Source organism: Duganella rhizosphaerae (genome assembly GCF_040364205.1).
In the GTDB taxonomy this organism is placed as follows: Bacteria; Pseudomonadota; Gammaproteobacteria; order Burkholderiales; family Burkholderiaceae_D; genus Rugamonas; species Rugamonas rhizosphaerae.
Map to the genome: position 1 here is coordinate 115,343 of NZ_BPWK01000001.1, position 55,606 is coordinate 170,948.

Here is a 55,606-nt window from a genome sequence, read left to right on the forward strand (position 1 = left end):
CCACCAAAGGCCGTTTTGCTGTGACTGCGATGATCGATCTGGCTTTGCGCCAAGGCAAAGGCCCGGTCACGCTCTCCGGCATCAGCCAGCGGCAAGCCATTTCGCTGTCCTACCTGGAGCAGTTGTTCGGCAAGCTGCGCCGCCACGAGATCGTCGAATCGATCCGTGGCCCGGGCGGCGGCTACAGTCTGGCGCGCCGCGCCGACAAGGTCACCGTGGCCGACATCATCATCGCCGTCGATGAGCCGCTCGATGCGACCCAGTGCGGCGGCAAGGAAAATTGCCACGGCGCGGACGCCGCCAGCGGCGCACGCTGCATGACCCACGAACTGTGGGCCACGCTGAACGAAAAAATGGTGGATTACCTGGATTCCGTGTCGCTGCAGGATCTGGTCGATCAACAGAAGCAAAAGAATGCTGAACAAAACGTGGTCGTGATGCACCGTAACCACGCCGCGCTTGGTTAAGAGAATTAAATAACGGAGTAACCCAGATGAACGCCCCTGAAAAAAACATCGCGCCAGTGAAGTTCCAGACCGCCCCGCATTTCCCGATCTACATGGACTACTCGGCCACCACGCCGATTGATCCACGCGTCGCCGACATGATGATTCCTTACCTGCGTGAGCAGTTCGGCAATCCGGCATCGCGCAGCCACATGTACGGCTGGACCGCGGAAAAGGCAGTGGAAGAGGCGCGCGGCCACGTCGCCGCCCTGGTCAATGCCGACCCGCGCGAAATCATCTGGACCTCCGGCGCCACCGAATCGAACAACCTGGCGATCAAGGGTGCCGCCCAGTTCTACAAGACCAAGGGCAAGCACATCATCACCGTCAAGACCGAGCACAAGGCAGTGCTGGACACGGTGCGCGAACTGGAGCGCCAGGGCTTCGAGGCGACCTATCTGGAACCGCAGGACAACGGCCTGATCACCATCGAGCAGCTGACCGCCGCGATCCGCCCGGACACCATCCTGATCTCCGTCATGCTGGTCAATAACGAAATCGGCGTGATCCAGCCGATCGACGAAATCGGCGCGCTGTGCCGCTCGAAAGGCATCATCTTCCACTGCGACGCCGCGCAAGCGACCGGCAAGCTGGTGATCGACCTGCAAAAAACCAAGGTCGACCTGATGACCTTCACCGCGCACAAAACCTACGGCCCTAAAGGCGTGGGCGCGCTGTACGTCTGCCGCAAGCCGCGCGTGCGCATCGAAGCGCAAATGCACGGCGGCGGCCACGAGCGCGGCCTGCGCTCCGGCACCCTGCCTACCCACCAGATCGTCGGCATGGGCGAAGCCTTCCGCCTGGCCAAAGTGGAAATGGACAGCGAGATCACCCGCATCAAGGGCCTGCGCGACCGCCTGGCCAAGGGCCTGCAAGAGATCGAAGAAACCTACATCAACGGCGACATGGAACACCGTGTGCCGCACAACTTGAACGTCAGCTTCAACTACGTCGAAGGCGAGTCGCTGATCATGGCCGTGAAAGACCTGGCCGTGTCGTCCGGTTCGGCCTGCACCTCGGCTTCGCTGGAGCCATCGTATGTGCTGCGCGCGCTGGGTCGCAGCGACGAGCTGGCGCACAGCTCGATCCGTTTCACCATCGGCCGCTTCACCACCGAAGAGGACATCGACTTCGCCATCAACCTGATGAAGTCCAAGGTACACAAACTGCGTGAGCTGTCGCCACTGTGGGACATGTTCAAAGAAGGCATCGACATCAGCTCGATCCAATGGGCAGCCCACTAATTTTTAAGTTACAGAAAATACAGGAGCACCAAAATGGCTTACTCGGAAAAAGTGTTGGACCACTACGAAAATCCACGCAACGTGGGCGCGTTCGAAAAGGGCGATGACAGCGTTGGCACCGGCATGGTCGGAGCACCGGCTTGCGGCGACGTGATGAAGCTGCAAATCAAGGTCGGCGCCGATGGCCTGATCGAAGATGCGAAGTTCAAGACCTACGGCTGCGGTTCGGCTATCGCTTCCAGCTCGCTGGTGACCGAATGGGTCAAGGGCAAGACGCTGGATCAGGCGCTGGCCATCAAGAACACCCAGATCGCTGAAGAACTGGCGCTGCCGCCGGTGAAAATCCACTGCTCGATCCTGGCGGAAGACGCCATCAAGGCAGCGGTACTGGACTACCAGACCAAGCACCCAGTCGCGGCCTAAGTCTGTTTTACACCGGCGGCCATCGCCGCCGGTACGGAGAATCAAATGGCAATCACCCTGACCGAAAAAGCAGCCAAGCATATCAACCGCTACATCGAACGCCGTGGTAAAGGCGTCGGTCTGCGTTTTGGCGTGCGCACCACCGGCTGCTCGGGCCTGGCCTACAAGCTGGAATACGTGGACGAAATCGCGGAAGAGGACAGCGTCTTCGAATCGCACGGCGTCAAGGTATTCGTCGATCCGAAAAGCCTGCCGTACATCGACGGCACCGAGCTCGATTTCGCGCGCGAAGGCTTGAACGAAGGCTTCAAGTTCCATAACCCGAACGAGAAAGACGCTTGCGGTTGCGGCGAAAGCTTCCGCATCTGATAAGCCATGCAAAATCACTTTGAGCTGTTCAATCTGCCGCAGCAGTTTGCCGTAGACGCGGAGGCGCTGGACAGCGCCTACCGCGACGTGCAGGGCCGCGTCCATCCCGACAAGTTCGTCAATGCCACCGACGCCGAAAAGCGCGTCGCCATGCAGTGGGCCACCCGCGCCAACGAAGCCTATCAGACCCTGAAGAATCCGCAGAAGCGCGCGCAGTACCTGTGCGAGCTCAATGGCGTCGATTTGCAGACCGAGTCGAATACGGCGATGCCGATGGCCTTCCTGATGCAGCAGATGGAATGGCGCGAAGAACTGGGCGACGCCCGCGCCGCCAAGGACAGCGACGCGCTGGAAGCGCTGGACAAGCAGCTGCGCAACGAACGCAAGGCGCGGCTGGCGGCGATCGAAACGCAGATCGATGCCGGCGACTTCCACGCGGCGGCGCAAGGCGTGCGCGCGTTGATGTTCCTTGAAAAATTCGGCGAAGAAGTCCGCTTCGCCTTTGAAGCAATCGAAGCCTGAGAGGTTTTGGGGTCAGTTCCGGCATTGTGCCACGCGTGGCACAATGCCGGAACTGACCCCAAAACCTCCTCAGCAGACAAGATAAGAATACAGGTCCATCCATGGCACTTCTGCAAATTTCCGAACCAGGCATGTCCACCGCACCGCACCAGCATCGGCTGGCGGTCGGTATCGACCTGGGCACCACCAATTCGCTGGTCGCCACGGTGCGCAACAGCATTCCAGAAGTGCTGAACGATGAGGATGGCCGCTCGCTGCTGCCGTCCGTGGTGCGCTATCTGCCGAACGGCCATGCCAACATCGGCTACAAGGCGCAAGCAGCGCAGACCACCGATCCGAAGAACACCATCGTTTCCGTCAAGCGCTTCATGGGCCGCGGCCTGGCCGATATCGCCTATGCGGAAAACATGCCCTACGATTTCCAGGACACCCCTGGCATGGTGCAGCTGAAGACCATCGCCGGCGTCAAGAGTCCGGTCGAGATCTCGGCACAGATCCTGGCCACGTTGCGCCAGCGCGCCGAAGATTCGCTGGGCGACGATCTGGTGGGCGCGGTCATCACCGTGCCCGCTTACTTCGACGACGCGCAGCGCCAGGCCACCAAGGATGCGGCGCAACTGGCCGGCATCAACGTGCTGCGCCTGCTGAGCGAGCCGACCGCCGCCGCCATCGCCTACGGCCTGGATAATGGTTCGGAAGGTCTGTACGCAGTTTACGACCTGGGTGGCGGTACTTTCGATATCTCCATCCTCAAGCTGAGCAAGGGCGTGTTCGAGGTGCTGTCCACCGGCGGCGATTCTGCGCTGGGCGGCGACGACTTCGACCACCGCCTGTTCTGCTACATCCACCAGCAGGAAAAACTGGCGCCGTTGTCGGATGAAGACACCGCTGTGCTGATGGTCAAGGCGCGCGAAGCGAAAGAGCAGCTGTCGACCAAGAACGATGTGACCGTCGACGCGATCCTCGGCTCCGGCGAAGAAGTGCATCTGAAGATCACCGCCGAGACCTTTCAGGAGATCACCAAGCACCTGATCGACAAGACCATGAAGGCCATCAAGAAGGCGCTGCGCGACGCTAATGTCGATGCGGACGACGTCGATGGCGTGGTCATGGTCGGCGGCGCGACGCGCATGCCGCACGTGCAGCGCGCGGTCAGCGAATACTTCCACACCATCCCGCACGCGAACATCGACCCGGACAAGGTCGTGGCGCTGGGCGCGGCGGTGCAGGCCAATCTGCTGGCCGGCAATCGCGCGCCAGGCGACGACTGGCTGCTGCTGGACGTGATCCCGCTGTCGCTGGGTATCGAGACGATGGGCGGCCTGGTCGAGAAGATCATTCCGCGTAACTCGACCATCCCGTGCGCCCGCGCGCAGGAGTTCACCACCTTCAAGGATGGCCAGACCGCACTGGCGGTGCATGTGCTGCAAGGCGAGCGTGAGCTGGTGTCCGATTGCCGTTCGCTGGCGCGCTTCGAGCTGCGCGGCATCCCGCCGATGGTGGCCGGTGCCGCGCGCATCCGCATCACGTATCAAGTGGATGCGGACGGCTTGCTGTCGGTGTCCGCGCGCGAGCTGCGCTCCGGCGTGGAAGCGTCGATCATCGTCAAGCCAGCCTACGGCCTGGGGGACGACGACGTCGCGCGCATGCTGCAGGATTCGTACAAATCGGCCGATACCGACATGGTCGCCCGCGCATTGCGCGAAGAGCAGGTCGAGGCCGAGCGCATCATGCTGGCCACGCAATCGGCGCTGGACGAAGACGCATCCTTGCTGAGCGACGAAGAACGCGCAGCGGTCGACGTATTGATGAACAAGGTGCGCGACGTGGTCGCCCAGTCGCAGACCGGCGCTGTCGATCACGCGGCAGTGAAGTCCGCCGTCGAAGCGCTGGCCAACGGCACCGAAGAATTCGCATCGCGCCGCATGGATCGCAGCGTGCGCAGCGCACTGGCCGGCAAGACGCTGGACCAGGTAGTTTAAAACAAACCTAGAGGTTACAAGTGCCACAAATCGTATTCCTGCCCCACGCAAAACTGTGCCCGGACGGCGCCGTCGTCGAAGCCGAAGTTGGCAAGACCCTGTGCGACATCATGCTCGAAAATGACATCAACATCGAGCACGCCTGCGAGAAGTCCTGCGCCTGCACCACCTGCCACGTGCTGGTGCGCGAAGGCTTCAACTCGCTGAGCGAAGCCAGCGAAACCGAAGAAGACCTGCTGGACAAGGCCTGGGGCCTGGAAGCCGTGTCGCGCCTGTCGTGCCAGGCCGTGGTGGCGAACGAAGACCTGGTCGTCGAGATCCCGAAATACACCATCAATCACGCAAGCGAAGGCGGGCACTGATTATGAAATGGACTGACATCACCGCGATTGCGGAAGCGCTCTACGATAAGCACCCGGACATTGATCCGCTGACTATCCGCTTCACTGATCTGCACAACTGGATCGTCGATCTCGAAGAGTTTGACGACGACCACTCGCGCGGCGGTGAAAAAGTCCTTGAAGCGGTTCAGCAGGCGTGGATCGATGAAGCCAAGTAAGCAAACGACCAAGATCGGCGCCACCGTCACCGGCGCCGACAACATGCCGGAAATCCGCGAAGGCCAGACCGTCGCGCTGCTGCAAGAGCTGCACATCCTGACCCGCGACGGCAAGATGAACCAGGACAGCCGCCGCAAGCTGAAACAGGTCTACCACCTGTACCAGTTCATCGAGCCGCTGTTGAAGGAAGTGCTGGCCGAGAAGGAGAGCGTATCGCTGGTCGATCACGGCGCCGGCAAGTCCTACCTCGGCTTCATCATCTACGACCTGTTCTTCAAGGCGTTGGGCGACAACTCGCACATCTACGGCATCGAAACCCGCGAAGAGCTGGTGGCGCGTTCGCAGGAACTGGCCAAGCAGTTCAAGTTCCCCGGCATGTCCTTCCTGCCGCTGTCGGTAGCCGAGTCCACCGAATCGAAGCTGCTGCCGGACCAGATCGACGTCGTCACCGCGCTCCACGCCTGCAACACGGCGACCGACGACGCCATCCACTTCGCGCTGAAGAAGAAGGCCAAGTACATGGTGCTGGTGCCGTGCTGCCAGGCGGAAGTCGCCTCGGTGCTGAAGAAGAACAAGGGCAAGTCGCTGGCCAAGTCCGCGCTGACCGAGATCTGGCGTCATCCGATTCACACGCGCGAATTTGGCAGCCAGATCACCAACGTGCTGCGCTGCCTGCAACTGGAGGCGCACGGCTACCACGTCAACGTGACCGAGCTGGTAGGCTGGGAGCACTCGATGAAGAATGAGCTGATCATCGCCACGTACAAAAACCTGCCGCGCCAGCGACCATCGGAGCGTTTGCAGGAAGTGCTGGAGACATTGGGGCTGGAAGAGATGGGCAACCGCTTCTTTACCGAGCAGGTAGCAAAACAGTAAATCAACAAGGGTGATGGAACGATGAGTGAGCTGAACGAAAAATGGTTGGACCTCCGCAGCGACACCGTCACCCGCCCCAGCGCGGCGATGCGCGCCGCGATGAACGCAGCGGACGTCGGCGACGATGTCTACGGCGATGATCCGACCGTCAACCGCCTGCAGGAATACACGGCCGACTTGTTCGGCTATGAGGACGCGCTGTTCGCGCCCTCCGGCACGCAGAGCAATCTGCTGGCGTTGCTGGCCCACTGCGGCCGCGGCGACGAATACCTGGTCGGGCAGGAAGCCCATACCTATCGCTACGAAGGCGGCGGTGCGGCGGTGCTGGGCAGTATCCAGCCGCAACCCATCATCAATCAACCCGATGGCAGCATCGCGCTGGACGACATCGCAGCCTACATCAAGCCGGACGATTTCCACTTCGCGCGTACCAAGCTGCTGGCGTTGGAAAACACCATCGGCGGCCGCGTGCTGGGTCTCGACTACCTGAAGCAGGCGACCACGCTGGCGCACGAACGCGGCCTGGCCACGCACCTCGACGGCGCGCGCGTCTGCAACGCCGCCGTCAAGTTGGGCGTGAGCCCGCGTGCCGCCGTGGCGGGCTTCGATTCCGTTTCGGTGTGCCTGTCCAAAGGCCTGGGCGCGCCGATCGGCTCCGTCCTGTGCGGCAGCAAGCCGCTGATCGCGGAGGCCAAGCGCTGGCGCAAGATGCTGGGCGGCGGCATGCGCCAGGCCGGCATGATCGCGGCGGGTGGCATGTACGCCTTGCAGCACAATTTCGAGCGGCTGGCGGAAGACCATGACAACGCCACTTACTTCGCGAGCGAACTGGCCAAGCTGAAAGGCCTCAAGGTCAGCACGCCGCAAACCAATATTTTCTACGTCGATATCCCGGCCGATACCTGCCGTGCTTTGAACGACGTGCTGCAACTGACCCGCATACGCGTATCGATGTCGCCGCACCTGCGCATCGTCACGCACATGGATGCATCGCGCGAGGACATCGACCGCGCCATTACCGTTTTTGGAGATTTCTTCGGATGACCGATACCACCACCACTGATAACAGCATCCGCCTGGCCAAGCGCCTGTCGGAGATGCGCCCTTGCTCGCGCCGCGAAGCCGAACTCTATATCGAGGGCGGTTTCGTCAGCGTCGATGGCGTTGTGGTGGAAGAGGCGGGCGCCCGCGTGACGATGGAACAGCAGATCGAAGTCGCACCGGACGCCACGCTGCTGGAGATCCTGCCGGTGACGATCCTGCTGCATAAGCCGGTGGGCGCCAACGGTGGCATCGGCAAGGACGGCTCGCCAGCGGTGCACCTGCTGAACCCCGCTTCGCTGACGCGTTCCGCACCGGGCCAGCGCTTCCTCAAGCGCCACCTGGTCAACCTGACCTTGACCACTCCACTGGAGACGCATGCCAGCGGTCTGCTGGTGTTCACGCAGGACTTCCGCGTCAGCCGCAAGCTGGTCGACGAAGCGTCCAAGATCGAGCACGAGATCATCGCCGAGGTGACCGGCACCATCATGGAAAACGGCCTGGCGCTGTTGAACCACGGCCTGCCGTTCAACGGCAAGCCGCTGCCGCCGATGAAGGTCAGCTGGCAGAACGAGAACCGCCTGCGCTTCGCGCCGAAGAATCCCAAGCCGGGCCAGATCGAACATATGTGCAAGCTGGTTGGCCTGACCGTGGTGTCGCTCAAGCGCATCCGCATTGGACGCATCGCGATGTCTAGCCTGCCGGTAGGCGAGTGGCGCTACCTGCAGGATCACGAACGTTTCTGATTACTTCGCAGTGGTCTGCGACAAAATGAAGGCGTAGGTATCGGCCGATTCCGCATCCTGCTGCGCGCGGGTTGAGCCCATGCCGTGGCCGGCGTCGAAGTCCACCCGCAGTATCACCGGCTTGCCGCTGGCCGTCGCCGACTGCAGGCGCGCCGCCATCTTCGCCGGATGGAACGGCGCCACGCGCGGATCGGTCACGCCGGTGGTCAGCATGATGGCCGGGTACTTCGTGCCGTCGACCACTTGCTGATAGCTGTCGATGCTCTTCAGCGCCTTGAAGCCGGCCGGATCGGCAATCGCTCCCCACTCAGGTTCCTCGCCGTAGCCATTCTGCTCCGCCACGTAGCGCAGTGGATTGTGCCAACCCACTCCCGATACCACCGCCGCAAACAGGTCCGGACGCTCCTCCAGCGCGCGGCCCATGGTGATGCCGCCGGCCGAGCGGCCGCCGATCGCCAGATGCTCAGGCGAGGTGTAGCCTTTTGCATTCATGTCTTCGCACACGGCGATCAGGTCACGCCAGGTATTCGGTTTGTTTTCCAGCTGGCCGGCGCGGTGCCACTGCCGTCCGAACTCGCCGCCGCCGCGCACATTGGCGTAGCCGATGACGGCGCCCTGATCGGCCAGTGCCAGCGTGCGGCCCGCGAACGAGGGCGTGTACGCGGCCGAGCCGTAGCTGCCGTAGGCGGAGACGAAGGCCGGATTCTTGCCGTCCATCTTCAGGCCTTTTTTGTAGATCAGGCTATACGGGATCTGCGTGCCATCCTTGGCGGTGGCGTAGCGGCGCTCGGTGGTGTAGGCGCTGGTGTCGATGGCCGGCTTCGGCGTGATGCCGGTGTCGGTCATCTTGCCGTCGGCGCCCACGCTCCAGATGCCGGCCGGTTCCAGCCAGCCGGTCAGCGTGGTCAGCACGCCCGGGGCGTTAGGATCGGACTCGATGCCGCGCAGCGTGCCTTCGAAGGGCAGGGCGATGGTGGTCAGCTTGCCGTCGTTGCCCAGGCGTTGCAGCGTGCTCGGGCCGCCGTCCATCGCCCGCAGGTACAGGCCGTCCTTGGCGCGCGCCATGCCTTGCAGGACCAGCTTCGACTCGGCCACCACTTCGCTTGCCTTGGCCAGCGATGGCGCGCTGGCCGAGGTTTTCAGCAGGCGTCCGCGCGGATGGTCCTTGGTCGACAGCAGGTACAGGTCGTCGCCGTCCAGGTCCACGTCAGTGACTTCGTCGGCGAAGTCGGCCACCTGCCGCCATTTGGCCTTGCCCTTGATGACGTCGCGCAGCGGCGCGGCGTAGATGCGTTTTTCGGGACGCACGTCGGCCAGTATCAGCAGCGCGGTGGCCGAGTGCAGCGAAGTGCCGATGTACGGCGACTGGATTTTTTCATACGCGATTGCAGGATCGAGGCCGCGCTTCATCAGCAGCGGGTCCTTGGCCGGATCGCCGCCCAGCTTGTGGAAGCGGGCCACCGAATCGAGATAGCGTTCCGGCGTGTTGTTCTTGCCGGTCAGCTGATTGTAGAAGAAGCCGGAGCTGTCGTCCAGCCAGCTGGGATTGGCGCCCTGCGTGTCGGCGATGCGTTCCTTGAGGATGGCGCCGGTGCGCACGTCCATGATCTGCAGCACGGAGTCTTCGCTGCCGTCCTTGGACAGGCCGTAGACCAGCTTGCTGCCGTCCGGCGAGGCCTGCCACCAGTCCAGCGAGACGTGGCTGGTCTTGGTGTCGAGTTTGGTCGGATCGACCAGCACGCGATCCTTGCCGCTGTTTTTGCCAACCTCGCGCACGAACAGCTTGAAGTTGTTGGCGCCGGCGGGACGCTGCTGGTAGAACAGGCGGGCGCCGGCCTTCTGTACGCGCGCCGGCGTGGCCACGTCGCCGGACAGTTGCTGGATGCGGGCCAGCAGCACATCGCGCTTGGGCAGCGCGTCGAGCACGCCGCGGGCGTGGGCGTTCTGTTGTTTGAGGTAGGGCAGCCAGTCGGGGTCTTTGTCGTTTTCCATCCAGCGGTAGCGGTCGACCACGGCTTCGCCGAAGTAGGTGTCGCTGACTGGTTCAACCCGCGCCACCGGCGCGGCGGGAATGTCGGCCGCGAACGCGGCGGAGACTGACAGGGCGAGGGCCGCCCCGTACATCGTGCAAACAACTTTACTCATTTGTACCCCCTGTGGCGAAAGGCTTATTCTGCCACAGAAGATTGCAAGAATTACACCGCCGGCACGGCCTTCTTTTTCTTTTCCGGCGGCGGCAGCTGGACCAGGCGGGTGCCTGTCAGTTTGTCGTGCAGGAACTGGCGATCCTTGTCGAGGAAGGCCGTCAGCGACCACAGCAGGATGCCAGCGCCGACCGCGCCCAGCGCCTGCCATTTGTGCAGGTCCAGCACCAGCGACACCAGCAGCGCCGGCAGCACCCACATCCAGCTCAGCAGGTAGCGCACGGCGGCCGCCTGCAGCGAAAGGTGGTTGTGGCCGGGGCGTACGACTTTCAGGCGCCAGGTCTTCATCGCCAGCGTCTGGCCGTCGCGGCTCCACTGGTGGATGAAGTAGGCGCCCAGCACCAGGAAGGCCAGCGCCTGGCGCATGTGCTCCAGGGTAGGCGTATGGTTGCCGTGGACGGCGACTTCAAAGATCAGGAAGGGCAGGAACAGCACCGCGAAACCCAGCAGGGTTTCGTAGACCATCGAGATCAGACGGCGTTTGACGGTGGGGATGGTGACAGCCGGATTATTTGACATTGCTGGTGGCGGGTGGAGCAGGCGGCACAGGCGTGGAAGCGGCTGGCGCGATCACCGGCGCTATGTTCGATGCGTTGGGGATGGGCGCGCCGGTGGCGGGATCGATGGCAGGCGCGGCGGCAGGCGCGCCGCCTGCGGTGGCCGTCGTTGCAGGCGGCGCCGTGGAAGGGCCGGCGCCGGTGGTCGGCACGGCCGGCTTGATCGGCGCCACGGTTTTCATCTTGCTCTGGGTCGGCGTCGGCAGGTTGGCGACTTGCTTCTTCGTGGCCGCCTTGGCCGCCAGTTCCTTTTTCTGCTCTTCAGGCAGCTGCTGGTACGACTCCCACTGCGTGGATTTCTGCGACGGATCGATCTTTTGCGCGCGGGTGAAGTTTTGGCGCACCTGGCGGCGTTCTTCCGGCGTCATCTTGACCCATTCGCGCATGCGTTCCTGCACGCGGGCCTGCTCGTCCGGCTTCATCGACGCGTAGCGCTTGACGATGCCCAGCCATTTTTGCTTGCGGATCGGCTCCATCTGGTCCCATTCAGGGGCCAGCGGCTCCAGCGCCTGCTGTTGCTCAGGCGTCAAATCCTTCCACATGGTTTTTTCCGCCGACTTGGCCGACGCGCGTTTGCCCGCTGCGCCCGGCTGCGCGCCGGAAGCGGAAGAACTCGACGCTGCTGGCTGGGCTGGCGTTTCCGACCGGCCACAGCCGACCAGCGCCGCGCTTGCCGCTGCTATCGCTAACACCACCACCGTTCCAGCGCCCCATTTTGCGCGACCGCTCAATGCCATGCTGGTTACTCGCTTTGGGTCAGGTAGGCGTTAAAACCGTGGTCCAGATAGGCGGACAACGGCAATTCGTCCGACAGCACGGCGGCGTCGAGCTCGGCCAGGTCGGCCACGCGCTGCTCCTGCTCGTACTGGTAGATGCCGGCCAGGCCGCCGACCAGCACCAGCAATGGCAACGCCACGCTCATGCGGGTCATCCAGCTGAACGAGAAGAAGCCGGTGCCGGCGCCCGCCAGTGCATTCTTGCTGACGCGTACCTTCAGCGGCGCTTCCACATGGGCTTTCTTGCGGGCGAGCGCCAGCTTGCGCGCTTGCGCCAGGCGATCGGTGGTCGATGCGGGCAGATCGTCCAGGTGCTCATTGAGCGCGTGGCGCACCTTGTAGGCGAAATTCAGATCGTCGGTGTTCATAGTGTTATTCCCTTGGCTTTTAGCGATTCGGCGAGCGTATGTGTTGCGCGTGAGCAATGTGTCTTCACGCTCCCCTCGGAACATCCCATCGCTTCGGCTGTTTCAGCCACGTCCATGTCCTGCCAATAACGCATAAGGAAGGCTTCCCGTTGACGCGCTGGAAGCTTTTGTACCTCGGCATCGATCAGCGCCAGCATCTGCTGGCGCTCGATCTTGTCCGCGCTGGACTCGGAGGCTTCGGAACCCTCTTCGGCGGCGTACGATTCGAGCATGTCGAAATCATCATGGTCGCCGCCGGAAGGGCCCATGCCAGAGAACAGGCTGACCCAGGTGTTGCGGACCTTTTCTCTGCGGAAATAATCGAGGATGGTGGTTTGCAGGATGCGCTGGAACAGCATCGGCAGCTCGGCGGCCGGCTTGTCGCCGTATTTCTCGGCGAGCTTGATCATCGCGTCCTGCACGATGTCCAATGCGGACTCGTCCTTGCGCACTGCATAGACGGCTTGTTTAAAGGCACGCCGCTCGACGTTTTCGAGAAAGTCGGATAATTCTTTGTCTGTGGCCATGCGTCGGGTGTGGATACTGCCGGGAAAGCCGGCGCTGGGCCGCTAGGGGGCGGCTCGTGAACTGAGCGCATGCTAGCAAAAATTAGCCATTTCTGCATGGTTTTTGCAGCTTTGACGGTGCAAAATGTACCGCAATCTGCATTTTTTCGATATTTCCCTTGCCCAAACGGGGCCGCCGGGTGTACCGTATGGGACGCTTTGAACACCCCGAAGCTCTATGGTCTGGTCGCAGCTGGCACACAACGCCGCAATCGACGAGACGCGCTTTCATATGTCAGCAGTTTGCTCTAACCCGTGCCACAAGCGCGAGAGGTACGCAGAACCGCTACAGACAGATCCAGCCAAACGAGAGTTTGCAGCTAGCACTGCTTTGCACGTCACTACGGTTGACGGAAGAGGCAGGTGTGACTGCAGAAAAAAAGGGAAGCAGGGCAATGCTGTAGAGGTGGGCCTACTTCGTTAGGAAAGAGCATCCGATCAATCTCCTATGGACCTTGAAAGGAATGTTTCATGAATACCGAAGCAACCGCATCACAAGGAGCGAACACGCTCACAGGCGCTGAAATACTGGTGCGCTGCCTGGCCGAGGAAGGCGTAGAACACGTCTTTGGCTATCCGGGCGGAGCCGTACTGTATATCTACGACGCCATCTTCAAGCAAGACAAATTCCAACACGTCCTCGTGCGTCACGAACAGGCCGCAGTGCATGCCGCCGATGCGTACTCGCGCAGCTCGAACAAAGTTGGTGTCGCGCTGGTCACGTCCGGTCCGGGCGTCACCAATGCCGTGACAGGTCTTTCCACCGCTTACATGGATTCCATCCCCATGGTCGTGATCTCGGGCCAGGTGCCTAGCCACGCCATCGGCCAGGATGCCTTCCAGGAATGCGACACGGTCGGCATCACCCGCCCGGTCGTCAAGCACAATTTCCTCGTCAAAGACGTCAAGGATTTGGCGGAAACCGTCAAGAAAGCCTTCTTCATCGCCCGCACCGGCCGTCCAGGCCCTGTGCTGGTCGACATCCCGAAGGATATCTCGATGCACAAGACGACGTACTCGTACCCGAAAGAGGTCGAGATGCGTTCGTACAAACCGGTCGACAAGGGCCACTCCGGCCAGATCCGCAAGGCGGTCCAACTGCTGCTGCAAGCCGAACGTCCGATGATCTACACCGGCGGCGGCGTGATCCTGGCCAATGCCTCGCCCGAGCTGAACAAGCTGGTCGACAAGCTGGGCTTCCCGGTCACCAACACGCTGATGGGCCTGGGCGCCTACAAAGCGTCGAGCGAGAACTTCGTCGGCATGCCCGGCATGCACGGCACCTACGAAGCGAACATGGCGATGCAGCACTGCGACGTCCTGATCGCCATCGGCGCCCGCTTCGACGACCGCGTGATCGGCAACCCGAAACACTTCGCTTCCAACCCGCGCAAGATCATCCACGTGGACATCGATCCATCGTCGATCTCCAAGCGCGTGAAAGTCGACATCCCTATCGTCGGCAACGTCAAGGACGTGCTGATCGAATTCCTGGCCCAGCTCGACGCTGCGGACGCCAAGCCGAACGTGCCTGCGGTCAAGGACTGGTGGAAGCAGATCAACGAATGGCGCGGCAAGGACTGCCTGAAGTTCGCCTCGTCGGAGCTGGTGATCAAGCCGCAAGCCGTGGTGCAGAAGCTGTGGGAAGTGACCAAGGGCGACGCCTTCATCACCTCCGACGTCGGCCAGCACCAGATGTGGGCCGCGCAGTACTACCCGTTCGACAAGCCTAAGCGCTGGGTCAACTCGGGCGGCCTGGGCACGATGGGCGTGGGCCTGCCGTACGCCATGGGCGTGCAGATGGCCAACCCGGACGCCACCGTCGCCTGCATCACCGGCGAAGGCTCGATCCAGATGTGCATCCAGGAACTCGCGACCTGCAAGCAATACCATCTGACGCCGAAGATCATCATGTTGAACAACCGCTTCCTGGGCATGGTTCGCCAGTGGCAGCAGATCGACTACGGTTCGCGCTATTCCGAGTCCTACATGGATTCGCTGCCGAACTTCGAGAAGCTGGCGGAAGCCTACGGCCACGTCGGCATGCGCATCGAGAAACCGGGCGACGTCGACGGCGCGATGCGCGACGCCTTTGGCATGAAAGACAAGCTGGTCTTCATGAACTTCATTACCGATCAATCGGAAAACGTCTGGCCGATGGTGAAAGCGGGCAAAGGGCTCTCTGAAATGCTGTTGGGTTCGGAGGACTTATAAGATGCGACACATTATCTCTGTCTTGCTGGAAAACGAAGCCGGCGCGCTGTCGCGCGTGGTGGGCCTGTTCTCTGCCCGTGGCTACAACATTGAAACGCTGACCGTGGCGCCGACCGAAGACGCGACGCTGTCGCGGATGACCATCGTCACCACCGGTTCGGACGACATCATCGAACAGATCACCAAGCACCTCAACCGTTTAATTGAAGTGGTGAAGGTGGTCGATCTGACCGAAGGCCAGCACATCGAACGCGAGCTGATGCTCATTAAAGTGCGCGCGGTCGGCAAGGAGCGTGAAGAGATGAAGCGCACTGCGGATATCTTCCGTGGCCGCATCATCGACGTCACCGAGAAGACCTACACGATTGAACTGACCGGCGCCAAGACCAAGCTCGACGCGTTCATCGATTCGATCGACCGCGCCTCCATCCTGGAGACGGTACGTACCGGCGGTTCCGGCATCGGACGCGGCGAACGCATCCTCAAAGTTTAAACAAATTCAAAAATACTACTAAGGAAATACCATGAAAGTTTTCTACGACAAAGACGCTGACATCTCCCTGATCAAGGGCAAAAACGTTGCCATCATCGGCTACGGTTCGCAGGGCCACGCCCACGCGCAGAACCTGAGCGATTCCGGCGTCAACGTGACCGTCGGCCTGCGCAAGGGTGGTGCTTCGTGGAACAAGGTTGAGAAAGCCGGCCTGAAAGTGGCGGAAGTGAACGATGCGGTCAAGGCCGCCGACGTCATCATGATCCTGCTGCCGGACGAGAACATCGCCCAGGTCTACAACGAAAACATCGCTCCGCACGCCAAGCAAGGCGCGGTACTGGCCTTCGCCCACGGCTTCAACGTGCACTACGGCCAAGTCGTGCCACGCGCCGACCTGGACGTGATCATGGTCGCACCTAAGGCCCCAGGCCACACCGTGCGCGCCACCTACACCCAGGGTGGCGGCGTGCCGCACCTGATCGCCGTGTACCAGGACAAGTCCGGCATCGCCCGTGACATCGCCCTGTCGTACGCATCGGCCAACGGCGGCGGCCGTGCCGGCATCATCGAAACCAACTTCCGCGAAGAGACCGAAACCGACCTGTTCGGCGAACAGGCTGTTCTGTGCGGTGGCGCGGTCGAGCTGATCAAGGCCGGCTTCGAAACCCTGACCGAAGCGGGCTACGCTCCGGAAATGGCTTACTTCGAATGCCTGCACGAACTGAAGCTGATCGTCGACCTGATCTATGAAGGCGGCATCGCCAACATGAACTACTCGATCTCGAACAATGCCGAATACGGCGAGTACGTGACCGGTCCTAAGGTTGTGACCTCGGCCACCAAAGACGCGATGCGTCAGTGCCTGAAAGACATCCAGACCGGCGAGTACGCCAAGTCCTTCATCCTGGAAAACAAGGCAGGCGCTCCGACCCTGATCTCGCGTCGTCGCCTGACGGCCGAGCATCCGATCGAAGAAGTCGGCGCCAAACTGCGCGCCATGATGCCTTGGATCGCCAAGAACAAGATGGTCGACCAGTCGAAGAACTAAGCTTTATCTTCGTCACGAAAAAGCCGGCATTGATTGCCGGCTTTTTCTATTCAAATTCTGCCGGCACTACGCTTGATGGATCGCGTGCGGATGTAGCACAAGTGTGCTACATTAAAGTGTGAAAAGGAGCTGCCATGTCTACCACGACGATACGATTGCCGGAAGAGTTGAAAGCGCGCGTTGCCAATGCTGCCGAACGTGCAGGTAAGACGACCCACAGCTTTATCCTCGAAGCCATCGCTGAAAAGGCGGAGTTGGAGGAGCAGCGTGCGGGCTTCGACGTCGAGGCCGACGCGCGCTTTGCCAGGCTGCTTGAAACCGGAAAGTCCATTCCCTGGGCTGACATGCGCGGGTATCTTGAAGAGCGCGTCGCGGGGCTGTCGGCGCAACGTCCGGTCGCAAAAAAACGCCGGGGCTGAAAATGACGCGCGTCGAACTGGCACCTGAGGTTGCCGAGGATTTCGACCGCATCATCGAGCATCTCGCGCAGTCTGCCTCCGCCGACGCTTCCGCGCGTATTAATGAAATTGTCCAGGCAATCGAAGTTCTGGCGCACAACCCACTGATCGGCAGGCCAACGGCCGGAGGCAAACGCGAACTCGTCATTGGCCGCAAAGGCTGAGGATATGTCGCGCTATACCGTTTCGTCGACAAGATCGATACCGTGTACGTACTCGGCATCCGTAGTCAGCGCGAAGCGGGCTATGCGCGATAATTCTGTTTATACGATATAGATGATATAAATAATTTTTCGACCCAGCCTCAGCTTCTGGAAATGGCGCGCGCCGATGGGCGCAGACTCAGGATCAATGTGCCGATCGCGCCCAGTACGATCAGTGTAACGGCGATTATTTCCGCCTGCGTGGCATGCAGGCCGGCGACATTGAACAAGGGATTGACCCGGATCTGCTCGATCAGCAGGCGCTCGACGCCGGCCAGCATCAGATACACCGAGAACAGCCAGCCGATGCGGAACGCATGCTTGCGCAGCGCCCACAGCAGCGCGAAGCACAGCAGCGCCATCGCGGTTTCATAGATCGGCGTCGGATACACGCCGGGCAGGGCGATCAGCTCGCCGTAGATGTTGTTGTCGTAGGTTTGCGCCCACAGCCAGGTCGGCAGCCAGTCCGGCTTGAGCGCCATATTGGCCGCGATGCCCCAGTCGCCGTCGCCCGACACTTGGCAGCCGATGCGGCCGATGGCATAGCCGATCATCATCGCCGGCGCCGCCGCGTCCAGCAGCGGACGCACCGGCAAGCGCCAGCGCCGCACGCACACCATGCCGGCCAGCGTGCCCACGATCAGCCCGCCGAAAATGCTCAAGCCCGAGCGCGTGAAGATCATGCTCATCGGATCGGCGGCAAACTGGTCGGTGTGCTCCAGGATGTGAAACAGGCGAGCACCGAATATGCCGGCCACCAGCACCACCATCGTCAGGTCGCTGACCACGTCCTGCGGCGGTGCCTCGCGGCCGCGCACGCGCGCCGGTCCGATCCGGCCTGCCTGGTACAGGCGCTTGAGCTCGGCCCGCAGCAGCGCGCCCGCCGCCAGCGCGCCCAAGGCCACGAACAGTCCGAAGGTCGCCAGCGGCAGCGGCAGCTCATAGCCGGTCCAGGCCTTGATCACATCACTCAAATACGGATACGACATGTCAGCTTTCAAAAGAGGAGTCCGGCGGAACTTTAGCACAAGGGACTTTGTTGCGAACATCCGGCGAATGATATGCTGGCGGACGTTTGCTTTCTCTGGAAAGGTTGATACGCGATGGCCGCAAAACATGTGCTGTGTTACGGGGACTCGATGTCCTGGGGGATTATTCCAGGGAGCAGGCAACGCCACCCGCATGACAAGCGGTGGACTGGCATCCTTCAGCAACTGCTGGGCAATGACGTCCGCGTGATCGAAGAATGCCTGAACGGGCGGACCACCGTCTGGAACGATCCCTTCCGCCCCGGCCGAAACGGCAAGGACCTGCTGCTGCCCATCTTGCACTCGCACGCGCCGATCGACCTGGTCATCATCTTCCTCGGAACGAACGATCTGCAATCCGTCTATGGCGTGGGCGCCTATGAATCCTCGCTCGGCGCCGGCGTGCTGGTCGACATGGTCCAGGGATGCCGCGCGGAGCCGATGCTGGTGGCGCCCCAGGTGCTGCTGGTCGCGCCGCCGCGAATCGTCAGGGTGGCTGGAACCATGGTGGAAAAATTCCACGGCGCGGAGGAAAAGTCGACCCACTTCACGCGCTGCTACGCGCGCATCGCCGAAGAGCGCGGCTGCGGGTTCCTGGATGCGGCGGAGTTCATTCAGCCTAGCGAAACCGATGGCGTCCATCTTGACGAACCACAGCACCGGCAACTGGCGGAGGCGCTGCATCACCGGGTGCTGGACATGCTGGACCGCTGACGATTGTTACAAACACTCACTATGTCTTACATATCTTGTAGGTAATTTCAGGTAAAGTTCGCCTTGTTGTAATTTTAACTTTGGAGCCCGCAATGACCGTCATGAAAACAATCGCCGCAGCCGCTGCCGCCTCCTTTGCGCTCGCCGCGCACGCCGCCCCGCTTGAATCGCTGCCGACCTCCGGCACGCTGGTCGTGGTGCCGGCCTTCGGCGAAGTCAAGCACGCCAATGATCAAGCCGTCGCCACGCTGGCGATCGAAGAGCAGGACAAGGACAAGGCCGCCGCCGCTTCGCGCGTCAACCTGAAAATGAAGCAGGGCCTGGACATCGTCAAGAAAGAAGACCCCAGCGCCAGCCTGAAAACCCAGGGCTACTACACCTATCCGGTCTATCCCGAGGAACGTCCAACGATCAATGGCCAGCCGTCCAAGCCGCGCGTGCCGACCGCCTGGCGCGTGGGCCAGTATCTGCAAGTGACCACCACCAACCTGGAGAAGCTGCCGAAAACCGTGGCCGCCGCCCAGAAGATCCTGACCCTGAACGGCCTGCAATTCGGCCTGACGCCGGAAACCACGCGCCAGCTGGACGACCAGCGCATCGCCGCTACCTATAAAAACCTGAACGAGCGCATCAACTCGATCGCCAGCGCGATGGGCCGCAAGGTCGGCGACGCCGTGCTCGACACGGTCGACTTCGAAGGCTCGGGCAACTACGCCCAGGAACGCATGGGCGGCGCACCGGCGCCGATGATGATGCGCTCGGCCAAGATGTCGGACGCCGCCGACGTGGCTGAACCGAGCTTCGAGCCGGGCGAAACCACGCTGCAAATGAACCTGGTGGGCAAAGTTCGCTTCAAGTAATGCCCGCTGCGCGGCGGCGCATGTTGATGTACAGTTACGATTGCCTTTCTATTAATCCCGGAGATCGTAATGACTGCATTGAAACACCTGGCCGCCGCCGTGATCGCCGCCTTCGCGCTGTCCGCGCAGGCCGCGCCGCTGGAATCCCTGCCAACCAACGGCGCCCTGATCGTGGTGCCGGCTTTCGGCGAAGTCCGCCACGTCAACGACCAGGCCATCGTCACGCTGACCGTCGAGGAAGTCGACAAGGACAAGGCCGCCGCGGCGTCCCGCGTCAACCAGAAAATGAAGCAGGGCCTGGAGATCGTCAAGCAGGAAGATCCGCAGGCCAGCCTGAAAACCCAGGGCTACTACACCTACCCGGTCTATCCGGAAGAACCGGCCCCGGTGCCTGGCCAGCCGCGCAAGCCGCGCGTGCCGACCGCCTGGCGCGTGGGCCAGTCCCTGCTGGTGACCACCACCAACCTGGCGGGCCTGCCGAAGACCGTCGCCGCCGCGCAGCGCATCATGGCGCTGAGTAATCTGCAGTTCGGCCTGACACCGGAAACCACCCGCAAGCTCGACGACCAGCGCATCGCCGCCACCTACACCAACCTGAACGAGCGCATCAACTCGATCGCGCACGCGATGGGCCGCAAGCTCAGCGACGCCGTGCTGGACACGGTCGATTTCGAAGGCTCGGGCAATTTCGTCGACCGCGTCAGCATCACCGGTTCGCGCGTGATGGCGGCGCCGGCGGCGGCCTACGCCACGTCCGAGGCGGTGGTCGAGCCGAGCTTTGAAGCGGGCGAAACCACGCTGCAAATGCGCCTGGTGGGCAAAGTGCGCTTCAAGTAAGCAAACATGGGCAGAATGGGGGATGGCGCGCCATCCCCTTTTTTATGGTCGGCTCCTCTATAATGACGAAGCAACATGACCAGCTAATCAGAAACGGAACCCCATGGCCAAATTCCCCCGTCGCCGAGCCAAGAATGGCGCAGCCCAAGGCAAAACGCCGCAGATGTCGCGCTTTAGCCGCTTTGCGCGCCGCGCCAGGGGCGAGGACCTCGACCGGCCGCGCCATCGCGGGATCTATCTGCTGCCGAACGCCTTCACCACCGCCGCGCTGTTCTGCGGCTTCTACGCCATCGTCATGGCGATGAACCAGAAATTCGAACACTCCGCCTGGGCCATCTTCATCGCCATGGTGCTCGACGGCCTGGACGGCCGCGTCGCCCGCCTGACCAACACCCAGAGCGAATTCGGCGCCCAGTACGACTCGCTGTCGGACATGGTGTCCTTCGGCGCCGCGCCGGCGCTGGTGATCTACGAATGGTCGCTGCGCGGCTTGGGCAAGCTGGGCTGGATCGCCGCCTTCGTCTACTGCGCCGGCGCCGCGCTGCGCCTGGCCCGCTTCAACACCAATATCGAAGTAGTCGACAAGCGCTTCTTCCAGGGCCTGCCGTCGCCGTCGGCCGCCGCGCTGGTGGCCGGCTTCATCCTGCTGATGGTGGACCAGGAAGTGCCGGGCCTGCAACTGAGCTGGGTCTCGTGGAGCATCGCCGTGTTCGCCGGCCTGACCATGGTGACCAATGTGCCGTTCTACAGTTTCAAGGACGTGAACTTCCGCAAGTCGGTGCCGTTCATCGCGGTGTTCCTGATCGCGCTGGTGTTCGCGCTGGTGTCGATCGATCCGCCCAAAGTGCTGTTCCCGATCTTCATCGCCTACGGCCTGTCGGGTTACGTGGTGTCGGCGTGGCGGCTGGCCAAGGGCAAGAAGGTCAGCCTGATCCAGACCGACGAACACACCGACGACCCCAGCGAGCGCCGCTAAACAAGAGGGCGGCAGGCCCTGAGAATTCAAGCAACGAAGCATCAGCCACGGAGCTATCATGAGCAACTCATCCAACCGCCTCATCATCTTTGACACCACCTTGCGCGACGGCGAGCAATCGCCTGGCGCGTCGATGACCAAGGACGAAAAAGTCCGCATCGCCAAGCAGCTGGAGCGCTTGCGCGTCGACGTCATCGAGGCCGGTTTCGCGGCCGCCTCGCAAGGGGATTTCGAGTCCATCAAGGCGATCGCCTCGGTGGTGCGCGAATCGACCATCTGCTCGCTGTCGCGCGCCAACGACCGCGACATCGCGCGCGCCGCCGAAGCGCTGGCGCCGGCAGAACGCAAACGCATCCACACCTTCATCGCCACCTCCAAGCTGCACATGGAGATGAAGCTGCGCATGCTGCCCGACCAGGTGCTGCTGCAAGCGCGCAATGCGGTGCGCTACGCCCGCCAGTTCACCGACGACATCGAATTCAGCCCGGAAGACGGCAGCCGCTCGGACGAGGACTTCCTGTGCCGCGTGCTGGAAGGCGTGATCGAAGAGGGCGCGACCACCATCAACTTCCCGGATACGGTGGGCTATGCGGTGCCGGAGATCTTCGGCGAAACCATCCGCCGCCTGCGCGAGCGCATCCCCAATTCCGACAAGGCGGTGTGGTCGGTGCACTGCCATAACGACCTGGGGCTGGCCGTGGCCAACTCGCTGGCCGGCGTGATGATAGGCGGCGCGCGCCAGATCGAATGCACCATCAACGGCCTGGGCGAACGCGCCGGCAACACCGCGCTGGAAGAAGTGGTGATGGCGCTGCGCACCCGCAAGGCTTACTACAACCTGGAGGTCGGCATCGACACCACGCAGATCGTCGCCGCCTCCAAGATGGTGTCGCAGATTACCGGCTTCGCCGTGCAACCCAACAAGGCGGTGGTGGGCGCCAACGCGTTCGCGCACGCCTCCGGCATCCACCAGGACGGCATGCTGAAATCGCGCGAGACCTACGAGATCATGCGCGCCGAAGACGTGGGCTGGGCCGCCACCAAGATCGTGCTGGGCAAGCTGTCGGGCCGCAACGCCTTCAAGCAGCGCCTGCAGGAACTGGGCATCGACCTCGATTCGGAAGCGGAGGTCAACGCCGCCTTCGTCCGCTTCAAGGAGCTGGCCGACCGCAAGTCCGAGATCTTCGACGAGGACATCCTGGCGCTGGTGTCGGACGAAGAGCAATCGCATGAGAGCGAGTACTACCGCTTCCTGTCGCTGTCGCAGCAGTCGAACACCGGCCAGACGCCGAGCGCGAAAGTGGTGTTCTCGATCGACGGCGAGGAGCATGCCTCCGAAGGCAAGGGCGATGGCCCGGTCGACGCCACCGTCAACGCCATCGAATCCGAAGTTGGCAGCGGCGCCGAGCTGGTGCTGTTCTCGGTCAACGCGATCAGCACCGGCACCCAGTCGCAGGGCGAGGTGACGATGCGCTTGTCGAAGGAAGGCCGCATCGTCAACGGTGTCGGCGCCGATCCGGACATCATCGTCGCTTCGGCCAAGGCTTATCTGTCGGCGCTGAACAAGCTGCACTCGAAGATCGAGCGCGTCAATCCGCAGCCCTGATGCAGGTGCGTACGCCCTATACCTGTTGCATGAGGCTTGTCGCCTTGCTTGGGCTGCTGCTAGCCTGCATGGCGGCCAGCGCCCAGGCCGACATCGGGCTTGCGGGATTGGAACCCTTGCGGCTGGCGATCGATCAGCGCCTGCTGCTGGCGCCAGCCGTGGCGCGCGCCAAGTGGAATGTGCAGGCACCGATTGAAGACTCGGGACGCGAAGCGCAAGTCATCCAGACAGCGGTGAAGGAGGGCAATGGACTTGGCCTTTCCAGTACGTGGGTCGAGACGGTGTTTCGTGCGCAGATCGAAGCATCGAAAACCGTGCAGCGGGAATTGTTCGCCCAATGGCGCGCGCAGCAGGCCGGCAAGTTTGATGACGCTCCCGATCTCGCCAAAACCGTACGCCCCGAACTCGACCGGCTCACCACGCAGCTGTTGCGGTCCATGGCCGACAATCAGGCCTTGCTGAACGACGAGACGCGAAAAGACGACGTCACCCGATTCATGCGCTCGCTTGAGGCAAGGGCACTGAGTCCGCATGCTGTTATGCAAGCGATAGCGCCATTCTCCGCGCCTGCCCCGGCCGAACCCGTCCAGCAAGTGGCGGTGGCGGGCACCAAAGATCCCGACTGGAAGCCGTACCGGAAAATGCTGGACGGTTTAAACGCGTTCGATCAATACCACGCGCTGGCGCCAAAGGCCGAGCTGAAATTCATCTTGCGTCCACAGCAGCCCAACCTGACTCTGGCCGATGTAAAGCTGCGCATCGTGGGCGACAGCACCAATATCGAGCTCCCGATCGCGGCCGACTACACCTTCTCGGTGCCGCGCGACGAGTCGGCCGCCAAGGACGATGCCGACTTGCGGCTCAACAGCAAGAAGGGTTTGTTCCGCTGGCGCCCGGACATTCACACGGCCGGTCTTCCCGCAGGGACGCGCCGGCTGGGCGATCTGCGCCTGGAGTGCGAAGTGCGCTGGGCGGTCGATAAGTTTGACGCCTCGTTTATCAAGCTGGCCTACATTGTTCCGTTGGGCGGGGTTTGCCACTCGTCCAGAAGCCGTGTTTTCTTCACCACCGCGACCCCGATCGCAGGCGCCACGCTGGTATCAGGCGCCCGCCGCGAAAAATTGCCGGCAGAGCGTCTGAGCGTGACGGACCCCACCCGCTACGCGCCGCCGCTGCACGACCAAAGCTGGCCGGATGACACGCTGGTGGAATTTGATTTCTGATGGAAGACTCTCAAAGGAGTACTAATTGAATAGCGACAGATTTACGGGATATTGCATCCTTGCGGCAGCAGCGATGATCGGTGCGGCTCTGGTCTATCACGCTCAGTGTGGACGGTATCAATTCCGTGCATCGACTCCGCCTGGTATCGTTTGGGTCCTTGATACCTTCACAGGCGAGGTGAAAGTAACAAGCAGCTGGAAAACGGATTCACGGTAACAAGCCGGTAGCCGGCATTCAGTCATCGCCCGCATGCTTCGTTCCACGCCGAAGCATGGGCCGATTCAAACAGCTATCTTGTCGATTCGATGACAGGAGGTTGCAATGATCAAACTGATGGAAACGCCCATGCTGGCGCTGCAAGTACGCCGCGCCGCCGAGGATCTGGGCGATGTAATCTACGTGCACGGCTCGACGTTCGGCGCCGATCTCTCCGTTTTCTATTCCTTCGACGACCGCAGCTGGGCCGATGCGCTGAACGCCGCCGGCTTCAATGTGTGGGGCTTCGACTTTGCCGGCTATGGCGCGTCCGAGCGATACGCGCAACACGACAGCATTCCCGTTGGCGACTTGCGCAGCGTGCAGGAGCAGCTGCACCGCGTGGTCTGCGCCGTTCGCGAGCGCAACGGCGGCCGGCCTGTCATGCTGCTGGCGCATTCATGGGGCGGTTCGGTGGCATTGCGCTATGCGGGCGCGCACCCGCAGGCGTTGGCCGCGCTGGCGCTGTTCGCGCCCATCGTGATGCGCGGCGCCGCCACCTCGGCGAGCGGCTATGTGCCGGCCGCCGCCGGTGCCGCGTCACACTTCCCACTGACGGCATGGGCGCAGTACCGCCGTTTCGTTGAAGACGTCCCGCGCGGCCATCCGCAGCTGCTGGATGAAGCGCACTTCCAGCACTGGAGCGCCGCCTTCCTGGCGACCGATCCCGACGCCGCCGGCCGCACACCGCCCGCCGTGCTGACACCCGCGGGACCGCAGGCCGATGTGCGCGCCTTGTGGTCCGGCGAGGCGCTGTACGATGCCCCGCGCGTCACTGCGCCGACGCTGCTGGTGCGCGGCGCATGGGACAGCGTGTGTACCGAGGCCGACGCCGTCAATCTGCTCGCCGACCTGGGCGCTGGCATCAAGCGCTGCGAGACCTTCCCACGCGCTACGCACCTGATGCATCTGGAGTCGTCACGCGGGCTGCTTTACAATGCCGTCAACGCCTTTTTGCTCAGGAGCGCCACATGATCGCCGTGATATTCGAAGTCATCCCCAGCACCGAAGGCTATGCCGAATACCTCGACCGCGCGGCCCAGCTGGCGCCGCTGCTGGAGAAGATGGACGGCTTCATTTCCATCGAACGCTTCGAAAGCCTGAAGTCCCCCGGCAAGCTGCTGTCGTTGTCCTTCTGGCGCGACGAGCAGGCGGTGCGCGCCTGGCGCGAACAGGAGCAGCACCGCGAGGCGCAAAGCGCAGGCCGCGCCGGCGTGTTCGACAACTATCGCTTGCGCGTGGCCAGCGTCATTCGCGACTACGGCCTGATGGAGCGCGACGAAGCGCCGCCATATCACCCCCCGGTGGCCGCGCGATGAGCACGCCGCAACCGCGCTTCGCCCGCGTCGCCGCCGCGATCGGCGACCCGACCCGCGCGCTGATGCTGTCACGCCTGCTCGATGGCCGCTTCTACACCGCCACCGATCTGGCGCAGCATGCCGGCGTTTCCGCGCCGACCGCGTCGCAGCACTTGAAATTGCTGGTGGAAGAGCGTCTGGCGAGCGTGCGCGCGCAAGGCCGCCACCGCTACTACATGCTGGCCGACGGCAACGTCGCCCACGCACTGGAAGCGCTGCTGCGCGTGGCCGACGGCGCGCTGCCCGAGAGCACGCGCTGGCAGGCGCCGGCCATGCGCGGCCTGCGCCATGCGCGCAGCTGCTACGGCCATCTGGCCGGCGTGCTGGGCGTGGATCTGTGCCGCTGCTTCGTCGACAACGGCTGGGTGCAAGTAGGAGAGGGCGACGGCCACGACTATCCGCTCACTCCCTTGGGGCAGGCGCAACTGCGCCAGCTGGGCATCCAGCTGGCGGAAGGCGCGCCGGCCCAGCGCCAGTTGTATGGCTGCGTCGACTGGTCCGAGCGGCGCGACCATTTCGCCGGACCGTTGGCCGTCGCGCTGCTCGATAACTTCGTCGGGCGCGGCTGGCTGCGCCGCAGCGGCGACACGCGCGCGCTGGAAGTTTCGGCCAGCGGCAAGGCCGAACTGGCCGCGTGGCTCAGAAGCGGAACTTGACGTAGGCGGCCGGGCCGTTCAAGCGGACATTGACGTCGGTGGCATTGCGCTCGCGGGTCAGGCTGATCTTGGTCGCGCTGTATTCCGCCACCAGTCCGACGGCGGGCGTGGGATACCATTCCACGCCGATGGCGCCGCCATAGATATGGCCCTGGATGCTGCCGCCGTTTTTCTTGATGCCGCTGGCGTCCACATACATGCGCATGTTTTGTGAGAAGGCATGGCGCCAGCCCAGCTCCAGCAAGGGCGCGTAGGCGTTCTCATTTTCCGCATACGCGGCATCGCCGGCGACGCCGTTCAACACGCCGCTGGCGGTGCCGTCGATGCGCGCGCGGTAGTAGGCGGCGCCGACGCCGATGCCGAATACATCATTGCCGCTGCCCAGCCACCATTTGTAGGCCAGGTTGGCCAGGTCCAGTTTCAGCTTGGCGTCCAGCTTGCCGTTGCCGGTCAGCGGTATGCCGTTGCGGTTGGTGGCGCCGGTCAGGGTAGGGTTGTAGCGCTTGCTGTAGTTGTAGTAGTCGAAGTCCAGGCCCTGCGTATCGCCCAGCAGCAGTTGCGCCCTCACGCGCGGCAGCGTCACGTGATCGGCCTTGTAGCTGCCGCTGTCGATGTGGCCGTAGTTGGTGTCGGCTTCGTAGTTGATGCGCGGGTCGGCGTAGTAGGCGCCGACCGATATGCTGGCGCGGTCCAGCGCCGGCGATGGATCGGCCCAGGCCATGGTGGCAGCGGTGCTGAGAGCGAGCAGTGCGGCGGCGTAAATGGCATGGCGTGCCGGGGGCGTGCGTAAGGACATGGAAGACTCCGATCAGTTGGCGATTGAATTTCGGAATCTTAGCAACCGGCCACTACGACCGGCGTCGGCGCACTGCCAAATATGGCGTGGGACTGATCCTACTCGTCCTCGTCAATACGCAGGGACAGCGCGGCCGCGATGAACATCGAGATGCCGCCGAGTACCAGCATCATCACGGCGCTGCCGTTGAAAACGTGCGTCAGGAAGTAGCCCAGACAGACGCCGGACACCACCTGCGGGATCACGATCGACATGTTGAACATGCCCATGTACATGCCCATTTTCTTCGCCGGAATCTTCCCCGCGAGGATGGCGTATGGCATCGACAAGGTGCTGGCCCACGCCAGGCCGACGCCGGCAAACGACAGCAGCAACATCATCGGCGATGTGATGAAGTAGATCGAGATGAAGCTGAGCCCGCCCACGACCAGCGCCAGCGCATGCGCAGTCTTGCGGCTGGTGCGCGCGGCGACCAGCGGCAGCACGAAGGCGAAGGCGATAGAGGCCGCGTTGTAGACGGCGCCGCACACGCCCCACCAGTTGGCGCCTTCGTTGTACAGCGCGGAGCTGGTGTCGGTGGCGTGGTAGATGTGCTGCGTCAGCGTGGCCGTGCCGTAGGTCCACATCGAGAACCAGGTGAACCAGGTGAAGAACTGCACCAGCGACAACTGCACCATGATCTTGGGCATGTTGAGGTAGTCGTTGATGAAGCCGCGCAGGCCGGTCGCCGCGTGCGCCTCCGGTTCCGCTTCGGGATGGAACTGGCTCAGCTGTTCAGGCGAATATTCGCGCGTGCGCAGCACCGTCCACAACACGGCCGCCAGGTAGATCGCGCCGCCGATGTAGAAGGCATAGACCACCGAGTCCGGCGTCTTGCCGGCGGCGGCGGTGTTGGCGACGTTGAACCAGTGCGTCAGCACCCACGGCAGCGCCGAGGCGCCCACCGCACCCACGCCGATGAAGAAGGTTTGCACCGCATAGCCGGTAGTGAGCTGTTCTTTCGGCAGCAGGTCGCCGACGAAGGCGCGGAACGGCTCCATCGAAATATTGATCGCGACGTCGAGCACCAGCAGCATGGCGGCGGCGGTCCACAGCACGGTGGCGTTGGGCAAGCCCAGCATGGCCAGCGTGGCCAGCACGGCGCCGATGAAGAAGTAGGGGCGGCGGCGGCCCCAGCGGCCCCAGGTGCGGTCGCTCAGGTAGCCGATGATGGGTTGCACCAGCAGGCCGGCCAGCGGCGCGGCGGTCATCAGAAAGCCGATCTTGTCGAGCTCGGCGCCCATGGTCTGGAAGATGCGAGGGACGTTGCTTTGCTGGAGGGCGAAGCCGGCCTGGATGCCGAGAAAACCAAAGCTCATGTTCCAGATGGCCCAGAACGACAGCTTCGGCTTTTGCGCCGGCGCGGCGGCGGCGCCGGTTTCGGCTAGTTTCACATTTGCATGCATGGGGATCTCCGTTTTTGTTGGCGTATTATCTACTTGAAAAAGTAGTTTGGCTACAAAATGCGGAGATCCTGCACGATACGAAGTGATTCCTTTGTATCTTTGCTACATTTTAGCGGCGACGCGATTCCCGTTCCGGATCCGGGCCGTTGACCATGGCCTGGACGATGCCGTTGCGGTCGAATTCCACATGCATCACGGAATCCCACACGTTTTGTTCCTTGTAGCGATAAACCCACACATCGCCGTCGACGCTGGCGTAATGCACCTGCTGGGCCGGTTTGCCGAAGGTGCTGAGGATGGTTTGCTTGCTATCCTTGCGCGGTTTGACGGTGGCGAACTTCTCGCTGCTGAGCACCTGCTCGAAGGAAATCAGCTTGCCGTCCGGGCCGATGCGCGCCATATGGGTGTACTGCCCGAACGGGCCGCCTGCGTATTCGAGCATGATGTCCGGGCCGTTGGCATAGGTGCCGGTGGGCTGGCCCAACTTGGCCTTGACGGCGTCGACCGGTTCGCCGGCCGCCAGCGGAGGGGAGTTGAGGCTGGCGCAAGCGCTCAACATGGCAGGCAAGATTGCCGCAAATATCATTTTTTTCATCGCACACCCCTCTATAGGACCGGAAAGATAGAACAATTGTAGCCAACACAGGATACATGTGGGAGTTTTTCCGCTATACTTCCGGGTCTGGTCTTCGGATCAGTTTTTTTTGAAGTTCACGATGTGCAGGGTTACGACTCCGCGCACCGCATGTTAAAGGTAAATATCATGACCGTAGAAAACATCAACAAAGCCGCCATTATCGCGGACAACGCCCGTGGTCAAAAAGACACCGGCTCCCCAGAAGTTCAAGTTGCGCTGCTGACCGCACGCATCAACGAATTGAACGGCCACTTCAAGGCACACAGCAAGGATCACCACTCGCGTCGTGGTCTGATTATGATGGTTAACCGTCGTAAGAGCCTGCTGTCCTACCTGAAGGGCAAAGATGCTACCCGTTATCGCGATCTGATCGCTAAACTGGGTCTGCGTAAGTAATTTTTTGCGTCATCCGGCTTAATCGAAATGCCTGCGCCAGTTTGCTGACGCGGGCATTTTGTCATTTTTGCCGGGAAAACTTGCCAAGCGGAATAGCGTCTTGGCAGTGCGACATGGAATTCCTGGGTTTTATTAGAGACCGTTTCAAAATGGGCAGGGCTAGGCGCAGCGACGAAGACAGTGCGGCCTGCACGACGAGGCGCTGCAACGACGCCATGCCCATTTTGAAGCGGTCTCTTAAGCAGTTGCAGTAAAGATGGCAGCTATGCCGTCTGTGGTGAGGTGAACGACAGCCCCTGAAAATCTGTCGGCAAATAGAAAGGGATTACCCATGTTTAATAAAGTTACGAAAACCTTCCAGTACGGTCAACACACCGTGACGCTGGAAACCGGCGAGATCGCTCGCCAGGCCTCCGGCGCAGTTCTGGTATCGATCGAAGATACCGTGGTGCTGGCTACTGTCGTCGCACGCAAAGACGCCAAGCCAGGCCAGGACTTCTTCCCGCTGACCGTCGACTACGTTGAGAAAACCTATGCTGCCGGTAAAATCCCGGGCGGTTTCTTCAAGCGTGAAGGTCGTCCTTCGGAAAAAGAAACACTGACATCCCGCCTGATCGACCGTCCTATCCGTCCTCTGTTCCCAGAAGGCTACCTGAACGAAGTGCAAGTGATCATTCACGTGCTGTCGGTCAACCCGGAAATCGACCCAGACATCGCCGCCATGATCGGCGCATCGGCCGCCCTGTGCGTGTCGGGCGTACCGTTCAACGGCCCGGTCGGCGCAGCGCGCGTCGGCTACGCCAACGGCCAGTACATCCTGAACCCTACCGTTGAACAACTGAAGACCTCGCAGATGGATCTGGTTGTCGCCGGTACCGAAACCGCCGTGCTGATGGTGGAATCGGAAGCCAAGCAACTGTCCGAAGAAATCATGCTCGGCGCGGTCGTATTCGGCCACACCGAAATGAAAGCAGTCATCGACGCGATCCACGAGCTGGTGCGCGACGGCGGCAAGCCGGAAGTTGAGTGGGTCCCACCAGCGAAGAACGAAGCGCTGATCGGCCGCGTGGCGCATTTCGCCGCGAGCAAAATCAACGCCGCATACCAGACCAAAGACAAGCAAGAGCGCACCGCCAAGCTGAAGGCCGCCACCAGCGAAGTGCTGGCCGACCTGTCCGCTGAAGCCGCCGCCGCTGGCGCCGCGCCAGTCGACGCAGCCGAAGTGAACAACATTCTGTTCGACATCGAAGCCAAGATCGTCCGTACCCAGATCCTGGACGGCGAGCCACGCATCGACGGCCGCGACACCCGCACCGTACGTCCGATCTCGATCCGTACCTCGGTGCTGCCACGCACCCACGGTTCGGCGCTGTTCACCCGCGGTGAAACGCAGGCGCTGGTGGTTGCCACTCTGGGCACCGCACGCGACAGCCAGAAGATCGACGCGCTGATGGGCGAGTTCACCGATTCCTTCATGCTGCATTACAACATGCCACCGTTCGCCACCGGCGAAACCGGCCGCGTCGGTACGCCTAAGCGCCGCGAAATCGGCCACGGCCGTCTGGCCAAGCGCGCGCTGATCGCCGCACTGCCGGCACCGGAAGAGTTCAGCTACTCCGTGCGCCTGGTGTCGGAAATCACCGAATCGAACGGTTCGTCGTCGATGGCTTCGGTCTGCGGCGGCTGCCTGGCGCTGATGGACGCTGGCGTTCCAATGAAAGAGCACGTCGCCGGTATCGCGATGGGCCTGATCAAGGAAGGCGGCAAGTTCGCGGTGCTGTCGGACATCCTGGGCGATGAAGATCACCTGGGCGACATGGACTTCAAAGTAGCCGGTACCCGCAACGGTATCACCGCGCTGCAGATGGACATCAAGATCATGGGCATCACCAAGGAAATCATGCAAGTGGCGCTGGCGCAAGCCAAAGAAGGCCGCGAGCACATCCTGGGCGAAATGCAAAAAGCCATGCCGACCGTGAAGACCGAACTGTCGGACTTCGCACCGCGCCTGATCACCATCAAGATCAACCCAGAGAAGATCCGTGACGTCATCGGCAAGGGCGGCGCAGTCATCCGCGCGCTGACCGAAGAGACCGGCACCCAGATCGACATCAGCGACGAAGGCGTGGTCACCATCGCTTCCGTCGACGCCGCCGCCGGCCAGGAAGCCAAGCGCCGCATCGAAGAACTGACCGCTTCGGTCGAAGTGGGCAAGACCTACGACGGCGTGGTGTTGAAGCTGCTGGACTTCGGCGCGATCGTTCAGGTCATGCCAGGTAAAGATGGTCTGCTGCACATCTCGCAAATCGCCAACGAGCGCGTCAACGCCGTTGCCGACTACCTGAAAGAAGGCCAGGCAGTGCGCGTCAAGGTTCTGGAAACCGACGACCGCGGCCGCCTGAAGCTGTCGATGAAAGCCGCTGCTGAAGAAGCCGCTGCCGCCGCTGCACAGTAATCTCAGACTAGTCTGATCGAAAGCCGTCCTTCGGGGCGGCTTTTTTTCGTCCCGAACTTTTAGAGCCGTGCCCGGTCTAACCGGATCATGGGCACCTTATACGAAGACGACATCATTGCCTGGTCCGAACAGCAGGCGGCCCTGCTGCGCGCCGGCCGCTGGGAGCTGCTGGATCATGAAAACATCGCCGAGGAGATCGAGGATGTGGGCCATCGGGAAAAGAAAGAGCTGCGCAGCCGCTTGGTCGTGTTGCTCGCGCATCTATTGAAGTGGCAATTCCAGGCATCGCATCGCGGCCCCAACTGGGTGCACACCATAGACACCCAGCGCGTGGCGATCGACGACGCGCTGGAAGATTGCCCCAGCTTGCAGACGCTGCTGGACGATCCGCAATGGCTGGAAACGACCTATCGCCGCGCCGTCAGGGATGCCCAGGCGCAGACGCGCTTGAAGGTCTTTCCCGCCGAACTGCCGTGGCGGCTTGAACAAGTCCTATCGCCCGATTTCTGGCCTGACTAGCGGAGGTGATCATGGGGACGTTATATGAAGACGATGTCATTGCCTGGTCCGAACAGCAGGCGGCCTTGCTGCGTAGTGGTCATTGGTCGGAGCTGGACATCGACAATATCGCCGAGGAGATCGAGGATGTGGGCAAGAGCGAAAAACGAGAGCTACAAAGCCGGCTGTCCGTATTAACTTCGCATCTTCTGAGGTGGAAGTTTCAGCCAACCAGGCGTGCTCGTAGTTGGAAAAATACGATACGGGAGCAGCGTACGGCCATCTGGCAGGACATCAAAAAAACGCCTGGCCTGAAATCACTGATAAGTAATCCCAATTGGGTGGCAGGGGCCTATCGTCGAGCGCTGATCGACACCTACGCTGAGACCTCTTTGCCCGCTCTGCCGGACGAGTCGCCGTGGACGATCGCGGAGATCCTGACGGAGGAGTTCTTTCCGGAGTAAATAATCATGGCTACAGGATATGAGGACGACGTGGCGGCATGGGCGAAGGAGCAGGCTTTCTGGCTGCGGTCAGGGCAACTCTCTCTGGCCGATGCCCTGCATCTGGCGGAAGAGATTGACGGTGTGGCCGCATATTTTGAGTTTGAGCTGGACAATCGATGCTCGACCTTGCTGGCGCACCTCGCGCGTTGGCAAAGGCAGGAAGGAAATCGCTGCGAGCTGTGGCGCCAGCTCATCGTGTTACAGCGCCGGCGAATAGAGCGAATGCTGGCGCGCCTGCCCAGCTTGCGTGCAGCCATTGCGGACCCTGAATTTCTTCAGGATGTATGGCTGGACGCCTTGATCAAAGTGGTGGGAGAGAACTACTGCTACGACGTGCCCGAAACCAGCCCCTGGTCGTTGGCGCAGGCGCTGGCTCAGGATTTCTTTCCAGACTATTTGCCGTCGTAAGTGACGCGGTACACACGGCCGCCGTAGTCGTCCGATACGATCATCGACCCGTCCGGCAGCGTGGCCACGTCCACCGGCCGGCCCACCACTTCCTCGCCGCGCAGGAAGCCGTCGATGAAGGCGGTGTCGGTGACGACCTTGCTGTTGTACAGCGTAATCAGGCGCACGCTGTAGCCGCTCTTGGTCGTGCGGTTCCACGAGCCATGCTCGGCGATGTAGACGTTGTTGCGATACGCCTCGGGGAACTGCTTGCCGGTGTAGAAAGTCAAACCCAGCGGCGCCACGTGCGGCCCCAGCTTGGCGACCGGCGCTTCGAACTCCTCGCAGCTACGGCCCTTGGCGAAGTCCGGGTCCGGCACCACGCCGCCGTGGCAGTAGGGGAAGCCGAAATGGAGGCCGGCCTTGGGCGCCACGTTCAGTTCGCACGACGGCGTGTTGTCGCCCATCTCGTCGCGGCCGTTATCGGTGAACCACAGCACCTTGGTGGTCGGATGGAAGGCGAAGCCCACCGTGTTGCGCACGCCGCGCGCGTATTCCTCCAGCTGGCTGCCGTCCGCATTCATACGATAGATCTTCGCGCTCTTGGTGTCCTCGACATCGCACACATTGCACGGCGCGCCGACCGGGATGTACAGCTTGCCGTCCGGTCCGGCCTTGATGACCTTCTCGCCATGCCACTTGTCGTTCGGCAGGCTGACCTTGACCACCTCGTAGGATGGCTTCTGCGCGTAGCGCTTGTCGATATTGTCGAAGCGGATCACGCGGCTGATCTCTCCCACGTACAGCGCGCCGTTGAGCAACGTCACGCCGATCGGGTGCTCCAGGCCTTCGGCGATGGTGACCACGTCGGCCGTCTGCTTGTCGGCGCGCGGCACCAGCGCATACACCTTGCCGGCCTTGCGCGAGCCGACGTAGACGATGCCGCTGTCAGACACCACCATGCTGCGCGCGGCGCTGACCTGGTTGGCGTAGACGCTGATGTGGAAACCCTTCGGCAGCTTGAAGCCGCTCAGGTCGGGCACAGTCTGCTGCGCCCTGGCCTCGGGCGTCAGCGCCACGGCGGGCTTGGCGGCGTTGGCGGCGATCAGGTCGGCCAGCAGCGCGATCTGCGTCGGGTTCAGGGCAGGGGACCAGGCCGGCATATCCTTCTCCGGCACGCCCTTGCTGATAATCTTGATGAGGTTGGCCCTGGTGGGCGCTCCGTGCAGCCAGGCGTGATCGCCCAGCGACGGGCCGACGGCGCCTTCCATCTTGACGCCATGGCAGGCGGCGCAGTTGGCCTGGTAGAGCTTTTCGGCGGCGCCCAGTTTCGGTTCGGCCGTATGGCCGGCGAGGGAGGCGGCGGCCAGGCAGGCCAGGAGGGCGGCGCGGAGTGCGGGATGTTTCATGGACGATTCCTTCGAGTGGCGACACGGTATTGTGCCAGTGTCTACCAGCTATTACCATGTTGCCGATACCACAAGCCGTACCCGAGCAGTGTGTCCGGATGTACAATGTTCTTTCTTTACTAACTCTCTCGCCGTCATTCCATGATCAAACCCTTGCTGGCCGCTGTGCTCTGCGGTCTTGCCGCTTTTGCCTCCGCAAACACGCCCGACGACAACTGGAACAAGCCGGTCGAACCCTTCCAGATTTACGGCAACAGCTACTACGTCGGCGTCAGCAGCCTCAGTGCGGTGCTGGTGACTTCGCCGCAGGGCCATATCCTGCTGGACGGCGGCTATCCCGATTCGCCGCAACGCATCGCCGCCAGCATCAGCAAGCTGGGTTTCCGCATACAGGACGTCAAGCTGATACTGAGCTCGCACGGTCACATGGACCACGCCGGCGGCATCGCAGAACTTCAGCGCATGAGCGGCGCGACGGTGGTGGCCAGCCCCCTGACGGCTGCGGACCTGAAGCGCGGCGGCATGTCCAAGGATGATCCTCAGTTCGTCGGCAGTACGCCGTTTGCCAAGGTGGCCAAGGTGCGCGCGGTGCGCGATGGGGAAGTCGTCAAAGTCGGCCCGCTGACGGTGACCGCGATGTACACGCCGGGCCACACCTCGGGCGGTACCAGCTGGACGTGGAACTCCTGCGAACAAGAGCGCTGCGCCAGCATCGTTTTCGCCGACAGCATCAACCCCGTTTCCAGCGCCGGCTATAAGTTCAGCGCCCATCCGCAAGTGCTGAAGCAATATGAGCGGAGCTTTGCGGCGCTGGGACAGGCCTCGTGCGACATCATCATCGCCGTGCATCCAGAATTCTCCGGCACCTGGGACAAGCTGAAGAGCGATAAACCGCATCCCTTGCTGGACGACGGCGAGGGCTGCAAAGCTTACGCCGGACAATCGCGCGACAATCTGAATCTGCGCCTGGCGAAGGAGGCCGGCAAATGATCGTGGACTTCGATGTGCCCTTCGACGGCCATGTGCTCAAGGGCGACCAATACGTCGGCGGTGGCGACAACCGCGTGCTGTATTTGCATGGCGCCGGCGCCAGCACCCGGCGTGGCCATCATCTGCTGCGCAACGCCTTGCAGCAGCGCGGCGTTGGCAGCACCAGCTTCGATTGCATCGGCCATGGCGACACCGGTGGCACGCTGGCGCAATCGTCGGTGGCCTGCCGCACACGCCAGGCGCAGGCGGTGGCCGCTGCGCGCGGCCTGCCGGAGCCGATGGCGGTAATTGGCGCCAGCATGGGCGCCTACAACGCCATCTGCATCACGCAAAGCCATCGTGTCGGTGCGCTGGTGCTGATCGTCCCTGGCGTCTACACGCCGTCGGCGTACGAGGTGCCGTTCGGGCCGGACTTCTCGGCCGTGATACGGCGCGAGCGCAGCTGGGTCGATAGCGACGCCTGGGACATCCTGTCGCGCTTCGAAGGCCGCCTGCTGGTGATCGCCGCCGAGAACGACGCCACGATCCCATTGGAGATCCCGGAGCGTCTGGTGGCCGCCGCGACGCGCGCCCAATCGAGCCGGATGCACGTGGTGCAGGGCGCCGAACACAATCGGCTTTGGTCGCTGCTGGAGGAAACTCCGGCCAGCTTCGACGCCGCTGTTGATATGGTGGCCGATACGGTGAATGGCGGAAGGCAGTAGGAGTCGAACTTACAGGGGAGCGTCTGACGCCCCCCACCGGGTTTGAAGCCCGGCCCCATCACCGGATGAGTATGCCTTCCCTGGTACTACTCGCCACTGCACGACCAGACCGCGTTGGGTCGTATCAAGTGGATGTTGCCTACGCGCCGAGTATAGCCGACGCGATCGAAGAACTCCAATATCTGTATGGCTCGCTTGCGACCCAGTCCGGTCGCGTCGCGAAACGCCGACGCCTGCACCTCGGGCAACGACACCACCAATGCCGCCAGTTCGGCCAGCCGCCTTGGATGATAGAACAGATCCGGCACCAGTTGGCTGATCTCTCCCGTCTTGGAGAGCTTGAGCAGCAAGTGCCGCACCTGCGCTTCTTGCATGCCGTGGTCGCGCGACAGGTCGCGCACCCAGGGCGGATCGTATGCGCCGTCCAGCAGGGAGGCCAGCAAGGGCCTGGCCTGCGCCAGTTCCTGCTCGCTTAGTTCGATGCTGTGGCCGGGCAGGTGCAGGCTGCGGCCGCGCTGCTTCAACTGGCCTGCGGCGATCAAGGTTTCGATCAACCGGCTCCACAGACGGTCTTCCATCTCCGGCGCGACGATGCGCTTGAGGCGCCACAGTTCGGGGCCGGCGTCGTCCGGTGCGCGCGCGTGGAATTCGGCCAGGCCGTCCAGGATGCGGGCGTCCAGCGTTTGCACTCCATCGGCGGCCAACAGCAGCTGGTCGCCGCCTTGCAGCGCGACCTCGATGGTATCCGGCGGTAGTGCGATTTGATCGGCGGGCAGCTGCGACAGGCGCATCAGCGCCGACATGCGCAGGCCCAACGGACTGCGGGCCAGCAGCGATGCGACGTCGCCGCTGCCGACGAAATCGGATAGCGCCTGCAACCACGCCAGCCGCGTGGCGCTGCGCCGCTTGCGCGCCGGGCCGAAGGGATCGAGCACCATGCCGCCGCCGATGGTGGCGGTGGCCTGCGCGTTGCGGATCACGAAGCGGTCGCCGGGGACGGCATGCACCGGCGCGTCCAGCACCAGTTGCACGCGGCCGGTCTGGCCCGGCGCCAGCACGTCGCCGTCCAGCATCACTACGTTCGCCGTATGGTGCGCCGCGCCCAGGTGCACGTGCAGCGGCGACCAGGGCTTCAGCGTCTGGCCACAGTCCGGCGTAAGCGTCAGTTCGGCGTCGATGCGCTCGGAACAGGCGGCGAGCGCCGGGGCGACGACCCAGATGCCGCGCTGTATCTCTTCCTTCGACACGCCGCTTAAATTCAACGCCAGCCGCTGTCCTGCGCGGCCGCTGTCGGCACCGCGGTTCTGCGCATGGATGCTGCGCACGCGCGCCTGCTGTCCGCCCGGCGCCAGTCGCAGCACATCGCCGACGCGAACGCAGCCCGCCAGCGCCGTGCCGGTGACGATGGTGCCCTGGCCCGACAAGGTGAACACACGGTCCACGCCAAGCCGGAACAGGCGCCGTTCGTCGCTCGCCGGCAGCTCCGCCGCCATCAACACCAAATGCCGCAGCAAAGCTTGCACGCCGACGTCCGCAGCCGCGTTGGCATTGGTGCGGAAGATCGGCGCGTCGGCAAAGTCGGTCGCCGCCAGCAGCGCGTTAATGTCCCGCTCCACCTGTTCCACGCGCTGCGTATCGACGCGGTCTATCTTGGTCAGCGCCACGGCGCCGCGCCGCACGCCCAGCAGGCGCAGGATGGCGAGGTGCTCCAGCGTCTGCGGCATGATGCCGTCGTCGGCGGCGATCACCAGCAGCGCGGCGTCGATGCCGGTGACGCCTGCGGCCATGGTGCGGATGAATTTTTCGTGGCCCGGCACGTCGATCACGCCGAGGATCTCGCCGCCGGGTTGGTCGGTATGCAGCGGCGTGTAGGCGTAACCGAGTTCGATCGATATGCCGCGCGCTTTCTCTTCCTTCAGCCGGTCGGTGTCGACGCCGGTGAGCGCGCGCGTCAGCGTGGTCTTGCCGTGGTCGATATGGCCCGCCGTGCCGACGATCATACGGCCAGCAGCGCCAGTTGGTCGGTGAAGCGCTGGCGCTGGTGGTCGTCCAGGCAGCGCAGGTCCAGCCACAAGGCGTCCTGCGCAACGCGGCCGATCACCGGCAGCGGCAATGCGCGCAGGCGCTGTTCCAGCACGCCCAGCGCGTTGCTGACGCGTCCCGCTGCGGCGGCGCGTATCACCAGGCCGTGGCTGGGCAACTGGTCGACGGGCAGGGCGCCGCTGCCGATCTGGCTCATCATCGGCTCGCTGCCCACTTCATAGCCGGCGCCCAGCGCCGCCTGCAATGACGGCAGCAGTGCCTGCGCCAGCTCGCGCATGGCGGCGGCGGGGCGGGTCAGCAGCTTGAGTGTGGTCAGGCGTTCGGGCAGCAGGTCCGGCGCGCGGTACAGCGCGAGCACCGGCTCCAGCGCCGCCAGCGTCAGTTTGCCGACGCGCAGCGCGCGCTTGAGTGGGTTCTTCTTGATCTGCGCGATCAGGTCGGCGCGGCCGACGATGATGCCGCACTGCGGACCGCCCAACAGCTTGTCGCCGCTGAAGGTGACCAGGTCGGCGCCGCCGGCGATGGCTTCGCGCACCGTGGTTTCGTGCGGCAGGCCGTATTGTTCCAGGTCGACCAGCGTGCCGCTGCCCAGGTCCACCGCCAGCGGGATGTTATGCTTCTTCGCCAGCGGCGCCAGCTCGGGCAGTTCGACGCTCTTGGTGAAGCCGGTGATGGCGTAGTTACTGCAATGGACCTTCATCATCAGCGCGGTCTGCGGTCCGGCCGCTTCGGCGTAGTCTTTCAGGTGCGTGCGGTTGGTGCTGCCCACTTCGCGCAGCACGGCGCCGGCGCGGGTCATGATGTCCGGGATGCGGAAGGCGCCGCCGATTTCCACCAGCTCCCCGCGCGAGACGATCACCTCCTTGTCTTGCGCGATCGTGTTCAGCATCAGCAGCACGGCGGCCGCGTTGTTGTTGACGATGGTGGCCGCTTCGGCGCCGGTCAGTTCCAGCAGCAGGTCTTCGACCAGGTTGTCGCGGTCGCCGCGCTTGCCGGTGTCGATGTCCCACTCCAGGTTCATCGGCCAGCGCAGCGCTTCCGCCACGGCCTGCACCGCGCTGTCGGGCAGCAGGGCGCGGCCAAGGTTGGTGTGCAGGACCGTGCCGGTCAGATTGAAGACGGGCCGCAGCGGCGAACGATTGGTGTCGCGCAGGCGTTCTGCCAGCATCGCCAGCAAGGCGGGGATGCCGGTGTCGCCGGCTACTGGCATGCCGTCGCGGCGGCTGGCCAGCATCATGCTGCGCAGTTCGGCCAGAAGCATGCGGGCGGCTTCCAGCGTCTGCACGCGGCCGTATTCGGCGATCAGCGGCGCACATGCGGCGTCCGACAGGATCAGGTGGACGGCGGGCAGGTGGATGGAGCTTGCCGCGGTTGCCGCGCCCATGTCTGCGGTGTCGCCGCTCATTCGGCGTTGAACCACAGCAGAGGATTGCCGCTCGCGCGGGCGTAGCCGGCTTCGCCCACCAGCAGGTCCAGCGCCAGGCTGGCCAGGTCGTCGGCCAGCGGTTCGACGTTGTAGTCGTGCTCCTGATTGAAGATCTTGCGATAGGTCCGGCAGTCGTCGCAGGTTTCGGCGCGCGCCACCTTGCTTGGGTCATTGGCCTTGTTGACGATCTCCAGTCCGCCGTCGGCGGCGTCGGCCGGCTCGATGCTCTGGTAGGCGATGCGCGCCGTATGCTCGCAGCACGAGCACTTGACCCGCACCATGTGCCACTCGCTGGCGCAGCAGCTGCACTGCAAGTAGCGATAACCCTGCGATTGTCCGCCGATGCGGATCACGCTGGCCACCGGATGCGCGCCGCACACGGGGCACAGCGTATTGGTCACCAGCGGTTGCACGCGCTGCGCGTCCAGCTGGCCGGCGCGCATGCTCCACATGACCTGCAACGCCGCCGCCACGAACGGCGCGTGCAGCGGATTCACGCCGTCGGTCAGCTCCGCCAGCACGGCGTCGGCGCAGCCTTCCAGCTCCGCGCTGTCGAGCGAGCGCAGTTCGGCCAGCACCGTGGCAATCTGAGGCTGGCCTTCCGCCAGCGTATCGAGTTGATCGAGCAGGGCGTCGAACACCGAGCGCCACGACGGCGGCCGCGCGCCGCTGACGGGCAGCGGCGGCATATTGTGTTCGAGCGAGACGTCGATGTCGGCGGCGTCGGGCAAGGCGAAGGCCTCTGCCGGAAGGGCCTGCGCCACGGCGGCCTGCGCGTCGACCAGCGCCGCCATCAGCAGCAGGTAGCCGCGCAGCGTTTCGCCGACGGGGATACCTTTGATTTCATTTTTGGCAAGTTGGCGCAGGCGGGCGGCGCGCGTGGAGAACAGGCTGCGCGGCTGCGGCAGCAGCAGGCGCGGTATGGCGTTGTGATCGAGCGCTTCGATCTCGCCGGGTGCAAGCAGACGTTGTACCAAGATGTCTCCCAGATTGCCGGCGGCGACGGCGCCGCCGGCCCGGAGACTATTCTAATCCTAAATTGCTGAGCTAATCACGCGATTTTCGGGCGACTTCCTCGAACCAGCGGGGGTGATGTTTGCGGGCCCACCCATAAGTCACGGTGCCGCGCACCATGGCGCCGATCGAACCCTTCACCCACAGGCCCGCGTAGATGTGGACCACGATGGAGCAGATGATCACAAACGCACAGAAAGCGTGCAGCAGCGCGGCGAAGCGCACGATCTCGATCGGGAAGTAGAACGCGAAGTAGGCCCGCCAGATCACCACGCCCGACAGCAGCAGCCCGCACATGCAGAAGATCAGCACATAGAACAGCAGCTTCTGTCCCGCGTTGTAGCGGCCCACCTTGGGCAGCTTGTCTTCGCGGTTGTTGACGACGTCGCCGATTTGATCCAGCCACTGCCTATCGCCCGGCTCGAACTTGTTGTGATGCCAGAAACGCATCACCAGCAGCGCGAACGACACGAACATCACCAGCCCGATAAACGGATGCAGGATGCGCGTCCATTGGCCGCCGCCCAGGAACACGGCCATCCACGCCGTCGCCGGATGGAACATGGCCAGCCCGGACACCGCCAGCAGGATGAAGCAGATGGCCGTTACCCAGTGGTTGCTGCGCTCATTGGGCGTATAGCGTTCGATCAGCGGATTGCCGTCCTTGTCGCGATTTGGCGTGCTCATTTTTCGCTCTCCCGGATGCGGTTGGCCTCATGCAGCGCCTCGGCTTCCTCGTCCTTGCTGACCTCATTCGGACCGACGCGCGAATAGTGGAACCAGCCTGCCAGCGCGGTGACGGCGATGCCGGCCAGCGCCAGGGGCTTGGTCAGGCCCTTCCACAATCCGACCATCGGGCTGATGCTCGGATTCGCTTTCAGGCCGTGGTACAGGCCCGGTTGGTCCGCGTGGTGCAGCACATACATCACATGCGTGCCGCCGACGCCCGCCGGGTCGTACAAGCCCGCGTTGGCGTAGCCGCGCGACTTCAGGTCCTCGATGCGCTCCGCCGCGTGCTCCTTCATGTCCTCCTTGGTGCCGAAGACGATGGCGCCGGTAGGGCAGGTCTTGACGCAGGCCGGCTCCTGGCCCACCGCCACGCGGTCCGAGCAGAGCGTGCACTTGTAGGCGCGGTCGTCCTTCTTGGAGATGCGCGGCACGTCGAACGGGCAGCCGGCCACGCAGTAGCCGCAGCCGATGCAGTTCTCCTGATGGAAGTCGACGATGCCGTTGGTGTACTGGACTATGGCGCCCGGCGCGGGGCAGGCCTTCAGGCAGCCCGGGTCCTCGCAGTGCATGCAGCCGTCTTTGCGTATCAGCCATTCCAGGTTGCCGTCGTTGGTCTCGTGTTCCGAGAAACGCATCACGGTCCATGATTGCGGCGACAGGTCGATCGGGTTGTCGTACACGCCGGTGGTTTCGCCGATATCGTCGCGCAGGTCGTTCCATTCCATGCAGGCGGTCTGGCAGGCCTTGCAGCCTATGCACTTCGACACGTCGATCAACTTGGCGACGGTGCCGGTGACAGGCGTGCGCGCCACCGGTTCCTGCACCGTCGTCGCCGACATGCGTTTGATATCAAGGGATTGTAGTGCCATGGTCATTCTCCTCGGGCCGTCATGCTTTTTCCACTTTCACCAGGAAGGACTTGAATTCCGGTGTCTGTGAATTGCCGTCACCAACCGTCGGCGTGAGGGTGTTGATCAGGTAGCCCGGTTTGGTGACTCCCTTGAACCCGAAGTGGATCGGCAGTCCGACCTGGTGGGTCTTCTTGCCATCGATGATGAGCGCCTTGATACGCTTGGTCACCACGGCTTTCGCCACGATGTGCCCGCGCTTGGAGCTGACCTTGACGCGGTCGCCGTGCGCCACGCCCAGCTCCTTGCCCAGCTCCTCGCCGATCTCGACGAATTGCTCCGGCTGGATAATGGCGTTCAGGCGCGCGTGCTTGGTCCAGTAGTGGAAGTGTTCCGTCAGGCGGTAGCTGGTGGCCACGTGCGGGAACTCCGCCACCTTGCCCAGCTTGGCCCGGTCGTTCGGGAACATGCGGGCGGCCGGATTGCTGGTGGCGCGCGCATTGGTCGGATGCAGCGGGTTGTGGCCGATCGGCGACTCGAACGGCTCGTAGTGCTCGGGGAAGGGACCCTCGGCCATGGCGTCGCGCGAGAAGAAGCGCGCCACGCCTTCGGCCAGCATGATGAAGGGGCCCATGCCGTTTTCCGGCGGTTCGTCCGCCTTGAAGTCGGGGACGTCGGCGCCGGCCCAGTTGGCGCCGTTCCAGCTCACCAGCTTGCGCGTCGGATCCCACGGTTTGCCTTTCGGATCGCAGGAGGCGCGGTTGTACAGGATGCGGCGGTTGGCCGGCCAGGCCCAGGCCCAGTTCAGCGTCTGGCCGATGCCGCTCGGGTCGGAGTTGTCGCGCCGTCCCATCTGGTTGCCGGCGGCGGTCCAGCAGCCGGCGAAGATCCAGCAGCCGCAGGCCGTGCTGCCGTCGTCGCGCAATTGCGCGAAGCCTGCCACCTGCTCGTTCTTCTTCAGGATGACTTTCGTCGGGTCCTTCGGATCGGTGAGTTCCTTCAGCGCCTTGCCGTTGTACTCCATCGCCAGCTCTTCCGGCGTGGGGCTGAACGGCTTGGCGTAAGGCCAGGTCAGGTTGACGATAGGGTCGGGGAACTTGCCGCCGTCGGTCTGGTACGCCTTTTTGATGCGCAGGAAGATGCCGGACATGATCTCCAGATCGCTCCTGGTCTGCCCCGGGCCGTCGGCTCCTTGCCAGTGCCATTGCAGCACGCGCGAGGAACTCACCAGCGAGCCGCGTTCCTCGGCGAAGCAGGTGGTCGGCAGGCGGAATACCTCGGTCTGGATCTTGGTCGGATCGACCTGGTGGAACTCGCCGAACGGACGCCAGAACTCCGCCGTCTCCACCGCGAGAGGATCCATCACCACCAGGAACTTCAGCTTGGACAAGGCTTCCGTGATCTTCTGCTTGTCCGGCGCCGAGGCCAGGATGTTGAAGCCCTGGCAGATGTAGCCGTTCATTTTCCCTTGATGCATAAGCTCGAAGGCCTGCATCATGTCGTAGGGCTTGTCCAGCTTGGGCAGGTAGTCGAAGGCGTAGTTGTTCTCCTCCGTCGCCGCGTCGCCCCACCAGCATTTCATGAAGCTGACCAGGAACTTTTTGGCGTTGCTGTAGTAGCTGAGCTGATTCGGACGCAAAGGCTTCAGCGCGCGCTTGGCGGCGTAGGCCTCGAAGTCCTGCTCCGCTTCGCCGGGCAAGGTGAGGTAGCCGGGCAGCATATTGGTCAGCAGCCCCAGGTCCGTCAGGCCCTGGATGTTGGAGTGGCCGCGCAGCGCGTTCATGCCGCCGCCGGCGATGCCGATGTTCCCCAGCAGGAGCTGCACCATGGCGCCGGTGCGCAGCGTTTCCGCGCCGGTGGAGTGCTGCGTCCAGCCCAGCGCATACAGGATGGTGGCGGCGCGGCCCGGAACGGCGGTCGATGCCAGCATCTCGGCGACTTTGAGGAATTTCTCCGGCGGCACGCCGCAGGCTTTTTCCACCATCGCCGGCGTGTAGCGCTCGTAGTGTTTCTTCATCAGCTGGTACACGCAGCGCGGGTGTTCGAGCGTGGCGTCGATCTTGGCGTAGCCGTCGTCGCCCATCTCGTAGTTCCAGCTGCTCTTGTCCGTGTACTTGCCTGCTTTTTCGTCCCAGCCCGAATACAGGCCGTCGTTAAAGGCGAAATCCTCGCGCACGATGAAGGGCATGTCCGTGTAGTTGCGGACGTACTCGTGCTGTATCTTGTCGTTCGTGAGCAGGTAGTTGATGATCCCGCCGAGGAAGACGATGTCCGCGCCGGTGCGGGTAGGGACGTAGTAGTCCGCCACCGAAGCGGTACGGGTAAAGCGCGGATCAACCACGATCAACTTGGCGCCGCGATGCGCCTTCGCTTCCGTGACCCATTTAAAGCCGCAAGGGTGTGCTTCTGCTGCGTTACCGCCCATGACCAGGATGACATCGGCGTTCTTGATGTCTACCCAGTGATTCGTCATCGCACCACGTCCAAATGTCGAGGCAAGACCTGCCACCGTCGGACCGTGTCATACACGCGCTTGATTGTCGAATGCCAGCATGCCCAGACTGCGCATGGTTTTATGGGTTAAGTAGCCTACCTCGTTGGTGCTCGCCGACGCGCACAGCATGCCGGTGGTGGTCCAGCGGTTGACGGTCTTGCCGTCCGCCGTCTTGTCGATGAAATTGGCGTCGCGATCGGCCTTCATCAACTTGGCGATGCGGGTCAGCGCGTCGTCCCAGGACATCTTGCTCCATTCGGTCGCACCGGGCGCGCGGTACTCGGGCACCATCAGGCGATTTTCGGAGTGGATGAAATCGATGAGGCTCGCGCCTTTGGGGCATAGCGTGCCGCGGTTGACCGGATGGTCGGCATCGCCCTCGATATGAATGATGCTGGCCTTGGCGTTCTTGGCGCCGTCGCCCAGGCCGTACATGAGAATTCCGCACCCGACGGAGCAGTAGGGGCAGGTGTTACGGGTTTCGGTGCTGCGCGCCAGCTTGTACTGCCGGACTTCGGCCAGGGCCGATGCCGGCGCAAAGCCGAGCAGCGCGATGCTCGAACCCGCGATGGTCGCGCCAGTCACCCGAAGGAACTGACGCCTGGTCATCTGGTTCATGGGGTAAGCCTCTCATATTATGAAAAGACCTACCAAGTCTATCACTATAAAAAAGGGATCCTCGTAACGAATTGAATCAGATGTTGTGTTTTCGGCAGCCGAAGGCCTTCAGTGATAGTTTAAATGGCAAGCTTGCATCGGCATTACTTCGGCATATGGCAGGCGCGCAGGCCGGCGTAGTCGTAGTAGTGACTTGTGGGCGCAATCTTCGCCTGCTCGCAGCCACGCTTGAAGTCCATCTCCTTCTCGTTGTACAGCATGCGGACCAGCGTGCGGCCCTGGTCATTGGTGTAGACGTCCCACTGGATGTTGGCCGCCATCGGCGCGACCGCGTCACCGCGCCAGCTGCTGTTGCTGTAACTGTAGGTCGTCGCGCGCGGCAGCTGCTCGGACATGCCGGGCAGGCCGAGGATGGCCGCCATCGGAATGACGATTTCGGCGTGGGCGAAGCGCAGCTTGGCGGCGTGCGACAGATCGCCCTTGGCGACGGCGTCCACCTCGCTGAAAAAATCGTCGAGCAGCGTTTGCGCCATGCGGTAGTTGACGCCGCCGTTTTCGCTGATGCCGGGACCCTTGCTGTAGAAGGCGATGGCGTCTTCGGTGGCCGCGAACACCGCCGCCTGCTGCGCCGGCATGTAGCGGGTAAAGTCGGCTTTCAGCTCGGCCTTCATGTCGGCGGCGGCCGCGTACAGGTCGTAGAGTGCCTGCGCGGCGTCGATCGCGGATTTGATCTCGGTGTCGCCGTCGCCGGCCAGCTTGTTGGTGAACTGCTTGTCGGCGCTGGTGTAGCTGTACGTGCCGGTGTTGGCGGCGCTGTAGCGGCCCTGTTCCAGTCCTTCGATAAAGGCCTGTGTGAACAGCCGCCCCAGTACCGCCTTGGCTGCCGCCGCCACCTGCGGCTGCGCCAGCACGGCGGCTTCGCGCGCCCGCAATTCGTCGCTCCTGGCCCAGGCCTGGTATTCCTGGCTGGCCTGGTAAGTGGCGTGCAGCGGATCGCTATCGTCGGCCACCAGGTCCTGCTTCGCGCTCAGTTTGTGGAAGTAGAGCAGGAAGCGGTCGGTGCCTGCCGGTCGGCCGTCGTGATTCGTTTCGGCGCGCGGCGCCAGCGATGGCGGACGCACGATCAGCGCTTGCAGATTGGGCTGCTGCGCCACTAGCGATCCGGCGAAGTAATCGCCGCTGTCGACGGCGCGGTCCTTGCCGGAGGTGACCAGCAGGATCCGGCGAGGCTGCGCGCCTGCGGCGGCGCTGCGAAACAGCTGCGGCAGGCGGCGATACATGCGCTCTGCGAGCTGCTTGTGCTCCGTCACACCCTGCATGGTCTCGTTGCCGTAGCCCGGCTTGGTGATGCCGGCCACACCGTAGCCCAAGAGGGCGTTGGCCTTCATCATTTGCAGCAGGTCTTCGCCGAGGTGGGCGCCCAGCGGCGTCAAGGCTTTCTCCTTGCTGGCCAGCTGCCACAGGTTATAGAGCGCCAGGTCGGTCTTCATGCTGCTTAAACCGCGCGACCCATGCCGCGCCAGCAGCTGGGTGTAGACCGCGCGGTAGCCTTGCGGCGGGGCTTCATAGCTGGCGCCGGCCTGTTGCGGTTGATACGGCGTCTTGGTTTGATAGTACTGCTCGCCGACGGCGTTCAACATCAACAGGGACAGCGCGGCGCCTGCCGCAAGGCGTGGTGGTTTCATGTCTTAGAAGTCTACGCGAACATTCACGCTGGCGGTACGCGGCGAGCCGACGTTCAGGTAGTTCTCCTGGTAGTAGGTCCAGTATTTGCGGTTGGCGATGTTCGAGATGTTGGCGCGCACGCTGACCATCTTGCCGAAGTAGCGGTGACGGTAATTGAAGCCCGCATCGAACAGCGTGTAGGCCGGCAGCGTGTTGACGTTGGCCGCATCCATCGGCAGCTCGCCCAGGTACTGGGTACCCGCGTGCAGCGCCAGGCCTGGCAGCACATCGCGCCAGGTCGCCTGCACCGAAACCTGGCGGCGCGGTGCGCCGACAGCGCGTTTGCCGCTGTAGCCGGCGGCGGCGTTTTCCAGCGTCGCATCCAGCAGCATCAGCCCACCTTCGACCGACAGGTTTTTAGTCGCCTGCACCACGGTGTTGAATTCCACGCCCTGGTATTTGGATTCGCCGTCTGCCACGAAGACGTTGCCGGCATTCGTGTACTGCGCGCCGCGCTTGATGTGGAACAGCGCGGCGCTGGCGTTCCAGAAGCTGCGCTCCGTCTTGATGCCGACTTCGGCCTGCTTGCTCTTCAACGGAGCGAAGGTCTGGTTGGCGTTGACGGTGGACGTCGGCGCGCTGGAAGCCTGCTCCATCGCCTCGACATAGCTGCCGTAGACGGTGGTGTCGGCGGCGGGCTTGTACATCAGCGCCACGGTCGGCGTGGTGCGCTGCGCAGGATAGTTGGCGGTGACCACGGCCTTTGTGGAATAGGCGTTGTCGTTGTAGCGGGTGTAGCGGGCGCCGGCCAGCAGCGACCAGTTGTCGGTCAGCTTGACGGTGTCGCAGGCGAAGGCCGCTTCCTGGCGGGTCGCTTCGTCGCGGTAGGTGCCGCCGCTCCAGTTGATGCTGTCGACGTTGATGATGGTCGGCGCGTACAGGTTGCCGGTGCCCATATAGGTTTTCGGTGTCACCGCGGAGGAGGTCGACGACAGGTTCTGCGAGGTCACGCCGACGACGATTTCATGCGCCAGGCCCAAGGCGCTGACTTTGCCTTCGAAGCTGGCCTGTGCCTGGTCGAAGTGGTAGCCGTGCAGCTCGGAGGTGACTCGGTCCTTGTAGTCGCCCTTGTTGCTGGTGATGTAGTACTGGTCCTTTTTATACACGCGGGTCGAGTTCGAGGTGCGGTAGGACAGGTTCGCCATCCATTCAGGGCTCAGGCGGTATTCCATGCCGACCGTGGACAGCGCGAATTCGACGTCGCTGCCGGCGCCGATGCTGTTCAATCTACTGTCGCCGGCGATCGGCTTCGGCACCACGTACAACGGCGAGATCACCACATCGGTGCCGCCTACGCTTTTGCGGCGTTGGTAGATCGCGTCGTAGGTGATCGCCACGTCGCTGTTGACGCGCCATTCCAGGTTGATGCCCGCGGCGTTACGCTTGATGGAGCCGCTTTCTTCCTGGACGCCGCCGTCTTCGTGCAGCAGGTTCAGACGGTAGCCGAAGCCGCCTTCGTCGCCCAAACGACCACCGGTGTCGATATGTTCCTTGATCGCGCCGCCTTCCTGATAGCCCAGCGCGGCGCTGAAGCTCTTGTCGGTGGTGGGGCGCTTGCTGACGTAGTTGACGATGCCGCCCGGCGAACCGAAGCCGTACATAAAGCCGGTCAGGCCTTTCAGCACTTCCACGCTCTCGAACATTTCCAGCGGCATTTCGGTGCCGCGGTTGACGTTGGCCAGGCCGTTGATCTTGTAGCCGTTCAGGTCATCGAGGCGCAGGCCGCGCATCTGGATGGTGGCCGGGTGGGTGCTGATCGGCGGGCTGATGGCGGTGACCGAGGCGTCGTACTTCAGTACTTCGGAGATGCTGGTGGCCAGGCGGTCTTCGATTTCGTCGCTGCTGACGGCCTTGGTGGAGAAGGGGGTATCGAGTTCCGACTTGCGTCCCAGTGCGCCGCCGCTGACGCTGTCGCCCAGCTTTTTCTTTTCCACCGTCGCCTTGATGACGACCTTGGACAGCGCGCCTTCGCCGCTGTCTTCTGTGGCGAAGGCAGCGCCGTGCAGTGCGCACAGGCCGGCGGCCGCGAGGGCCAGGTGCAAACGGGATTTAGAGAAAGGGGACGGGTGCATGGGAACCTAAAGAAGAGGGGCGATATAAAGCCCGCAATCTTATCGGTCTTGTATGACAACCGTATGACGGTCCCCATGCTGTTTACTGCGACTTCCTACGGCAGCAGCGCCTCGATCTGCGCCAGCGAAGGCGGCGACGCTCCCGCAGCCAGGCATGCGGCGGCGCCGGCCGCCACGGCAAACTGCAAATGCTGCGAGGGCTGATTGTGCGGACGATGCATCATGCTCCATGCCAGCGCCGCGATGCTGGCGTCGCCCGCGCCGACGGTGTCGACCACGGTGATCGGCGGCGCGGGCAGGTGCCACGCCTGGTCGCCGACGTGCAGCGATGCGCCGGCTCCGCCCTTGGTGTACAGCCAGGTGGCGGTAGGATTCCAGCTGCGCAGCGTGGCGAAGGCGCCTTCGATATCGGTAGTGCGGAACAGGCCTTCCAGATCTTCTTCGGATACCTTGATGACGTCTGCCAGTTCCGTCATGCGGCGCAGCGTGGCGTCGTAACGCTCATCCATCAACAAGCGGTAGTTCGGGTCGTAGCTGATGCGCACGCCGTCCTGCTTGAGTTGCGCGGCCAGCGCCACCAGCTTGTCCGCCAGCGGTTGGCGCGCCAGGCTGATGCCGCCGAAGTGCGCCCATTTGCAGTGCGCGCGCCAGCCGTCCGGCAGCGCCGCCGCGTCGAACTGCAAGTCGGCACTGTCGTCGCCGACAAAGAAGTAGGCCGGCGGATCGGTGCGGTGCACGATCGCCAGCAGCGGCGATTTGTCGCAGCGCTGGAGGAAGCGCAGGTCGAGCCGCGCGGCCTCGCTGGCCTGCCATAGCGCGTCGCCGAAGACGTCGCGGCTGATGGCGCCGGCGAAGGCGGTCGGCACGTCCAGCCGGGCCATGGTGCGCGCCACGTTCCAGGTCGAGCCGCCCACCTGGCTAAGCCACTGTTGCTGTTGCGGGTCCTGCACGATCATGTCGGTCAGCGCTTCGCCCGCCGCCACGAATACCGGAAAAGCCGTCATGCTTAATCCTTCAATACGTTGAGCACTTCGTAGCAGGCGCCCATGGTGTGATAGTCCACCTTGCCGGCGGGGCTCTTCTCGTCGGTCAGCTTGCTGTTGTCCGCGCCGAGGATGCGATACCACGCGCCGTGCTGATGATCGACGAAATGTTCCCAGCTGTAGGCCCAGATCTTGTCGTACCAGGTCCAGTAGCGCGATTCGCCGGTGCGCGCGGCCAGCAACGCGGCGGTTGCCAGGCTTTCGGCCTGCACCCAGAAGTATTTGAGATCGTCGCAGATGCTGCCGTCCGGCGCGAAGCCGTAGTAGATGCCGCCGTGTTCGTGGTCCCAGGCCTTGGCCAGCGCGGCGTCGAACAGTTCGACGGCGCGCGGCAGCAGCCAGTTGCTGCCGCCTTCCAGCTGCTCGCTGTGGCGCTCCAGCAGCAGCAACAGCTTGGCCCACTCGGTCAGGTGGCCCGGCTGGTAGCCCCACGGACGGAAGATGTTGCTCTTGTCGTGGCGGTTGTATTCGGTGTCCACAGACCAGTCGGCGTGGTAGTGCTCCCAGATCAGGTTATCGGCCAGCGCCGCCTGGCGTTGCGTGATGTTGCGGGCCAGTGTTTCGGCGCGCAGCAGGTAGGCGCGTTCGCCGGTCGCCTCGAAGGCGGCGATCAGCGCTTCGCAGGCGTGCATGTTGGCGTTCTGGCCGCGATAGGGCGCCAGGAAAGTCCAATCGGAGCTCGCTTCGTCGGCATACAGGCCGTGGGCGGGTTGCCAGAAGCGGCGCTCCATCAGCGCGTAAGTCTCGGCGATCCATTCGCGCGCCTGCGTCTCGCCGGCCATCAGCGTGTGGCTGTAGGCCAGCAGCACGAAGGCAAGTCCGTAGCAATGGTTGGTGCCGTCGGTGACTTTGCCGGCGCCGTTGTTCCAATCCAGCTGCCAGGCGTAGCCGCCGGTATCGGTGTTGCGGTGCGCCTTGCGCAGGAAATCCAGGCCGTGGCGCAGGCGCTGCTGGTCGGCCGCTTCGCCGAACTGGCGCCACGCCATCGCGTGCGTGAAGATGAAGCGTGTGCTGCTGACCAGGTGGCGGGTGTGCGCGTCATAGACCGTTCCATCATCCTTGTAGAAGTGATAGAAGCCGCCGCTGGGGTCCACGCAGCGGTCGTCGTAGAAGTGCTTGGTGTGGCGTATGTGGTTCAGCAGCGTTGCGCGGGATTGAAAATCTGGTACCATCGTCAGGTCCGTTTGTGGGTTAAAAAGCAGGCCGCCTTGTAAGGCAAAGCGCTGTATGGTTTTCAGGCGCGCAGCAGCCCCCGCATACGGTTCCTGCGAACCGTACGCCCTGCGGCAAAGCCTGGTCTGTAAAGATTATTTCTGTATGCGCCACCCGTCGAACACGGTGCTGGCACGGACGATCAATTCCACCGGCGCGATCTTTTCCACTGCTTCTTCCTGCTGCCCGCTGAGCAGCAGTTCCACGCCCAGCGCGCCCAACGCCTTCTTATCGATGCGCAGCGTCGTCAGCGGACGATGCCCCAGCACGGCGGTCGCGATGTCGTCGAAGCCGACGATGGCGATGTCGTGCGGGACCTTCAAGCCCTTGGCCAGGCAGCAGCGCATCGCCACCAGTGCGGCGCTGTCGTTGTAGCAGAACACCGCATCCGGCGGATGGGGCAGCGACAGCAGCTTCTCCATCGCTTCCCAGGCGCCGGTTTCCAGGTCCACGCCGTCCGGCAATCCCGCCTCCAGGCGCGGATCGGCCAGGATGCCTTCTTCAAACAGCGCCTGCCGGTAGCCACGCGCGCGCTCGCGGATGCTGTAGTGCGACAGCGGACCGGAGATGAAGCCCACGCGGGTGCGGCCGGTGTCGATCAGGTGCTTGGTGGCCAGGTAGCCGCCCATCATATTGTCCGGGTTGACGGAGCTGTAGCCGCGCAGCTGCATATCGATCAACACCAGCTGCTTGCCGGTCGAGCGCAGGGCGCTCAAGGTCTCCGGTTCGAAGAAGCCGGCGCAGACGATGCCGTCCGGCGCGTGCATGCGGATCTGCTCGATCAGGCCATCCGCCGGCCCCACCGCCATGAACGACAACACGATGCCCTGCTTGCGGCAGGCTTCCTCGGCGCCGTGCAGCACCGGCGAGTAGAACGGGCTGCTCGACGCGGTGTTGTGCTGGCGGTGCAGCAGGAAAGTCAGCCGCCGCAGGCGTTTCGGCCGCAGCTTGCAGAAATCGTAGCCCAGCTCCCGCGCCGCTTCCAAGACCATCTGGCGGGTAGCCTCGGTCAATCCCGGTTCATTCTTCAGCGCCCGCGAGATGGTCCCGGCGGACACCCCGGCGACTCGGGCGATATCCCGTATCGTCACTCCGGCGACATTCGTGGCATTGCCCATCTACCCTCCAAGTATCTTTATGAAACTGTTCGCGGCGGGGCCGTCGACAGGATTCTGTATGAACGCAGTCTTGCATAAGCGTCCACGCCCGGTCAAACAACTAGGTGATTTTCCCGAAAAGTTTAGCGCAATTTACTAAACATGCCAGTTTTAGCCTTTCGCTGCGTCGCAATGGCGGCGTCGCGCCTATATCGGCGTGTTTAGTGAAGGTGGCTAAACTGCGGCCGAAATGCGCTTGCCGTTTGACCACCGGATGGCGCCCATGCAGAATCTTTTTCATTAATATAAAAACCATCCATACAGGAGACAGATTTATGGAACACGTTGCATCGGCAGCTTTGCGCCCTCACGGTCAAACGGACCAGGAAGGAACCAGCAACACCGTCCCGCTGGTCATCATCACACTGCTGTTCTTCATGTGGGGGTTGCTAACGTCGTTAAACGACGTGCTGATTCCGCATCTGAAATCGATTTATACCCTTAATTACGTGCAGGCGATGCTGGTGCAGTTTTGCTTCTTCGGCGCCTACTTCATCGTCTCGCTGCCGGCAGGGATGCTGATCAAGCGTATCGGCTACCAGCGCGGCGCGGTCAGCGGCCTGGTACTGGCGGCCGGCGGCTGTGCGCTGTTCTATCCGGCGTCGATGAATGGTTATGCGCTGTTCCTGCTGGCTTTCTTTGTGCTTGCCAGCGGCATCACGATATTGCAGGTGGCGGCCAATCCCTACGTCACGGTATTGGGCGCCCCGGCCACCGCGTCGAGCCGGTTGACGTTGACGCAGGCTTTCAATTCGCTGGGCACCACCATCGCGCCCACGCTGGGTGGCATCCTGATCCTGTCCGAGGGGGCGCCCGCCGTCGCGAACCTGGTCAAATCCAAGGCGGAGGAAGCCGCCGCAGTACAGGGGCCTTACCTGGTGCTGGCTGCCGCTTTGCTGGCGCTGGCCATCCTGTTCGCGTTGGTGCGGCTGCCCAAGATGACCCATGCGGAGGAGGCGGGCGGTGTTATCTCCACCGTCGAGAAATCCGTGCTGGCGCATCGCCATCTGGTGCTCGGCGCGATCGGCATCTTCCTGTACGTCGGGGGCGAGGTCAGTATCGGCAGCTTCCTGATTAACTTCCTCGGCGAGTCCAACGTCGCCAGCCTGCCGGCCGGCGCTGCCGCGCATTACGTCAGCTATTACTGGGGCGGCGCCATGATCGGCCGCTTCATCGGCTTCGGCGTGATGCGCTATGTCAGCCCCGGCAAGGCGCTGGCGTTCAATTCCACGGCGTCCATCGCGCTGATCCTGGCCGCGATCTTCGGCAGCGGCGCGGTCGCCATGTGGAGCATCATCGCGGTTGGCCTGTTCAACTCCATCATGTTCCCGACCATCTTCAGCATGGCGCTGCACAAGCTGGGCAAACAGACCGGTCAGGGTTCCGGCATCCTGTGCATGGCCATCGTCGGCGGCGCCGTGGTGCCTTTCGCACAAGGCTTGCTGGCCGATTCGATCGGATTGCAATGGTCGTTCTTCGTGCCGGCCGCCTGCTACACCTTCATCCTTTACTTCGGTGTGAAATATGCGGGTATGTACTCCACCCGCTAAGAAAGAGAACCTATGAGTAGCGATCTGAATTTACGCCCGTTGGCAATGGCGCTGGCGGTTGCCATGGCGCTGGCCGCTGTGCCGGCGGCTGCGCGGACATGGATGGATACCTCGCTGAGCGCGGACAAGCGCGCGGAACTTGCATTGCAGGCCATGACCCAGCAGGAAAAACTGATCTGGGTATCGGGCTGGTTCGGCTCCGACTTCGGCGACAAGAAACGCAATCCGGCCGCGTTGCCTTTCTCGGCGGGCTATATTCCCGGCGTGCCGCGGCTTGGGTTGCCTGCCTTGTTCGAGACCGACGCCGGCCTGGGTGTGGCAACGCAGGCCACCAAGACCCCGCGCGAACGCACCTCGCTGCCGTCCGGCCTGGCCACCACAGCCACCTGGGACCGCACGCTGGCCTACAGCGGCGGCGCGATGATAGGCGCCGAGGCGCGCGCTTCGGGCTTCAACGTCATGCTGGCCGGCGGCGTGAACCTGCTGCGCGAGCCGCGCAACGGCCGCAATTTCGAATACGCCGGTGAAGATCCGCTGCTGGCCGGCGCCATGGTGGCGCAGCAGATCAAGGGCATCCAGTCCAATCACGTGATCGCGACGATGAAGCACGTCGCCGTCAACGACCAGGAGACCGGTCGCTTCGTGCTCGATAGCCGCATCGACGACGCGGGCAACCGCATGTCGGACCTGCTGGCCTTCCAATTGGTGCTGGAGCAGTCCGATCCCGGCTCGGTGATGTGCTC

General features: G+C 63.0%; 55 protein-coding genes and 1 tRNA gene (2 of these 56 cut by a window edge). 34 read left to right on the forward strand and 22 right to left on the reverse strand.

Annotation, left to right across the window (positions count from 1 at the left end; genetic code table 11):
• The 11 genes from iscR to RUGAMON1_RS00550 all read left to right on the forward strand — a co-directional run.
• A protein-coding gene (gene iscR / locus RUGAMON1_RS00500) for a Fe-S cluster assembly transcriptional regulator IscR (protein WP_008450513.1) crosses the window boundary here: on the forward strand, positions 1–467 show its 3' portion. Its footprint begins 10 nt before the window's first position; only the last 467 of its 477 coding nucleotides appear in the window; its start codon lies off the left edge, out of view; its stop codon occupies positions 465–467.
• Between the two features lie 26 nt (positions 468–493).
• Complete coding sequence (locus tag RUGAMON1_RS00505) at positions 494–1,750, forward strand: IscS subfamily cysteine desulfurase (RefSeq protein ID WP_116987981.1); 1,257 nt, start codon at positions 494–496, stop codon at positions 1,748–1,750.
• A gap of 33 nt (positions 1,751–1,783) precedes the next feature.
• Positions 1,784–2,173 (forward strand): Fe-S cluster assembly scaffold IscU, encoded by a 390-nt coding sequence (iscU, locus tag RUGAMON1_RS00510; RefSeq protein WP_020702063.1) that lies wholly within the window; start codon positions 1,784–1,786, stop codon positions 2,171–2,173.
• A 45-nt stretch (positions 2,174–2,218) separates the two neighbouring features.
• Positions 2,219–2,542 carry an iron-sulfur cluster assembly protein IscA gene (gene iscA, locus RUGAMON1_RS00515; protein ID WP_008450508.1) on the forward strand — a complete coding sequence of 108 codons (324 nt, stop codon included), beginning with the start codon at positions 2,219–2,221 and terminating at the stop codon, positions 2,540–2,542.
• A 6-nt stretch (positions 2,543–2,548) separates the two neighbouring features.
• Complete coding sequence (gene hscB / locus RUGAMON1_RS00520; protein WP_445228665.1) at positions 2,549–3,064, forward strand: Fe-S protein assembly co-chaperone HscB; 516 nt, start codon at positions 2,549–2,551, stop codon at positions 3,062–3,064.
• A 101-nt stretch (positions 3,065–3,165) separates the two neighbouring features.
• Positions 3,166–5,046: a Fe-S protein assembly chaperone HscA gene (hscA, locus tag RUGAMON1_RS00525; RefSeq protein ID WP_445228666.1), complete on the forward strand. Its 1,881-nt coding sequence runs from the start codon at positions 3,166–3,168 to the stop codon at positions 5,044–5,046.
• A gap of 20 nt (positions 5,047–5,066) precedes the next feature.
• Positions 5,067–5,408, forward strand: a complete 342-nt coding sequence (gene fdx, locus RUGAMON1_RS00530; protein WP_445228667.1) for an ISC system 2Fe-2S type ferredoxin — start codon at positions 5,067–5,069, stop codon at positions 5,406–5,408.
• A 2-nt stretch (positions 5,409–5,410) separates the two neighbouring features.
• A complete protein-coding gene (gene iscX, locus RUGAMON1_RS00535) occupies positions 5,411–5,605 on the forward strand; it encodes a Fe-S cluster assembly protein IscX (RefSeq protein WP_116987985.1) in 195 nt (64 codons plus the stop codon).
• Entirely contained in the window at positions 5,592–6,482 is an 891-nt protein-coding gene (locus RUGAMON1_RS00540; protein WP_445228668.1) for a class I SAM-dependent methyltransferase, read from the forward strand. The genes iscX and RUGAMON1_RS00540 overlap by 14 nt, the downstream gene beginning before the upstream one ends.
• Positions 6,483–6,503: 21 nt before the next feature.
• On the forward strand, positions 6,504–7,526 hold the full coding sequence (gene ltaE / locus RUGAMON1_RS00545) for a low-specificity L-threonine aldolase (RefSeq protein WP_445228669.1): 1,023 nt from the start codon (positions 6,504–6,506) through the stop codon (positions 7,524–7,526).
• Positions 7,523–8,269, forward strand: coding sequence for an rRNA pseudouridine synthase (locus tag RUGAMON1_RS00550; protein WP_445228670.1), 747 nt, complete (start codon positions 7,523–7,525; stop codon positions 8,267–8,269). Before ltaE ends, RUGAMON1_RS00550 begins: the two co-directional genes overlap by 4 nt.
• On the opposite strand, the gene RUGAMON1_RS00555 is transcribed toward RUGAMON1_RS00550, so the two are convergent.
• Genes RUGAMON1_RS00555 through RUGAMON1_RS00575 form a run of 5 tightly spaced genes read right to left on the reverse strand, consistent with a single transcriptional unit; the run spans position 8,270 to position 12,740 of the window.
• The gene (locus RUGAMON1_RS00555; protein WP_445228671.1) at positions 8,270–10,414 is read right to left on the reverse strand and encodes a prolyl oligopeptidase family serine peptidase; all 2,145 of its coding nucleotides are present in this window, start codon (positions 10,412–10,414) and stop codon (positions 8,270–8,272) included.
• A 50-nt stretch (positions 10,415–10,464) separates the two neighbouring features.
• On the reverse strand, positions 10,465–10,992 hold the full coding sequence (locus RUGAMON1_RS00560) for an RDD family protein (protein ID WP_445228672.1): 528 nt from the start codon (positions 10,990–10,992) through the stop codon (positions 10,465–10,467).
• Entirely contained in the window at positions 10,982–11,722 is a 741-nt protein-coding gene (locus tag RUGAMON1_RS00565) for a DUF3106 domain-containing protein (protein ID WP_445228673.1), read from the reverse strand. The genes RUGAMON1_RS00560 and RUGAMON1_RS00565 overlap by 11 nt, the downstream gene beginning before the upstream one ends.
• Positions 11,723–11,772: 50 nt before the next feature.
• Complete coding sequence (locus RUGAMON1_RS00570) at positions 11,773–12,174, reverse strand: DUF3619 family protein (RefSeq protein WP_445228674.1); 402 nt, start codon at positions 12,172–12,174, stop codon at positions 11,773–11,775.
• Complete coding sequence (locus tag RUGAMON1_RS00575; protein ID WP_445228675.1) at positions 12,171–12,740, reverse strand: RNA polymerase sigma factor; 570 nt, start codon at positions 12,738–12,740, stop codon at positions 12,171–12,173. Before RUGAMON1_RS00575 ends, RUGAMON1_RS00570 begins: the two co-directional genes overlap by 4 nt.
• Positions 12,741–13,250: 510 nt before the next feature.
• Between RUGAMON1_RS00575 and RUGAMON1_RS00580 the strand changes: the two genes are divergently transcribed.
• The 5 genes from RUGAMON1_RS00580 (at position 13,251) to RUGAMON1_RS00600 (ending at position 17,156) form a co-directional block, all read left to right on the forward strand.
• Positions 13,251–14,993: an acetolactate synthase 3 catalytic subunit gene (locus RUGAMON1_RS00580; protein ID WP_445228676.1), complete on the forward strand. Its 1,743-nt coding sequence runs from the start codon at positions 13,251–13,253 to the stop codon at positions 14,991–14,993.
• A gap of 1 nt (position 14,994) precedes the next feature.
• The gene (gene ilvN / locus RUGAMON1_RS00585) at positions 14,995–15,486 is read left to right on the forward strand and encodes an acetolactate synthase small subunit (protein WP_026334297.1); all 492 of its coding nucleotides are present in this window, start codon (positions 14,995–14,997) and stop codon (positions 15,484–15,486) included.
• A 31-nt stretch (positions 15,487–15,517) separates the two neighbouring features.
• The gene (gene ilvC / locus RUGAMON1_RS00590) at positions 15,518–16,534 is read left to right on the forward strand and encodes a ketol-acid reductoisomerase (RefSeq protein ID WP_020702076.1); all 1,017 of its coding nucleotides are present in this window, start codon (positions 15,518–15,520) and stop codon (positions 16,532–16,534) included.
• Between the two features lie 134 nt (positions 16,535–16,668).
• Positions 16,669–16,953 carry a ribbon-helix-helix protein, CopG family gene (locus tag RUGAMON1_RS00595; protein WP_445228677.1) on the forward strand — a complete coding sequence of 95 codons (285 nt, stop codon included), beginning with the start codon at positions 16,669–16,671 and terminating at the stop codon, positions 16,951–16,953.
• A gap of 2 nt (positions 16,954–16,955) precedes the next feature.
• Positions 16,956–17,156, forward strand: coding sequence for a type II toxin-antitoxin system RelE/ParE family toxin (locus tag RUGAMON1_RS00600; protein WP_445228678.1), 201 nt, complete (start codon positions 16,956–16,958; stop codon positions 17,154–17,156).
• A gap of 140 nt (positions 17,157–17,296) precedes the next feature.
• Here the strand turns inward: RUGAMON1_RS00600 and RUGAMON1_RS00605 are convergent, their stop codons facing one another.
• A complete protein-coding gene (locus RUGAMON1_RS00605; RefSeq protein WP_445228679.1) occupies positions 17,297–18,184 on the reverse strand; it encodes a prolipoprotein diacylglyceryl transferase in 888 nt (295 codons plus the stop codon).
• A 114-nt stretch (positions 18,185–18,298) separates the two neighbouring features.
• Here RUGAMON1_RS00605 and RUGAMON1_RS00610 point away from each other — a divergent pair, with 114 nt between their 5' ends.
• From RUGAMON1_RS00610 to RUGAMON1_RS00650, 9 genes are all read left to right on the forward strand, one after another.
• Positions 18,299–18,937 (forward strand): SGNH/GDSL hydrolase family protein, encoded by a 639-nt coding sequence (locus tag RUGAMON1_RS00610; RefSeq protein ID WP_445228680.1) that lies wholly within the window; start codon positions 18,299–18,301, stop codon positions 18,935–18,937.
• A gap of 92 nt (positions 18,938–19,029) precedes the next feature.
• On the forward strand, positions 19,030–19,797 hold the full coding sequence (locus tag RUGAMON1_RS00615; protein WP_445228681.1) for an SIMPL domain-containing protein: 768 nt from the start codon (positions 19,030–19,032) through the stop codon (positions 19,795–19,797).
• A gap of 69 nt (positions 19,798–19,866) precedes the next feature.
• Positions 19,867–20,634, forward strand: a complete 768-nt coding sequence (locus tag RUGAMON1_RS00620) for an SIMPL domain-containing protein (protein ID WP_445228682.1) — start codon at positions 19,867–19,869, stop codon at positions 20,632–20,634.
• Between the two features lie 103 nt (positions 20,635–20,737).
• Positions 20,738–21,610, forward strand: a complete 873-nt coding sequence (gene pssA / locus RUGAMON1_RS00625; protein WP_116987999.1) for a CDP-diacylglycerol--serine O-phosphatidyltransferase — start codon at positions 20,738–20,740, stop codon at positions 21,608–21,610.
• A 58-nt stretch (positions 21,611–21,668) separates the two neighbouring features.
• Entirely contained in the window at positions 21,669–23,216 is a 1,548-nt protein-coding gene (locus tag RUGAMON1_RS00630; protein ID WP_445228683.1) for a 2-isopropylmalate synthase, read from the forward strand.
• A gap of 68 nt (positions 23,217–23,284) precedes the next feature.
• Complete coding sequence (aroQ, locus tag RUGAMON1_RS00635) at positions 23,285–24,439, forward strand: gamma subclass chorismate mutase AroQ (protein ID WP_445228684.1); 1,155 nt, start codon at positions 23,285–23,287, stop codon at positions 24,437–24,439.
• Between the two features lie 322 nt (positions 24,440–24,761).
• Complete coding sequence (locus RUGAMON1_RS00640; protein ID WP_445228685.1) at positions 24,762–25,670, forward strand: alpha/beta fold hydrolase; 909 nt, start codon at positions 24,762–24,764, stop codon at positions 25,668–25,670.
• Positions 25,667–26,014, forward strand: a complete 348-nt coding sequence (locus RUGAMON1_RS00645) for an antibiotic biosynthesis monooxygenase family protein (protein WP_116988002.1) — start codon at positions 25,667–25,669, stop codon at positions 26,012–26,014. The genes RUGAMON1_RS00640 and RUGAMON1_RS00645 overlap by 4 nt, the downstream gene beginning before the upstream one ends.
• Complete coding sequence (locus RUGAMON1_RS00650) at positions 26,011–26,709, forward strand: ArsR/SmtB family transcription factor (protein ID WP_445228686.1); 699 nt, start codon at positions 26,011–26,013, stop codon at positions 26,707–26,709. Before RUGAMON1_RS00645 ends, RUGAMON1_RS00650 begins: the two co-directional genes overlap by 4 nt.
• Here the strand turns inward: RUGAMON1_RS00650 and RUGAMON1_RS00655 are convergent.
• The 3 genes from RUGAMON1_RS00655 to RUGAMON1_RS00665 form a co-directional block, all read right to left on the reverse strand.
• Positions 26,693–27,505 (reverse strand): hypothetical protein, encoded by an 813-nt coding sequence (locus RUGAMON1_RS00655; protein WP_445228687.1) that lies wholly within the window; start codon positions 27,503–27,505, stop codon positions 26,693–26,695. The genes RUGAMON1_RS00650 and RUGAMON1_RS00655 overlap by 17 nt on opposite strands.
• Positions 27,506–27,603: 98 nt before the next feature.
• Positions 27,604–28,938: an MFS transporter gene (locus RUGAMON1_RS00660; RefSeq protein WP_445228688.1), complete on the reverse strand. Its 1,335-nt coding sequence runs from the start codon at positions 28,936–28,938 to the stop codon at positions 27,604–27,606.
• 121 nt (positions 28,939–29,059) lie between these two features.
• Entirely contained in the window at positions 29,060–29,545 is a 486-nt protein-coding gene (locus RUGAMON1_RS00665) for a hypothetical protein (protein WP_445228689.1), read from the reverse strand.
• Between the two features lie 168 nt (positions 29,546–29,713).
• Between RUGAMON1_RS00665 and rpsO the strand changes: the two genes are divergently transcribed.
• The 5 genes from rpsO to RUGAMON1_RS00690 all read left to right on the forward strand — a co-directional run bounded on the left by rpsO (position 29,714) and on the right by RUGAMON1_RS00690 (position 33,850).
• Complete coding sequence (rpsO, locus tag RUGAMON1_RS00670) at positions 29,714–29,983, forward strand: 30S ribosomal protein S15 (protein WP_008450438.1); 270 nt, start codon at positions 29,714–29,716, stop codon at positions 29,981–29,983.
• A 331-nt stretch (positions 29,984–30,314) separates the two neighbouring features.
• On the forward strand, positions 30,315–32,438 hold the full coding sequence (gene pnp, locus RUGAMON1_RS00675) for a polyribonucleotide nucleotidyltransferase (RefSeq protein ID WP_445228690.1): 2,124 nt from the start codon (positions 30,315–30,317) through the stop codon (positions 32,436–32,438).
• A gap of 87 nt (positions 32,439–32,525) precedes the next feature.
• Positions 32,526–32,957 (forward strand): DUF29 domain-containing protein, encoded by a 432-nt coding sequence (locus RUGAMON1_RS00680; protein WP_445228691.1) that lies wholly within the window; start codon positions 32,526–32,528, stop codon positions 32,955–32,957.
• Between the two features lie 11 nt (positions 32,958–32,968).
• Positions 32,969–33,400 (forward strand): DUF29 domain-containing protein, encoded by a 432-nt coding sequence (locus RUGAMON1_RS00685; protein ID WP_445228692.1) that lies wholly within the window; start codon positions 32,969–32,971, stop codon positions 33,398–33,400.
• 6 nt (positions 33,401–33,406) lie between these two features.
• Positions 33,407–33,850 (forward strand): DUF29 domain-containing protein, encoded by a 444-nt coding sequence (locus RUGAMON1_RS00690; protein WP_445228693.1) that lies wholly within the window; start codon positions 33,407–33,409, stop codon positions 33,848–33,850.
• Here the strand turns inward: RUGAMON1_RS00690 and RUGAMON1_RS00695 are convergent.
• Positions 33,835–35,238: a PQQ-dependent sugar dehydrogenase gene (locus tag RUGAMON1_RS00695; RefSeq protein WP_445228694.1), complete on the reverse strand. Its 1,404-nt coding sequence runs from the start codon at positions 35,236–35,238 to the stop codon at positions 33,835–33,837. The genes RUGAMON1_RS00690 and RUGAMON1_RS00695 overlap by 16 nt on opposite strands.
• A 141-nt stretch (positions 35,239–35,379) precedes the next feature.
• Between RUGAMON1_RS00695 and bla the strand changes: the two genes are divergently transcribed.
• Both bla and RUGAMON1_RS00705 read left to right on the forward strand, forming a co-directional pair.
• Positions 35,380–36,228, forward strand: coding sequence for a subclass B3 metallo-beta-lactamase (bla, locus tag RUGAMON1_RS00700; RefSeq protein WP_445228695.1), 849 nt, complete (start codon positions 35,380–35,382; stop codon positions 36,226–36,228).
• Positions 36,225–36,932 (forward strand): alpha/beta fold hydrolase, encoded by a 708-nt coding sequence (locus tag RUGAMON1_RS00705; protein WP_445228696.1) that lies wholly within the window; start codon positions 36,225–36,227, stop codon positions 36,930–36,932. The genes bla and RUGAMON1_RS00705 overlap by 4 nt, the downstream gene beginning before the upstream one ends.
• Here RUGAMON1_RS00705 and RUGAMON1_RS00710 read toward each other — a convergent pair.
• The 12 genes from RUGAMON1_RS00710 to RUGAMON1_RS00765 all read right to left on the reverse strand — a co-directional run bounded on the left by RUGAMON1_RS00710 (position 36,917) and on the right by RUGAMON1_RS00765 (position 53,274).
• A tRNA-Sec gene (locus RUGAMON1_RS00710) sits at positions 36,917–37,012 on the reverse strand. The genes RUGAMON1_RS00705 and RUGAMON1_RS00710 overlap by 16 nt on opposite strands.
• 6 nt (positions 37,013–37,018) lie before the next feature.
• The gene (gene selB, locus RUGAMON1_RS00715; RefSeq protein ID WP_445228697.1) at positions 37,019–38,932 is read right to left on the reverse strand and encodes a selenocysteine-specific translation elongation factor; all 1,914 of its coding nucleotides are present in this window, start codon (positions 38,930–38,932) and stop codon (positions 37,019–37,021) included.
• Positions 38,929–40,380, reverse strand: a complete 1,452-nt coding sequence (gene selA / locus RUGAMON1_RS00720) for an L-seryl-tRNA(Sec) selenium transferase (RefSeq protein WP_445228698.1) — start codon at positions 40,378–40,380, stop codon at positions 38,929–38,931. The genes selB and selA overlap by 4 nt, the downstream gene beginning before the upstream one ends.
• A complete protein-coding gene (fdhE, locus tag RUGAMON1_RS00725) occupies positions 40,377–41,378 on the reverse strand; it encodes a formate dehydrogenase accessory protein FdhE (protein WP_445228699.1) in 1,002 nt (333 codons plus the stop codon). Before fdhE ends, selA begins: the two co-directional genes overlap by 4 nt.
• A 70-nt stretch (positions 41,379–41,448) precedes the next feature.
• Positions 41,449–42,102, reverse strand: coding sequence for a formate dehydrogenase subunit gamma (locus RUGAMON1_RS00730; RefSeq protein WP_445228700.1), 654 nt, complete (start codon positions 42,100–42,102; stop codon positions 41,449–41,451).
• Entirely contained in the window at positions 42,099–43,013 is a 915-nt protein-coding gene (gene fdxH, locus RUGAMON1_RS00735) for a formate dehydrogenase subunit beta (RefSeq protein WP_445228701.1), read from the reverse strand. Before fdxH ends, RUGAMON1_RS00730 begins: the two co-directional genes overlap by 4 nt.
• 19 nt (positions 43,014–43,032) lie before the next feature.
• Positions 43,033–46,104 (reverse strand): formate dehydrogenase-N subunit alpha, encoded by a 3,072-nt coding sequence (gene fdnG / locus RUGAMON1_RS00740; RefSeq protein WP_445228702.1) that lies wholly within the window; start codon positions 46,102–46,104, stop codon positions 43,033–43,035.
• Positions 46,105–46,247: 143 nt separating this feature from the next.
• Positions 46,248–47,789, reverse strand: coding sequence for a histidine-type phosphatase (locus RUGAMON1_RS00745; protein WP_445228703.1), 1,542 nt, complete (start codon positions 47,787–47,789; stop codon positions 46,248–46,250).
• 3 nt (positions 47,790–47,792) lie between these two features.
• Positions 47,793–49,871: a TonB-dependent siderophore receptor gene (locus RUGAMON1_RS00750; RefSeq protein WP_445228704.1), complete on the reverse strand. Its 2,079-nt coding sequence runs from the start codon at positions 49,869–49,871 to the stop codon at positions 47,793–47,795.
• Between the two features lie 125 nt (positions 49,872–49,996).
• Complete coding sequence (locus RUGAMON1_RS00755) at positions 49,997–50,905, reverse strand: carbohydrate kinase family protein (protein WP_445228705.1); 909 nt, start codon at positions 50,903–50,905, stop codon at positions 49,997–49,999.
• A gap of 2 nt (positions 50,906–50,907) precedes the next feature.
• Complete coding sequence (locus tag RUGAMON1_RS00760) at positions 50,908–52,116, reverse strand: AGE family epimerase/isomerase (RefSeq protein ID WP_445228706.1); 1,209 nt, start codon at positions 52,114–52,116, stop codon at positions 50,908–50,910.
• 135 nt (positions 52,117–52,251) lie between these two features.
• Entirely contained in the window at positions 52,252–53,274 is a 1,023-nt protein-coding gene (locus tag RUGAMON1_RS00765) for a LacI family DNA-binding transcriptional regulator (RefSeq protein WP_445228707.1), read from the reverse strand.
• Between the two features lie 314 nt (positions 53,275–53,588).
• On the opposite strand from RUGAMON1_RS00765, the gene RUGAMON1_RS00770 reads away from it, so the two are divergent.
• Together RUGAMON1_RS00770 and RUGAMON1_RS00775 are read left to right on the forward strand one after the other, a co-directional pair.
• Positions 53,589–54,863, forward strand: coding sequence for a sugar MFS transporter (locus RUGAMON1_RS00770; protein ID WP_445228708.1), 1,275 nt, complete (start codon positions 53,589–53,591; stop codon positions 54,861–54,863).
• Positions 54,864–54,875: 12 nt separating this feature from the next.
• Positions 54,876–55,606, forward strand: the 5' end (the start) of a protein-coding gene (locus tag RUGAMON1_RS00775) for a glycoside hydrolase family 3 C-terminal domain-containing protein (protein WP_445228709.1). Its footprint extends 1,492 nt past the window's final position; only the first 731 of its 2,223 coding nucleotides appear in the window; it begins with the start codon at positions 54,876–54,878; the stop codon falls past the right edge of the window.

Coding starts and splice junctions, on each gene's coding strand:
- RUGAMON1_RS00505 (WP_116987981.1), top strand. CDS start 494: ATGAACGCCCCTGAAAAAAACATCGCGCCAGTGAAGTTCCAGACCGCC.
- iscU (WP_020702063.1), top strand. CDS start 1,784: ATGGCTTACTCGGAAAAAGTGTTGGACCACTACGAAAATCCACGCAAC.
- iscA (WP_008450508.1), top strand. CDS start 2,219: ATGGCAATCACCCTGACCGAAAAAGCAGCCAAGCATATCAACCGCTAC.
- hscB (WP_445228665.1), top strand. CDS start 2,549: ATGCAAAATCACTTTGAGCTGTTCAATCTGCCGCAGCAGTTTGCCGTA.
- hscA (WP_445228666.1), top strand. CDS start 3,166: ATGGCACTTCTGCAAATTTCCGAACCAGGCATGTCCACCGCACCGCAC.
- iscX (WP_116987985.1), top strand. CDS start 5,411: ATGAAATGGACTGACATCACCGCGATTGCGGAAGCGCTCTACGATAAG.
- RUGAMON1_RS00540 (WP_445228668.1), top strand. CDS start 5,592: ATGAAGCCAAGTAAGCAAACGACCAAGATCGGCGCCACCGTCACCGGC.
- ltaE (WP_445228669.1), top strand. CDS start 6,504: ATGAGTGAGCTGAACGAAAAATGGTTGGACCTCCGCAGCGACACCGTC.
- RUGAMON1_RS00550 (WP_445228670.1), top strand. CDS start 7,523: ATGACCGATACCACCACCACTGATAACAGCATCCGCCTGGCCAAGCGC.
- RUGAMON1_RS00555 (WP_445228671.1), bottom strand. CDS start 10,414: ATGAGTAAAGTTGTTTGCACGATGTACGGGGCGGCCCTCGCCCTGTCA.
- RUGAMON1_RS00560 (WP_445228672.1), bottom strand. CDS start 10,992: ATGTCAAATAATCCGGCTGTCACCATCCCCACCGTCAAACGCCGTCTG.
- RUGAMON1_RS00570 (WP_445228674.1), bottom strand. CDS start 12,174: ATGAACACCGACGATCTGAATTTCGCCTACAAGGTGCGCCACGCGCTC.
- RUGAMON1_RS00575 (WP_445228675.1), bottom strand. CDS start 12,740: ATGGCCACAGACAAAGAATTATCCGACTTTCTCGAAAACGTCGAGCGG.
- RUGAMON1_RS00580 (WP_445228676.1), top strand. CDS start 13,251: ATGAATACCGAAGCAACCGCATCACAAGGAGCGAACACGCTCACAGGC.
- ilvN (WP_026334297.1), top strand. CDS start 14,995: ATGCGACACATTATCTCTGTCTTGCTGGAAAACGAAGCCGGCGCGCTG.
- ilvC (WP_020702076.1), top strand. CDS start 15,518: ATGAAAGTTTTCTACGACAAAGACGCTGACATCTCCCTGATCAAGGGC.
- RUGAMON1_RS00595 (WP_445228677.1), top strand. CDS start 16,669: ATGTCTACCACGACGATACGATTGCCGGAAGAGTTGAAAGCGCGCGTT.
- RUGAMON1_RS00600 (WP_445228678.1), top strand. CDS start 16,956: ATGACGCGCGTCGAACTGGCACCTGAGGTTGCCGAGGATTTCGACCGC.
- RUGAMON1_RS00605 (WP_445228679.1), bottom strand. CDS start 18,184: ATGTCGTATCCGTATTTGAGTGATGTGATCAAGGCCTGGACCGGCTAT.
- RUGAMON1_RS00610 (WP_445228680.1), top strand. CDS start 18,299: ATGGCCGCAAAACATGTGCTGTGTTACGGGGACTCGATGTCCTGGGGG.
- RUGAMON1_RS00615 (WP_445228681.1), top strand. CDS start 19,030: ATGACCGTCATGAAAACAATCGCCGCAGCCGCTGCCGCCTCCTTTGCG.
- RUGAMON1_RS00620 (WP_445228682.1), top strand. CDS start 19,867: ATGACTGCATTGAAACACCTGGCCGCCGCCGTGATCGCCGCCTTCGCG.
- pssA (WP_116987999.1), top strand. CDS start 20,738: ATGGCCAAATTCCCCCGTCGCCGAGCCAAGAATGGCGCAGCCCAAGGC.
- RUGAMON1_RS00630 (WP_445228683.1), top strand. CDS start 21,669: ATGAGCAACTCATCCAACCGCCTCATCATCTTTGACACCACCTTGCGC.
- aroQ (WP_445228684.1), top strand. CDS start 23,285: ATGGCGGCCAGCGCCCAGGCCGACATCGGGCTTGCGGGATTGGAACCC.
- RUGAMON1_RS00640 (WP_445228685.1), top strand. CDS start 24,762: ATGATCAAACTGATGGAAACGCCCATGCTGGCGCTGCAAGTACGCCGC.
- RUGAMON1_RS00645 (WP_116988002.1), top strand. CDS start 25,667: ATGATCGCCGTGATATTCGAAGTCATCCCCAGCACCGAAGGCTATGCC.
- RUGAMON1_RS00650 (WP_445228686.1), top strand. CDS start 26,011: ATGAGCACGCCGCAACCGCGCTTCGCCCGCGTCGCCGCCGCGATCGGC.
- RUGAMON1_RS00655 (WP_445228687.1), bottom strand. CDS start 27,505: ATGTCCTTACGCACGCCCCCGGCACGCCATGCCATTTACGCCGCCGCA.
- RUGAMON1_RS00665 (WP_445228689.1), bottom strand. CDS start 29,545: ATGAAAAAAATGATATTTGCGGCAATCTTGCCTGCCATGTTGAGCGCT.
- rpsO (WP_008450438.1), top strand. CDS start 29,714: ATGACCGTAGAAAACATCAACAAAGCCGCCATTATCGCGGACAACGCC.
- pnp (WP_445228690.1), top strand. CDS start 30,315: ATGTTTAATAAAGTTACGAAAACCTTCCAGTACGGTCAACACACCGTG.
- RUGAMON1_RS00680 (WP_445228691.1), top strand. CDS start 32,526: ATGGGCACCTTATACGAAGACGACATCATTGCCTGGTCCGAACAGCAG.
- RUGAMON1_RS00685 (WP_445228692.1), top strand. CDS start 32,969: ATGGGGACGTTATATGAAGACGATGTCATTGCCTGGTCCGAACAGCAG.
- RUGAMON1_RS00690 (WP_445228693.1), top strand. CDS start 33,407: ATGGCTACAGGATATGAGGACGACGTGGCGGCATGGGCGAAGGAGCAG.
- RUGAMON1_RS00695 (WP_445228694.1), bottom strand. CDS start 35,238: ATGAAACATCCCGCACTCCGCGCCGCCCTCCTGGCCTGCCTGGCCGCC.
- bla (WP_445228695.1), top strand. CDS start 35,380: ATGATCAAACCCTTGCTGGCCGCTGTGCTCTGCGGTCTTGCCGCTTTT.
- RUGAMON1_RS00705 (WP_445228696.1), top strand. CDS start 36,225: ATGATCGTGGACTTCGATGTGCCCTTCGACGGCCATGTGCTCAAGGGC.
- selB (WP_445228697.1), bottom strand. CDS start 38,932: ATGATCGTCGGCACGGCGGGCCATATCGACCACGGCAAGACCACGCTG.
- selA (WP_445228698.1), bottom strand. CDS start 40,380: ATGAGCGGCGACACCGCAGACATGGGCGCGGCAACCGCGGCAAGCTCC.
- RUGAMON1_RS00730 (WP_445228700.1), bottom strand. CDS start 42,102: ATGAGCACGCCAAATCGCGACAAGGACGGCAATCCGCTGATCGAACGC.
- fdxH (WP_445228701.1), bottom strand. CDS start 43,013: ATGGCACTACAATCCCTTGATATCAAACGCATGTCGGCGACGACGGTG.
- RUGAMON1_RS00745 (WP_445228703.1), bottom strand. CDS start 47,789: ATGAAACCACCACGCCTTGCGGCAGGCGCCGCGCTGTCCCTGTTGATG.
- RUGAMON1_RS00755 (WP_445228705.1), bottom strand. CDS start 50,905: ATGACGGCTTTTCCGGTATTCGTGGCGGCGGGCGAAGCGCTGACCGAC.
- RUGAMON1_RS00760 (WP_445228706.1), bottom strand. CDS start 52,116: ATGGTACCAGATTTTCAATCCCGCGCAACGCTGCTGAACCACATACGC.
- RUGAMON1_RS00765 (WP_445228707.1), bottom strand. CDS start 53,274: ATGGGCAATGCCACGAATGTCGCCGGAGTGACGATACGGGATATCGCC.
- RUGAMON1_RS00770 (WP_445228708.1), top strand. CDS start 53,589: ATGGAACACGTTGCATCGGCAGCTTTGCGCCCTCACGGTCAAACGGAC.